We start from the raw sequence: 57,671 nt of genomic DNA on the forward strand, positions 1-57,671 counted from the left end.
ACATGATTTAATCGAAACGATCCGAGTCGCTGTCACGCCCGCAGCGGGCGAAGTAGTCAAAGTTGTAGGCAGTCGCAGCCACTACAGCGCTGATGTTGAAGACTATTTAAGTCGCTTCCCCAAACACGAACTGATAGCCGTTGGCAGCTCGCTGAAGTTTTGCTTAGTGGCCGAAGGCAGTGCGCATTTATACCCACGTTTTGGTCCTACTATGCTGTGGGATACAGGCGCAGGTCATGTGATTGTCAAAGTGGCCGGGGCTCATATTGAATATCAGGGCATAGAAAATCCGGCTTATCACAGAGAGCAGCTGAAAAACCCGAATTTCCTGGTCAGTGCCTTATAGTTCAGAGAGTTAAGCTAAATACTACAAAATAACACTGTTCTGTCTCACCAAAGCAGCCGATAATGTGTGTGCCAGTCATCTGAATCGCGGTGTCAATAGACGGGCGGGTACAAGACCCGCCCCTACAGCTGGATCTGCAGGTTACTTGGGTATATAGGCTTCTGAGGTGGGTATGAATCTGTTAAGTCGGTTGCATAAGGCGCCGATCCGGGTGTTGCGATTACAACGGCGTAAAAGTATGTCGCGTATTCGCTTTAGCATGATCCGGCTTCGCATGGCTTTGTCGCAGGAAACCGATGAAACCAGACGCATGCTGGTGATTTATCAGCGTTCGTTACAAGGCAAAGCGACACAAGCGGAACTCAGGTTTGCTAATCATCAACTGGTGGATGTATTAAGAGCAACTGGCTTAGGCATCTTTGCTGTGCTGCCATTTGCCCCCATTACTATTCCTATTCTGATTAAACTGGGCCGTAAGCTAGGCATTGAAGTGTTGCCAAGCTCTTTTCAGCCTAAAGCGGAGAAAACGAAAAAACTACCGGATTACGAGTCTTAGCCGTAGCAATCAACTCTTTGAACTTCTGAACTTTTTCAGCAACTGGTCCTGCTCAAACCACACCACAATAATCAGTGATAGTGCAAAAGGGATCAGCAGATAAAACAAGCGGAATACCAATAAAGCAGCAATCACATCGGCCGGATTGACATCGGGTAAAGCCAGCAAAAACATTACCTCCAGCACACCTAAACCACCCGGCGCATGCGATAACAAGGCTGCAGAAAAAGACGCCAGAAATATACCCAACACCATAAAATAACCCGGGTTACTTTGCTCTGGCAGGGCGTAATAAATAATGGCGGCTGCAGCTAATAACTCCAGCGGCGCTACCACTAACTGACGGCAAATCAGCGAGAAGCGTGGGTATTCCAGCTTTAGTTTCCATAAATCAATGCAACGTCTTTTCATAAAGCTGCCCCACAAATACAGAGCAACTAAAGACAACATCCCGACACCAAGCAATACTGCCACCCACTCTGGCAAAGCGCTGTGGAAGTGCGCCGGCAAACTGGGTTCAACCAGTAAAACAACACCACCAAGCAAGATAGTGCCCAGGGCGAAAGTGAAGGAACAAAACGCGACCAGAATACCGACTTCGCCTGCCGTTAAGCCCTGAGAACGGTACGCCCGGTAACGCACTACGGCACCGGAAAATACCGACGCACCCAGGTTGTGACCTATGGCGTAAGCAGTGAAAGAGGCAACAGAAATAAAGGTCCAGGATACTTTCTTGTGCAGGTGAGATAAAGCCAGCCGGTCGTAACCCGCTAAGGCGACATAAGCAAAAACGGTCGCCAACGCGGCCATCAGCCAGCCATGCAGAGAAATGGCTTCCAGGCTGAGCACTACGTCGTCATAGGAGATATCTTTGAGCTGCTCAAGCAGCACATAGACTGAAAATGCTACAGCGGCCAAACCTAACAGCGGCCAGAAGTAGTCTTTTTTTATCATCATTTCTATCCTTGTCTGATCGCTTGTTTTCGCGTTGCGGCGAAAGAGGCAACACAACCATGACGTTTCTTGCAGGAGCTGGCCGTTAACAAAGCTGCAGCTGCTGATTCTAAAGGTATATCTCAACATTCACAGCATGCTTTGGCAAGCTAAGCCGTGTTTTTCCGTGATTACATGCTTAAAACTACAGCAAAACCGGCACTTCGGGCTAGCGAGGCCGGTATCGCGTATCTGGGATTAACTACCTTTAATTGTCATCACCGCCACTATGGCAATCAGTACAGGGGAGACTATGGCCGCCAATAACCAGTACACTTTTTGCACTGCGCCTGGTACTTCGCCTGCCAGTATAGTCTTAATTTGTGGCCAGACGCGCCAGCCAACAAAAGTAGCAGCAAACATACCACCTAATGGCATCAGCACATTGGATGCCATAAAGTCCATTGCATCAAAAGGAGTTTTTCCGAAAATTGTAAAGCTTTCCATGCCGCCACCAAAAGACAGAGCCGCAGGAATACCCAGCACTATATAGTTCACTATAGCTACCAGAATAGTGGCAATTTTGCGATCCATGCCATATTCATCAATCAGGAAAGCCACAACAGGTTCCAGAATTGAAATGGAAGAGGTCACAGCTGCAAACAATAGTAAACAGAAGAAAATGAGCGCTAACACCTGACCACCCGCCATTTGGGCAAAAAGTGCCGGCATAGTAATAAAGGTTAAACCAGGACCTGCAGCAGGGTCGACGTCAAAGGCAAAGACGGCAGGTAAGATCATTAAACCGGCTAAGACTGAAGCCATAGTAGCTAAACCCGCAATCCATAAACCTGCGTTTACTACTTTAGTTTCAGGACTTAAATAGGAGCCATAAGCCACCATTAAGCCAGCGCCTACAGACAACGAAAATACGGCTAAACCCAGAGCGTCCAGCACCATTTTAATACTGAGTTTGCTCCAGTCCGGGGTAATAAAATACATCACGCCTTCGATAGCGCCAGGTAAAGTCAAACTGCGCCACACCATGACCATCATTAACACAAAAAGGGCAGGCATCAGAATTTTACAAATACGTTCAATACCAGCCTGAACACCTGCAATCACGATCACTGCGGTGATAATCATAAATAAAGCAGTATAAATAAGTGAGGAGGTTGGGTTGGCAATAAAGTGAGTAAAAGTGTCACTTAATACTTTGGCATCAGTGGTCAGTACTGTGCCTTGTATGGTTTGCACAATATAGGCGATGGTCCAGCCTCCGACTACACAGTAGAAGCCCAGAATTAAAAACACTCCGAGTACAGAGAGCCATCCGGCCACATGCCAGTAACCTTTACCTAAAGCCCGATACGCAGAAGTAGCAGATTTTTTAGCGGTGCGGCCTATCATCATTTCGGCCAGTAACATCACCACGCCCACTGAAAACACACAAGCCAGATACACTAATAAAAATACGCCGCCGCCGTTGGCTCCTGCAACATAAGGGAATTTCCAGATAGCGCCAAGGCCGACTGCCGAGCCCGCTGCCGCTAATATAAAGCCGATACGCGAACCCCAGCTGCCGCGTGTTGTAGAGTTAGTCATGCTTATCTCTTATTTAGTTATAGTTTTTGCTTTTTATCTCTGCAGACCTATAGATACAGACAGCTCTAGTCCGGAAGTCACAGAAGTTACACCTTGGTGTGCAGCAAGATAGAGGAAATCTGTGTCAAAAAGCAACCAAAAATCCGTCGCTGTCATTAATCTATCGTTAAACTCAAGTAAAACATTGAACGAAAATGACGGATAGACCGTTCTATAGTAAGTAAGAGCAGTTTGACCGGGAGTCACTAATGCGTTTTAAACTATTATTCTGGATTTTCATCATGGCCTGTAGTTTAACTTTTGGCCTCGCCAAAGCCTCTGCCCGCACCAATAGCGTTGAGTTTCCTGCGGGTTTACCCTGGTTAAATGTGACTGAACCACTCACCATGCAGCAATTAAAAGGCAAGGTGGTGTTACTGGATTTTTGGACTTACGGTTGCGTCAACTGTATTCATGTCATTCCCGACCTGCACAAGCTGGAACAGAAATATGGCAATAAGCTGGCTGTTATTTCTGTGCATTCTCCAAAGTTTGACAACGAAAAGCAGCTAAGCACTCTGACCTCCATAGTGCGCCGTTATGGTATGCAGCACGCCGTGGTCAATGACGTTGATTTTCAGCTATGGCGTGCTTATGCGGTGCGGGCATGGCCTACTTTTGTGCTGATAGGCCCTGATGGTAAATACGTGGGCCAAACCTCAGGCGAAGGCCGTTATGACGTGTTGGATCAGGCGATAGAGCAGTTGCTGGCTGAGTTTAAAGGTGAGCCTAACCTCAAACCATTACCTGTCAAGCTGTTAGATCCGCTTAACACTGTATTAGCCGCGCCGGGCAGTTTGACAGTGGATGAGCGTTATATAGCGATCAGCGATACGCTGCATAACCAAATTGTGCTGCTGGATCATCAGGGCAAACTGGTGAAACGTTTAGGCTCTGGCATAGCTGAACTCAAAGATGGTCACAGCGACAGTAGTGCTTTTTCATCGCCTCAGGGGTTAGTGCTGACCGAAAATGCTTTGTATGTGGCTGATACTGGCAACCACGCTATTCGTCGTATCGATTTAACCAGTTTTCTGGTGACGACTATTGCAGGTAATGGCGAACTGGCGCAGGGCCGTTTAGTGCCAGGTTCAACACCAACTGAAGCATCGCTGCGTTCCCCCTGGGATTTAGCTTTGGATAAAACCACGTTATATATCGCTATGGCAGGCAGCCATCAAATCTGGACTCTGGATTTGCAAAGCTCACAACTAAAAGCTTTCGCCGGTACTGGACAAGAAGCGTTGCTGGATGGCAAACGCCTTGATGCAGCTTTTAACCAGCCCAGTGGTTTAGCTTTACGAGGTGATAAATTATGGGTAGCCGATGCCGAAGCCAGTGCCATCCGACAAATTGATTTAAGTTCTGGCAAAGTCGAGACTCTGGTCGGGCAGGGATTGTTCGAGTTTGGTTTAAAAGATGGTGGTTTTAAAAGGGCGTTGCTGCAACACAATAAAGACGTCGTGGTGCTGGATAAACATACTCTGGCTGTCGCCGATACCTACAACCATAAAATCAGATTGCTGGATTTAGACGAGCGGCAAGTCATGACCTTAAGTATAGGCACTGAACTGAACGAGCCAGGTGGTTTGGCTGTGTTTAACGGTGAACTTTATATAGCGGACACGAATAACAACAGAATAGTACGCTGGCACCTGAAGGATCAAAAGTTAACTGAAGTACAAGTACCTGCAACGGCAAAACTGGAGTCTGCCCCCTGATCTGGTTACACTGGAAATAGAAAATCCAGGAAATTCAATATGCGTTTAGATAAGTTTATTTGTGATTGCACCGGTCTGACCCGTAGTCAGGCCGGCAAGGTGATACGGCAAAAACTGGTGACAGTCAATGGCGAACTGGCCAAACAGCCAGCCTTGCAACTGAAAACTACTGACAAAGTCTCTTTGGATGGCGAAGAGTTAGAGCTGATTGGGCTGCGTTACATCATGATGCACAAGCCTGCAGGTTATATTTGCTCAACCGACGATCCAGACCACGATACTGTATTTGCCTTAATGGATGAGCCTTTAATGGAGCGTTTGCATACAGTGGGCCGTCTGGATTTGGATACCACAGGTATGGTGCTGATCACAGACGATGGTCAGTGGTCGCATAAAATCAGTTCGCCTAAACATCATTGTGCTAAAACCTATCGTGTCTGGCTGGCCGATCCTGTGCCTGAATCTGCTATAGCACAGTTTGCAGAAGGTATTATGCTGCGTGGTGAAAAAGACTTAACCAAGCCAGCAGAGTTGGTGATTGTCGAGCCACATCAGGCGTTGTTGACCATTAGCGAAGGTCGTTACCATCAGGTCAAACGTATGTTTGCTGCTATCGGCAATAAAGTAGAGAAGCTGCACCGAGAACAAATCGGCGCTCTGCCACTGGACCCGGATTTAGAGGAAGGCGAGTACCGTTATTTAACAGACGAGGAAGTGGCTTTGTTTCGTTAATCTCCAATTCAGCCGTTTAGCCTATACTTCCCGGTAACACGGCAGCAGAAGCATAAAACGGCATAGTCTGTTACAACTTTTAACCTGATGTATGAACACTTCGCCTTGGTCTGCAGCGTGCTGTCCGTTAAACTACGCAGGTCTAATTTCACTTCGTGTTATGGAGTTTGTATGTCAAAAATGAAAATCGCTGTTGCTGCTTTAGCTATTGGTGCTTTGATGTTGTCAGGCTGTTCGGCCACTCATACGGCGATCAGCAAAAGGAATTTGCAAGTTCAGACCAAGATGAGTGACACCATCTTTTTAGACCCTGTTGCAGATGACAAACGTACCGTGTTTATCCAGGTGCGTAATACTTCGGATCAACAAGGTTTATCTATTGAGCCTCAGATCATCGAAGCAGTTCAGGCTAAAGGTTACCGCGTAGTGCGTGACCCTGAGCAAGCTAACTTCTTATTACAGGCTAACGTGTTACAAGCCGGTGAAACTGATTTACGTAGCCAGAATGAACTCTTAGGTGGTGGTTTTGGTGGCGCTTTAGTCGGTGGTGCTATAGGTAACCAGTTTGGTAGTGGTAGTGGTCGTGCCGCAGCAACAGTTGGCGGCGCTTTAATAGGTTTAGCTGCTGATGCGCTGGTAAAAGATGTGCATTACAGCATCATCACTGACCTGCAAATTTCTGAGCGCGCGAAAAAAGGCGTGGTGGTACTAGAAGAAAATAAAGCCAGCTTAAAACAAGGTAACAGTGGCTATAAAAATGTCAGTTCCACTGAAGAGACTGAGTGGAAACGTTACCAGACCCGTATTTTATCGACAGCCAATCAGGTCAATATGGAATACGCCGAAGCTGAACCAGAACTGGTTAAAGGTTTGATGCGCTCAATCTCTGGCATCCTTTAACCCGTCGTTCTTGCAGTCAACGCCGCTGCAATGTTCTAACTATTTTGATTTCCCAGTGGCCACTGTTTTGTAGTCCTCGGTGGCCATTTTTTATGCTCTGCTGTCTTGCAGAGCAGCCTTCAGGCCATAGTCGCATTGCTGCTAGGTTCAAAAATCTTTTTTTATTTTCTTTTTGAAAGTTTTTGCTTGCTCGCCCTGTCTTTGTCCATAGTATCTAGTCACTGATCCAAAAAGGATGGTCCATGAACAAAATTACTTTGTCGCTATTACTGGCGTTGAGCCCGGCTTTGTCTGCAGCTGAACAGGCCACACCGAATCAATTTATCGATGTGTTTGCCAAAATTTTTGGTGAACATAAAGGCGAGCGTAAAGGTCATGCCAAAGGTTTTTGTGCTGTTGGCAGTTTTCAGGCTTTACCTGATGCAAAAAACTTCAGTTCAGTGGCCTGGTTATCAGGTGAAACTGTGCCTGTGACTGCGCGTTTCTCTATGGCGGGTGGTAATCCTAAAGCGCCGGAAAATGCTCGTTCTCCCCGGGGTTTAGGTTTGCAGCTAAAAACCGCCAATGGTCAAATCCAGCATTTTGCTATGTTAACCACACCTGTTTTTGGCGCTAAAGATCCGGAAAACTTTTTAGGCCTGTTGCAAACTCAAATTCCAGACCCGGCCACTGGCAAGCCTGACATGGCTAAAATTCAGGCCTTCCGTGCGGCTCATCCGGATACTCAACCTCAGGCTGAGTATTTAGCGAAAAACTCTCCACCCTGGAGCTACGCTACTACGCCATATTTTGGTATTCACACCTTCTTTATCAAAGACAACAGTGGTGTGGAGCAAAAAGTACGTTGGCAATTTGTACCTAAAGATGGTGTGAAAGGTTTAACTGAAGCTGAAATCAAAGCACCGCCAACAGAGTTTTTGCAACAGCGTCTGGCGGAGCGTTTAGCCAAAGGCCCAACTCAGTGGACCATGCAGCTGGTGCTGGGGGAAGCAGGCGATACCGAAACTGATCCTTCGGTGTTATGGCCTAAAGAGCGTAAAACTCTGGATATAGGCTTATTGTCCATCACAGAGCAAGGTGGCGAAGCCTGCACCGGTGTTAATTTTGACCCCAACGTCTTGAGCAACGGCCTGCGTGCAAGTAGCGACAGGGTGTTACAAATGCGTTCACCTGCCTATGCCATCTCTTTTGGCAAGCGTTTAACCAACCAGTAAGCCTATTCAGTACTAAATTGAATGCACCAGTGGGGTGCATTCGTATGCAGTCTGGTCCTGTGGCCGGAATTTGACTAAGCTGGGTCAAACTCAAAAAACAGGGATCTTCGAATGCTGAATAAATCATTGCTTACGCTGGCGTTAGCCTTAGCTTTAACTGGCTGTGGCAAAGCGCCGGAACAAACCACCAACACCGCTTCCGTTGAAACTCAGGCCGCTGTGACCCAGCTTGCGCAAGCGCCAAATCCCTGGTGGCAGGATGCTGTGTTTTATCAAATCTGGCCTCGCAGTTTTTATGACACCAACGGCGATGGCACTGGTGATTTCAAAGGTATCGAAGCCAAGCTGCCGTACTTACAGGATTTAGGTATTAACGCCATTTGGCTCACGCCTATGTTCGAAGCTCCTTCTTACCATGGTTACGACTTCACCGAATTTTATCAGGTAGAACAAGATTACGGTTCTATGCAGGATTTTGAGCAGTTGGTGCAGGCAGCCAAAGCTAAAAATATTAATATTATCCTCGATTTAGTCATCAACCATATCTCTGACAAACATGAATGGTTCCAGCGTTCAGCCAAAGGCGAAGCCCCTTATAAAGATTATTTTGTCTGGCGCGACGAATTGCCGAGCGATGGCTGGGGACCGGCCTGGAGTACTGAAGTAAAACCTGAAGCGGTTTGGCATTATAACGAAGAGCGCAAGGCCTATTACTATGCTGCTTTTGGTGCCTCACAACCGGATCTGAACTTAAAACACCCTGATGTTATTGCTGAAATGAAGAAAATGGCCAAATTCTGGCTGGACAAAGGGGTCGCGGGTTTCCGTTTAGACGCTGTGCGTTATGTGCAGGAAGATGGCCCACAACAAAGGGCTGATACCCAGGGCACGATCGACTATTGGGTCGACTTTACCCAGTATGTCAAAAGTGTAAAGCCGGACGCTTATCTGGTGGCAGAAGCCTGGGTCGACTTGCCTGTAGCGGCCAAGTACTGGGGCGATGGCAAAGGGCTGGATGCGGGTTTCGATTTTGAATTTGGTTACAAAGTGCTGGAGCTGTTAAATGTCGGCAAACAAAACGCCGAGTTTGGCACTATGCAGCAAAGCGCTTCATCCACAGACAATCTGCTGATGGCGAACCTGCAACAACGCAAAACCACCTCTGCGCCAATGGAGTTTTTCAGCCCTTTCCTGACGAACCATGATCAGCCGCGTTTAAGCTGGCAAATAGGTCAGGATTTTAATAAAGCTAAGCTGGCTGCGGCTTTGCTGTTTAGCTCACCGGGCACAACGTACATCTATTACGGCGAAGAAATTGCGTTGACTCAGGCGTCGGACAAAGAGCACTTACACCGCCGCTCGCCTATGTTCTGGGATAACAGTGCTCAGGCTGGCTTTAGTACGGCCGACAAAGTTTGGGTGCAACGGGATGATTTATTCCCACCTCAGGCCGAAAGCAGCTGGTGGACCCCGTTTTTAGCGGCTCAGCAACAAGGGCCGAACAACGTCGCAGCACAGCAGGCAGATGCTAAGTCGGTCTGGTCTTTGTATAAATTCCTGATCCAGCAAAAGGCCGATCGTGCTGAGTTTGGTATAGCGGGTGATTACAACGCAGAGTTTTTAGCAGAAGGTAAGTTACTGAAAATAGTACGGTCTTTGGGAGACAAACAAAGCCTGATGCTGCTGAACTTGTCGGCTGAGACTCTGGCCGTACCCGCTGATTTAGTACCTGCAGGCATGACAGTGACCTGGCAGGAAGATGAAGCCCCAGAGCTGAATGCACATCAGCTGCAAATCTGGCAAAACTAACTAAAACAGGGGTCAGAACACATAAGTTACGCCTAACTTATGTGTTCTGACCCCAATTTTAAGTCGATATAAAAACTACTGCCTTTGCCCTGAGTACTTTCAAACGACAAAGTGCCGCCGTGTTGTTCAATAATAGATTTACTGATACTCAAGCCTAAACCTGTGCCACCAAAGTTGCGCACGTCTGAGGTGTCCGATTGGCTGAAAGGTCGGAATATTACCGCTTTAAATGCTTCGTCTATACCTGGACCCTGATCGGTGATCGTGATTCGAATCAGTTGCTCCTGCTGCTGTACCTGTAATTGAACTACAGAGTCAGCAAAAGAAAACTTAGCAGCATTGGATAACAAATTTGCCAGCACTTGTATCAGACGGTTGCTGTCTGCCCATACCCACAAGTCTTCAGATACAGGTTCCAATTCTAGACTCACTTTATGCTGCTGAGCATAAGCCGCCATTTGGTTAACGGCACAGCGTAGCAGAGGAGCGAGTTGGACTTTCGTAAACTGAAAACTCATCTGGCCTGCTTCAATTTTTTGCATGTCCAGAATGTCGTTAATCAGCCGGATCAAACGCTGACTATTTTGCTCTGCAAGTTCCAGCATGGCGCGTATTTTAGCGTTGGGTTCGCCCAAAGCATTACCCAAAATTAAGCCCAAAGCGCCGTGGATAGAGGTTAAAGGCGTACGCAGTTCGTGGCTGACGGTAGAAACAAAACGGTTTTTCAGCAAATCCAGCTGTTTACGGGCGCTGATATCCTCGTACACTGCGATACCGAAGGTCAGTTCACCATGTTCGTTGTAGCCGGGCCGCCCCCAGGCCTGCATATGACGACGAACTCCATCCTGTTCGATTTCCATATCGTCTGACTGACAAGTTTCCCCAGCCAAAGCCTTAGCTGCAGGCATTTGCGCGGCTGGGTAAATGTTGTCTGTACCTGCAACAAAAGCCAGAGGCTGTGCCGGTGCCGGCCCCAATAATTCTTCAGCAGCTTTATTGCTGTAATAGGGCTGTTGATCTTTCCCCGTTACCACCACACCCATTGGCAAATCATCTATCCACTGCCGGAACTTGTGTTGAGTAGTGGCCTGTAAAGATTCGGTGTAAGTGATAAAAGTACGGATCACCACAAAAAAAGCGATAAAGTTTACGATCAGATAAGTCGCCCAAGAGGCTGGATCTGCCATATAACGGGTCACGCTGACCGGAATTTGCAGATAACCCAGCATAAACCCCATAGCTGTGCCAATCAGGCTGAATAAGGTGGCTAACGCCAGCGCCATGGCGACTTTGGCGTTGTAAAGCACGTAGCCGACTACACAACTTAACACCAGCCACCAAACGCCGGGAGAAGCAAAACCAAAAGTTAAAGCACCGGGTAAGCCTATCAGCCAAAATACCAGGATCAGCAATACCCCTTTCGGATGCAGCGGCATCTTATGACAGGCAAAAGCCCCTACGACTAAAGCCAAGCCGACTAACGCATGAACGGTATAAACCGGTAGCCAACCGGTATTTAACGAGCGGACAACAGACAGAGGGACACCAATCAGCGCAATCAGGGCAAAGCTACGCCACAACGAGTTAGTAAACTTGTGCCTGATAGCGCTGAGCTGACGCTTTAGCTCAGTTGTGGAAGTGCTTAGGGACTGACTCAAAAATCAGATACTCCGCATAGTTCATTAGCTCACTCTAAACCAGTGGCACAACAAGGTGCAATCTATCCGTGAACCCGAAACTGAAATAAGGCGTAAAGATTAAAAATAAATAACAGAACTGAGGTTGCAACTGGTGCGGAATTCAGGCTACAACTAGATCGTGCCTGTTTTTACAACCGCAGTGTCGAACCAGAGCCACAGGGGAGTTTTCATGCATTATTTTTGTTTGAGTCTGTTGTTGTGCTTTAGCACTGTCAGTCTGGCTGCTGTGCACAAAGCGGATCAGTTTATTGTCGATGGTGTACCCCATGACGTAGATAGTAGCCCACTTGAAAAACTCTATGCTGCTGATGAACTGCGTCTGAAGTTGAAAAACCAGGCACAGTGTGGGTATCAGGGCGTATGGGAACTCAAAGGTCAGCACCTTTTTCTGAACACTTTAAAGCAAGCTGACTGTGAAACCGCAGCCGTCGGCATAGATCCGCAGTTGCTGTTTAGTGAAAAACAGTATCCGCTGAAAGCCCATTGGTTTAGCGGGGCTATCAAAGTGCCGCTGACCGACAAAGACTATAAACATTGCCTGACTGAGGAAGGCTCAGACGAAACCATAGGTTATGCCTATCTGGCTATGGTGTACGAGTTTATTGCTGGTGAGTTAGTCAAACAGTCCGAGCAGATTGTCACTGAAAACTGGCAAAGACCGCGCAGTAACTGCGCTAATGTGCCAACAGCGCGGGTTTGAGCAGACAGATTCAGAAACCAAACATATCTGGTGTACTACCAACATCAGCTTCAAGACTCTGATCCGGCTTACCTGCAAGCCGTGCCGCATCGCGTCTTGCTCTGCGTTGTTCTAATAGTTTCAGAATACGTGAGCGTTCAGCCAAGGGTTTGTTGTGCCAGTTAAAGCGTTCGTCACGCGAGCGCAAACAGCCGAGGCAATAACCTCTGCTGTTGTTTTCGCAAACCCCAATACAAGGATTGGGTAAGTCAAACAGCTCTAATTGATCCATTACACCAACACTGCACCACACTCTGGTTAAGATTCTGGCTTATTCTGCCTAAAATTGCAGCTTTTGTAATTTTTTTACAAAAATCCGCCAAAAGCAAAAATAGTTGTTGACTTAAGATGTGTAGACGGCTATTTCTATAGGCACAAATTTTCGGCACCTAACGTAAAAACACCGCCGAATAGACAAATATAAATTTAACCAATTAAGAGTTAACATTAAAAAATGCGTTTAGCTTCTATTCTGAACATTATTGTGGTCCTCGTAATCGTGGTGATTAGTCACTGCGGGGGCTCGCGTTTGGAATTTTAAGCAGCAAAAAATTCTCAACAAAACCCCCGCACCGAAAGGTCCGGGGGTTTTGTGTTTTAAGGTCCCCGGAAATTTCGAAAAAAGGTTTTGTTGTACTGACAAACAGACGATAGAAAAGGATGGGAAATACAATGAATGGCGCTGAACTGGTAATCAAGCTGCTGGAAATGCGGGGAGTCGAACATATCTTCGGCTATCCGGGCGGAGCTATTATGCCAATCTACGACGCGCTGTATCAGAGCAAAGTCAAACACTACCTGTGCCGTCATGAACAGGGTGGGGCTTTTTCTGCCATAGGTTATGCCCGTAGCTCTGGCAAGGTAGGCGTTTGTATGGCCACCTCTGGACCCGGCGCTACTAACCTGATCACTTCCTTAGCCGACGCTTTATTAGATTCAGTGCCATTAGTCGCCATCACAGGCCAGGTGTCACAAGCCGTGATGGGCACAGATGCTTTTCAGGAAGTAGACGTTTTAGGTTTAAGCCTGGCTGTGACTAAACACAGCTTTATGGTGAAAGATGTGACCGAACTGGAACACACCTTAAACGAAGCCTTTGAATTGGCGATGTCAGGCCGCCCAGGCCCGGTGTTGGTCGATATTCCAAAAGACGTGCAACTGGCCGAAGTGCAGTTTAAACCGCGTTTAGTGGAGGATACCGAAACTTCCCAGCCAGAATTTTTACCAGCAGCAGCTTTAGAACAGGCGCGCTTGTTAATCCAAAACGCCAAAAGACCTATCGCCTACATAGGTGGTGGTGTGCATATGGCCGATGCAGTGGCCGAGCTGCACGGCTTTTTAGCCCAAAGCCAAATGCCTTCGGTCACCACCTTAAAAGCCATGGGTACAGTGCCGCCTTCAAACCCTTATTACCTGGGCATGCTGGGTATGCACGGCACTCAGGCTGCGAATTTGGCGGTGCAGCAATGCGATTTACTGATCTGTTTAGGCGCCCGTTTTGATGATCGTGTGACAGGCAAACTGGCCGCTTTTGCACCAGACGCCAAAGTTATTCATATCGATATAGACCCGGCCGAGCTGCACAAATTACGCCGTGCCGAATGCGCCATGATAGGTGATTTACGCCAGCTGTTGCCTGCGATGTCAGTACCCACTCACTGCCAAGACTGGTTAAAACATTGCGTGAGCATGAAACAGCAACACGGCTGGCGTTATGACCATCCGGGTGAGCGTATCTTCGCGCCTTTAATGCTAAAGCAACTGAGCGAACGTATGCCGGACAACGCCGTCGTATGCTGTGACGTAGGCCAGCATCAAATGTGGGTAGCCCAGCATATGAGCTTCAGCCATCCGCGTAATCATTTAAGCAGTGGTGGTTTGGGCACTATGGGTTTTGGTTTACCAGCGGCCATAGGTGCGCAGTTAGCACGGCCAAAAGATACGGTACTGGCGGTTAGTGGTGACGGTTCTTTTATGATGAATGTGCAGGAACTGGGCACTATCAAGAGGTTCCGTCTGCCGGTGAAGATTGTCATAGTCGACAACCAGCGCTTAGGCATGGTGAAACAATGGCAAGAGCTGTTTTTTAACGAGCGCTACAGCGAAACCGATTTATCCGACAACCCGGATTTTGTCTCTTTAGCTGCTGCTTTTGCCATTCCAGGCCACAGCATCAGCCGTAAAGATGAAGTGTTACCAGCGCTGGAAGCCATGTTTACCTGGCCAGGCCCTTACTTATTACATGTTCGAATAGATGAAACAGACAACGTCTGGCCCTTAGTACCGCCAGGAGCAGCCAATCAGGATATGTTAACGGAGAAAGCACAATGAACCATGTACTAACCATCCAGACTAAAAACCAACCTGTGGTATTAGAGCGGTTATTGCAGGTTACCCGTTACCGTGGCTTTGAAGTGGCAGGCATGGAAATGAAACCACTGGCTGATTTCAGCGGCTTACTGGTGACTTTGTCTATCGTCAGCGACAAACCTATCAGCCTGTTAACTAACCAGTTGAACAAGTTATACGATATCGAGTATCTGGATTGTGTGGAGTCTGAACAAACACAAGCCAAAGCGGGTTCAATGCGGGCTTAAGCCGCTAAACTTAAGACAAATTAATAATTGCTAAGGTCTGGCCCAAATGCAAAGGGCAAGACCTGACCCCAGAAAAGAATAATTGGAGTAATAAATAGATGCCGAAGCTTAGATCCGCTACTACTACTGAAGGCCGCAATATGGCGGGAGCCCGTGCTTTATGGCGTGCCACAGGGGTAAAAGATACCGACTTTGGTAAACCTATTATTGCCGTAGTGAACTCCTTCACCCAGTTTGTGCCCGGCCATGTGCATTTGCGCGATTTAGGCAAACTGGTGGCTGAAGCTATTGAAGAAGCGGGTGGCATCGCCAAAGAATTTAATACCATCGCCATAGACGATGGTATCGCCATGGGCCATGGCGGTATGTTGTACAGCCTGCCGTCACGCGAAATTATCGCCGACTCAGTGGAGTATATGGTGAACGGCCACTGCGCCGACGCTATGGTTTGTATTTCCAACTGCGACAAAATCACTCCAGGCATGTTAATGGCGGCTTTGCGCCTGAATATTCCAGCCATTTTTGTCTCTGGTGGCCCAATGGAAGCAGGCAAAACCAAGCTGTCGGATCAGATCATCAAGCTGGATTTAGTCGACGCTATGGTCTCGGCCGCTAACCCTAATGTAACGGATGCCGACAGCGAAAAAATTGAACGTAGCGCTTGCCCAACCTGTGGTTCCTGCTCTGGTATGTTTACCGCTAACTCGATGAACTGCTTAGTGGAAGCTTTAGGTTTGGGCCAACCGGGCAATGGCTCTATGCTGGCCACCCACAGCGATCGTAAAGCGCTGTTTATCAGTGCTGGTAAACGCATTATGGACCTGACCAACCGCTGGTATAAACAGAACGACGCCAGCGCTTTGCCACGTAATATCGCCAATAAAACTGCCTTCGAAAACGCCATGATGCTGGATATCGCCATGGGCGGTTCCACCAATACAGTGCTGCATTTATTGGCCGCCGCTATTGAAGCCGAAGTCGATTTTGGCATGAGCGACATAGACAGGTTATCGCGCATAGTGCCGCATTTATCCAAAGTGGCGCCGAGTACGCAAAAATACCATATGGAAGACGTACACCGCGCCGGTGGTGTTATTGCCATTCTGGCTGAATTAAACCGCGCTGGCTTATTAAACCCAAATACTCCTCATGTGGCCGGGTCTTCTTTGGGTGATGTGTTAGAACGCTTCGACATTATGACCACTCAGGATCAGGCGGTAAAAGACTTCTACCGCGCTGGCCCTGCCGGTATCCGCACCACTCAGGCCTTTTCGCAGGATTGCCGTTACCCAACGCTGGACGACGACCGCGTTGAAGGTTGTATCCGCAGCAAAGAACATGCTTATTCACAGGACGGTGGTTTGGCTGTGCTGTACGGCAACTTAGCGCCAAACGGCTGTATTGTAAAAACCGCTGGTGTGGAAAAAGAAAACCTGGTGTTTAACGGCCGCGCCCGTATTTTTGAAAGCCAGGACAGTGCGGTAGACGCCATTCTGGCTGGCAAAGTTGTTGCAGGCGACGTAGTGATCATTCGCTACGAAGGGCCAAAAGGCGGCCCAGGCATGCAGGAAATGTTGTATCCAACCAGTTACTTAAAGTCTATGGGCTTAGGCAAAGCTTGTGCGTTGATCACAGACGGCCGTTTCTCTGGTGGTACTTCGGGTTTATCTATAGGTCACGTATCGCCAGAAGCCGCCAGCGGCGGTGCCATAGCGCTGGTGGAAGAAGGCGACGCCATCGCCATTGATATTCCAAACCGCAGCATTGCCATTGGTGTCAGTGATGCCGTCTTAGCAGAACGCCGTGCCGCGATGGAAGCCAAAGGCAAATTAGCCTGGAAACCAGTCGACCGCGTGCGTTCTGTCAGCCCGGCGTTAAAAGCCTACGCCATGCTGGCAAGCAGTGCCGACAAAGGCGCAGTGCGTGATTTGAGTAAATTGGAAAGCCTATGAGTGCCGTGGTACAAGCAATAAAAGATCAAAGCAAAACTGCAGCCGACTGGCAGCGCCCGGCACCAAACCCGGCGCTTATGCAGCAGTATTTACGCGAAATCTTATTGTCGCCTGTGTATCAGGCGGCGATAGAAACCCCGCTGCAGGCTATGCCAAAACTCGGTCAGCGTATTGGTCAGCATGTGCTGTTAAAACGTGAAGATATGCAGCCTGTGTATTCCTTTAAGCTGCGTGGCGCTTTTCATAAACTGCATAAAGTGCGTGAGCAACAGCCTGGTGCTAGCGTGGTGTGCGCATCCGCTGGCAATCATGCGCAGGGTGTGGCTTTATCCGCCAGCAAACTGGGCCTGAACGCTACTATTGTGATGCCTATCACCACACCAGAAATTAAAGTCGCAGCAGTCAAAGCCCTTGGCGGCAAAGTGCTGCTGCACGGTACCGCCTTTGATGAAGCCAATAAGTTTGCCATTGAGTTATCCCAAACTCAGGGCGCCACTTATATTCCACCTTTTGACGATGCTGACGTCATCGCAGGCCAGGGCACAGTCGCAAAAGAGCTATTAAGCCAACATAACAAACTGGACGCTGTCTTTATTCCGGTTGGCGGCGGCGGCTTATTGGCCGGAATGGCGGTGTATATCAAAGCCGTAATGCCGGGCGTAAAAGTAATAGGCGTAGAGCCAGACGATGCCGCCTGCTTAAAAGCCGCGATGGATGCGGGCGAACCTGTCACTTTAGACAGAGTAGGGTTATTTGCCGACGGTGTAGCGGTAAAACGTATAGGCACAGAGAACTTCAAGCTGGCGCATTTATACTGCGACGATGTGATCACAGTCTCCAGCGACGAAATTTGTGCCGCCATCAAAGACATCTTTGATGACTTACGCGCCGTAGCAGAACCTGCTGGTGCTTTGGCTTTAGCTGGCCTGAAAAAGTACGCAGCAACAGCAACTCAAACTCAGAACCTCAGTGCAGTACTCAGTGGCGCTAACCTGAACTTCGACACCTTGCGTTATGTGTCGGAGCGCTGCGAATTAGGCGAGAAAAAAGAAGCGGTGTTTGCCGTCACTATTCCGGAAGAAAAAGGCAGCTTCCGCCGTTTCTGCCAAACCTTAGGCGGCCGCGCCATCACCGAATTTAACTACCGCTACGCCAGCGACAATAAAGCCCATATTTTTGTCGGCATCAAACTACGCCACGGCGCAGAAGAGCTGCAACAGGTCAATCAGGCCTTATCAGCCGCAGGCTACGACTATCAGGATTTATCCGACGACGAACTGGCCAAACTGCACGTACGCCATATGGTCGGCGGCATGCCACCGCGTTTAGTTAAAGAGCAGGTGTACCAATTCAACTTCCCGGAATACCCTGGCGCTTTGATGAACTTCCTTAACACCCTGGGCGAAAAATGGAATATCACTCTGTTTCATTATCGTAATCATGGGGCTGCTACTGGGGATGTATTGGCTGGCTTTGAGATAGCTGATCATGCTGAAATTGCTGAGCATTTGGATACGCTAGGTTATGAGTATCGATTAGTGACTAGCAATGGGGCTTATAAGGTGTTTTTGACAGGTTAAAAATAAGACTTATGGGGAGCTTGATTATCTCCCTTGATAAGTTCATTTTGTCAGCTTGCTTGTTTTATCAAATCGTTAACCTGTTAGTTAACGGGTCGCAACTATACGTTTTTCAATGAAGTGCAATAAACGTAAGTATAATTTTTACTTGTGGCGATTAGGTGTCAGAACCTATGATATGAAACTCACATCCTAAAGCGTTTACAGCATTTTCGGCACTAACAAGTAGTACATCAAGTTGCTTTTTTGTATTTGATAATGTGGATGTATAATAGCTTTTTCTTGTATGTGGCTGTACAACAACTACTCGTGTTCTCACACTTCCATTGTCTTTTAAGCTTTCCATTTTTTTAATAAACTCACTCATTGTAGTCTGCTGGTATGATTCTTTACCATTTAGATTATCTGTCTTACTCTCCCAACACATTTTATTTGAATTCGTTTTTTCTCGTATTTTAAGGTCCTCTACAAGCTTTTTTCGATCACATGATCGGATGTTTTTTACGCTTTGGCTTAAAACTATGTCATGAGCACCGACTGAAATTTTACGGTTAGGTGAGCTGTCTTTTGCCGCCTTAACATGGATTAGGGAGATTACATGTTCGTTATTATGGTGGACGTAATGAATGAAGTCAGCTTTTTCCCCTGCTCCATCGTCACACAATAACCATCCAGTAGGGTTTTCCGTTGTATTAAATGGAGTATTTTCATCCCATTTTCCATTCCATCTATTCTTCACCCAACAGAAAAGAGATTTTTCTTGACCTATTTTATCCAGTTCAGGTTTTTTAGGGTCTTTGCCTGGTTTTTCTTTTAATATATTGTAGTTTTCATAATCGGCCCAGGTGTAGCCACTAAAAGATACGTCACGATAGCCTGTTTTGAAAATCATTCCATTGACTATCGCATGTCCAGATTCAAACCAACATTTTATAATTTCAGGGTGGTCGAATACCTTTTTAAACGAATCATAGGATGTTTTGATTTTTATGTCAGAATCTGTGGTCTCGAAACTTACCTTATAGTTTTTAATTATGGGTCTTGCCTTTATTGTACCTACCTCTTGCGAGTTTTTTGATATCTTAAGTGAAATATCTTCTGGTAATGCTGATGGTACAATTTCAAATTGAAATTCTGTCAGTATTCTTTCTATCAACCTTCTTTTATTTGACTTCTCATTGTCTGAAAAAAACTCATAATCGACTAATGAAAAATCATATGCGTCTTGTAATCCTTTACAGTCAGATACTGGATAAGACAAAATGCTAATAGGATTGTCAACGTTACTTTTATTGCTGTGGAGTATATTCAATATCTCAATAACTCTACTTTCAAAAGTTGCCCAGTCACTACATGGACCTCTCCAAACTGAAGACTTAAATGGATTAATCCCAATAGTCTTTTTTGTGCTCGCTTGCCAAAGTTCGGTTCTTACTGCTGACATCATGTATGATTGATCAAGAAGAGGATCTAATGTGTCAGCAACACTATCGCCGCTAAGAACTTTTGTGTCTGCTTTGAAATTCCCTCGGCCGTGAATTCCAGATAGCCAAAGCATTCTTATTTTATCTTCATTAATAAAGTTGCCATTCAACTCTGGAATTGGAATTGGACTTATTTCCTTTAAAACTCCAACAGAAAAATTATCACGTATGTCCTCTTTTCTTGATTTGTCAGAAATGAATATAGCAACATAGCCATAAGCAAAAATTGTTATGAGTATATTGTTCTCTATATCTTTTATCGGACTAATCTTAGACCAGCCCGGTATTCTCTCAACTGAGTACCCAGATATGTAATATTCTCCTGATTCCCCAATTAGATCTGATGATATTTTGGCATTTTCTAAATCATTAATTGTTATCAACTTGAGAATTTTTTTATGTAGAGTATCGTATTTTGTTGTTTGACTCACTACCCCTATAATTACTGATAAATAAGGAGAAACGAGAGATATATCGATATCAATTGAAGATATTCCACTTACTTTTCTATCTTCTGAATCTGATTCATTTGGATCAATATTTTCAATATCACTCATAAAGGACCTTATAATAAAAAATAATCAAAAATAGGTGTCAGGTCTTGAATCAAAAATAGGTGTCAGGTCTTGCCCTGTGCCCCATGCTATAAAGCAACTCCATCTGTCACTTTGACTAATTCTTTAAAAAACTTAATGGCCTTTTCCACTTCGTCTCGTTTGACTAAATGTGGAGCTTTGGGGTCAGCGTTTTCGCGGCCATGGTGAACGATGTCCCCACGCTTACTTAAGCAGGCATTGAGTTGAGTACGGGAAAACCGGTGTCAGGTCTTGCCCTGTGCCTATGCTACAAAGCTACGGCATCCGTCACTTTGACTAATTCTTTAAAAAACTTAATCGCCTTTTCCACTTCGTCTCGTTTAACTAAATGCGGGACTTTGGGGTCGGCGTTATTACGGCCTTGATGCACAGCATCACCGCGTTTACTTAGCCAGTTATTGAGTTGAGTGCATGCTGCTTTTGGCTGGTAGTTACTCCATACCCAGCTTTCGGTGATATCGCGTTGCAGAAATTCCACGCTGAGTTGCTTTACCTTGTCAGAATTGGGGTTATTCAATCGCTTAATCTCTATATCCAATTTCTTCTGGATATAGTCACCAGCAAAGCTACCTTTAAGTACTGAAATCTTGTGGCAGAGTTGTTCGTTTAACCAAGCTTCGATATAAGTTTCCCATGCCGTTAGCGTCATAATCAGCGCAGCACGTTTTAGGACTTCATTAGGTTGTCGTTCTTGCTGAGGCAGTTTGTCGAACAGCACAAGCAAGCGCTCGGCGTCGGCGATAGCGGTTTCAAAAGCTTGATAGGAGGTTGATGCCATGACGTCCTTTTCCGGCAACTGCAGCCATCTTTAGTGGCTTGAATAGAACCAAATTAGAACAACTGAAACCAAAGCACAAGATCTTTTTCGGGACTTAAAATTGACGAATGAAGCCTAAAAGGCTACATTCGTAGCTTATTTGGCTTCATTTGGTGCTGCTGTGTCTGCTCTTACGGATTTGCTTTTTACCGGTTACCGCCGTCAGGTGTTGGGTTTGTTATTGCTAAAACCCGACGAGGCCTGGCATGTGCGCGAAATTGCCCGTTTAACTGATACGCAGCCTGGCACTTTGCATAAAGAGCTAACGAAGTTGGCACAGGCTGGCATTTTGAAAAAAACACAGCAGGGGAATCAGCTCTGTTATCAGGCCGATACCAGCTGTGTGGTATATGAAGAACTTGCCAGTATTCTGCGTAAAACTACAGGTTTGGCTGATGTATTGCGGCAGGCTTTGTTACCAGTATTGGATCAACTGCAGTGTGCTGCAGTGTTTGGTTCAGTCGCCAGCGGCAAAGCGACAGCCGGCAGTGATATCGACCTGCTGCTGGTGGGAGAACTGAGTTTTGTTGATGCAGTAAAAAGCCTGTATCCGGCGCAGCAACAGCTGGGCCGCGAGATCAATCCTAAACTATATTCAGTAGCCGAATGGCAGAAAGCTTTGGCGGAGCAATCCGGTTTTATCCGTGAACTGCTGGCCAGTCCACTACTGATGATCGCAGGAGACAAGGATGACCTTAGACAATCTGATAGGTAAACTACTGGAACGCATTCGCCCTGATAGCGCCGCTATTGGGCGGCTAATCGAGGCTGCACAACGAAATATTAAAGACTCAGAGCTTGCTGAACTAAGCAATGAAAACCGCTTTGATGCTGCTTACAAAGCCATAATGCAACTGTCGAATGCTGCGTTGCAGGCCGCCGGGTTTCGAACCCTGACCAGTAAACCTGGGCACCACCAAACAATGTTACAGTCGCTGATAAAAACTGTGGGTATAGACACAGACAGGCTTATAGTTCTGGATGCCTTGCGTAAGCAGCGCAATGTCGCGGATTATTCTGGCGATCTGGTGGAAGATGCTGTTGTTGCTGAGTGTATAAAGCAGGCAAAAGAACTACTGGTTTTAACAGAAAGCTGGTTGAAGCTTAGTGAATAGAAGCTGCAGTTTTGTGTATCCGATTGCGGATTAAAACGCTGGATAAGAGCTTGGTACCATGACGCTCTTATCCGGCTGCTTTGTTACAGCATTGATCTAAACTTCTCACCTAAACCCATCAAAACTAAAAATCTGCTCTACCGGCACTTCAAAATAACGCGCCATTTGCAAGGCTATAACCACCGAAGGTGTAAAACGGCTGGTTTCTACTGTGCTGATGGTTTTACGGGAGACGCCAATGGCGTCGGCCAGTTGCTGCTGCGACAGCCCCCTGGCCGCGCGCAGCTCTGCAATTCTGTTATATAGCTGTTGCTCTTCCATCAGTTGGTTTCCTGCGCTGCTTCGTCTTGCTCATCCAGCACTGTGCGCAGGCTCAGATAAAAGCTAATAGATCCGATAAATATGGTCAGTAATAAAAAGGGTTGGAATGCAAGCCAGTCCGGGTTGCCGTTTTTGTTGATTAAGTGGGTGATCACATAGCCCGAAAACGCCACCACTATAGTTAAGTTATAGGCCAGCGTAGTTGCGCGCTGAAAACGGCTGCGTAAGTATTCGTCCTGAAAATCGCCGCAGATCTCGCGGATTTTCCAGCCGTAGGACAGCAGCTTAGGTAGTTTGGTTACTTTAACCAGAAAATAAACCACCGAGAACAGCACGCCATAACTAAAAGCATCACTGACTGCTTTTAGCTCAAACCAAAACAAACTAATGTCTCTTAATAATTGAAAGCCTGTCAGTAGCGCAAAAAACAGTGCGCCGAAGATTGACGCTTTGACACAATTTTCCTGATCTTCGATAGTCCAAGTAGCCATAATAAGTGTTCCTTTTTTATTAAGTTTAGATACCTTCAGGTATCAATATGAAACCTTAAGGTATCATTGTCAAGTTTTTTTGATACCTTAAGGTTGCATTTATGGAGTAAAAGAGCTGCGGTGGCGGAGAGAGGTGTTTTTGCTACAAACCTGCCAGCCCGCGCCGTTCTGATCGATATGGCACTGGCTTTGGGTTATGTTAGTTTTAGATCAACTGCGGCTGACCGTGCTAAGCCGCAGCTATAAAAAACAGATGGGGTTGCGATAACGTAAACCAACAAACTAGCTGGTTCCGCGTTGTGATGCCCTGTAAGACTTAACCCAAAACACTGTCGTTGCGGCTATTTTCACGGGCAGTAAAACTGACCTTTTGTGCGGCCACATAACAGAGTGTTTTCAGGCCGCTGCCATAAAGCAGTGTCAGTAAGCAGACTGCGGTGGCCGGACCAAAACTGGCGGCAAAATTCTCTGCGGTCATGGCATTGGCTATAGCCACTACGCCTATTAAGGTGCTGAAAAAACCAAGCAGCAAGGCGCTTTGGCCCATCACATCGAAAAAGTGGCGGATTTGCTGATACACCACAGGCTCCGCAGCTGCGCCCGGGTTCATTAAAAAGGCGACAGCTTGTTGCAGGGTGCGGCGTGAGGTGGCGCCTACTGCAAATAACAAGGCGGAAGGAAAAATCAGCACCAGAGAGACAAAGTCATAGTAGGTCCATGGGTCTGCCGGGTTGGATACAAACATGGCCCATAAAGATATACCAATAAAAAATACCATACTTAAAACCAACATCAGCCAATCTCCTTTGGTTTGATGCAAAAAATGCCAGCAGGTTGAAACCGTCTGCCCCCTGTACCACCAGCAGGCGCTGCTGCGGCTCTGTTGTTGTCGTTCGATAAATTCTTCCTGCAAATCGCCTAAAACTGGTTCTTGCAGTGCATCAGGTAAAACCCATTCCAGCAATAGCTGACATAACAAAGGCGGCTGCAGCGCAGGCGGCAGCGGGCCTGATGGTAAACCTTCTGGATAAAGTGGGCGTTTTGCTGAGGTTAGCTTAGTGTGGTGCTCTGACCCAGATTGCTTCATGCCGGAAACTCCATTCCATTCTGTGGGACTGTAACTGAAGCGCCCTGTCTTAGCGCCAGTCCTTGCCACAACCTGTCCAGCGCCTGTTTGCTGCGGTGCAGCGCTTGCTGACCTTCGGCTGTGATTGCAAAGTACTTTTTAGCGCGGCCACCTCGTTCTGCAGTGGCTTCACCTAAGCGGCTTTTTAACAGACCTTTTTGTTCCAACCTCTCTAGTGTGGTGTACAAAGCGCCAATACTGAGATCGCGGTCTACTGTATCAGCCAGGCACTGCCGTATTTGGCTTCCATATGCCTGCTCGTTTAGTCGTAGTACGGCCAGCAGAACCATATGTTCCATCTCGCCAATAAATTTATCCTGGGCCATAACTAGTCCATTAGTAAATATCCTCTACAAAGTAGAGTAAATAAAAGATAAAGGCAAGAGGCGGGAAGTTTCAGCAATAGACAGAATGTGATGCAAACAAAATACGCCCTTCGTCGAGCAAAGGGCGCAGTCAATATTAAACCTTAGTCAAGCAGCCATGGGGATTTGCGGCTTGACCCCACTGAATATCCTTCAGCCAGGTCCTTTATTCTTGTCCCATTATTACGTCTTTACTGCGCGATTTTGCTCTTTGTGCGCGTTTTCGCACATTGAAAAGGATAATAATGTATTTAAGTTATTGATTTTTATTTGGATAAAATCTGGCATGTCTTTTCCATTGTGATGTTATCTGTCACTTTGAGAAAACATATGGATATCCTGTTACCACAACGCAGGCCATGGCGAATCTATCTGCTGGCCTTAGGTTTTAGTTTGTTGCTTTGTTATGGGCTTTATCAACTGGCCAGTCCTGCTGTTCCAGCAGTTTCATTGAAGGAATATCCTCTTGTTGAAGTGCAACAGAGTGATATAGCTCTGTACACCGATGCTTTGGGGGAATTGTTTGCCAGTCAGCAGTTACTGCTCACAGCTCCGGCTCAGGGCGCTGTGATTGAGGTGCTGCAAAGGCCCGGCGCTTTGGTACAGGCGGATACTGTTATTTTACGGCTGGACAATCCGGAGCTCGATTTAAAGGTCAGGGCTGCTGAGAGTAATGTGCAGAAAATGCAGGCTGAGCTCAGTGCTTTTCATGCTCAGCAGCAAAGCCAATTGCTTGAGCAGCAAGGACGTCTTGCTGAGCTTGCTGCGTTGTTAGAGCAAGCTGAACTGGAGACCAACCTGAATACGGAGTTGGTTAAGCGGGGGATCGCCGCCAATATTGAGTTGCAACGCGCTAAATTAAGGCTGCGGCAGCAACAGCAAAAACTGGATTTTGAGCAACAAAAGTTCACTCAGTTCAGTGGTCTGCAAAAAGCTGAACTTGAACAAAAACAAGTGCAGTTAAAGCAACTGGACGACGAACTTCGTCTTTTACAAAAACAACAACAAAAGATGCTGGTCACAGCTGGTATTGCCGGTTACCTGCAGCAATTGGATGTGGAACTTGGCCAAAACGTAGCACAAGGGGCAGCGCTGGCCAGAGTGGGCAGTCAACAGAAACTCAGCGCCCGCATCTACATTAATCAGCGTCAGGCGGATCAGGTTGTTATAGGCAGCCCGGTGATGATTGATAGCAGAAAGGGGCTGATTGAAGGCCGTATTCACCGGATTGAAGCGCTGGTTGAAAATGGCACTGTGGCCGCTGAAGTTAGCCTGCCAGATGAATTGCCCCCGGGCTTACGACCTTCTTTGGACATCACCGCCAGTGTGTTAGTGGGCGAACGCAACAACGCGCTATACATCACTCAACAAGCGGGTTTACGACCCAATAGTACGGAACGGGTTTTTGTACAAGGTGCAACAGGTATAGCCCATGCCCGTCAGGTTCGTTTTGGTGAACTCAGTAATAAACAACTTTTGATTGAAGCTGGCCTTGAGGCAGGTGAGCGCTTTATCGCAGTGCCATCTGATCTCTGGCCGGATCAACCTTTACTTCAGCTTAAACAACAGAAATAATCAGCCTCGGGGAAAAAACATGACTGAACAATTAATACCTCTGGTCCAGGTCGACGATCTGCACAAAGAGTTTCGCCAGGGAAATATTGCTACGCTGGCTTTGCAGGGCATTAGTCTGCAGATCCAACGTGGTGACTTTGTGGCTATCACAGGCCCGTCTGGTTGCGGCAAATCTACCTTGCTGAACGTACTGGGCTTGTTGGATAGTTTTGATAGCGGCAGTTACCAGCTATCAGGTATAGACACATCAACTCTGACTGTGGATCAACGCAGCAAGATCCGCAATAAACACATAGGTTTTGTGTTTCAGTCTTTTAATCTGATTGATTCCATGACCGTATTTGACAATGTGGCTTTGCCCTTACTGCACAGAGGCTGTGGCAAAGCTGAAGTGGCAGAAAAAGTGGAGCACGCTTTGTCTGCAGTGGACATGGCACACCGTTCGGCTTTTTATCCAAATCAGCTTTCAGGCGGGCAGCAACAACGTATTGCCATAGCCAGAGCTCTGGTTGGCTCTCCGGATTTATTATTGGTAGATGAACCTACGGGTAACCTCGACAGTAAAAACGGCGATGCTGTGATGCAGATGCTGCAAAAGTTGCATCAGCAGGGAACCACTATAGTGATGGTCACACACGACCACCGCTACAGTCGCTGTGCCAGCAGGCAAATTCAGTTATTGGACGGCCAGATTATAGCCAGCGGTCAGAAGCTGGAGGTGGCCTGATGCTGTACTTGCAACGATTCCGTTTTGGGCTGAAACGCTTGTTTTTACAACCCGCCCTGAGTGTGCCCGTGGTGCTGAGTTTAGGCTTAACTCTGGCGGCAGTGCTGACCGTGTTGTCTGTGTATTACACTTTGATGATCAGACCTTTGCCACAAATACAGGCTCCAGAGCAGCTCAGTGTTCGTAATCTGAAGGTAGATTTCGGCGCTACCAGTGTAAACCTGCTGAATCAATCCATCTTTGCTCATTTTAAGCAACACCTGCAAAGCTATGGCCAGTGGGGCTTTGTCAGCGCTGTGACAAATGAAAGAGTGCAAACATCACAGCAAGAGCATCAGCTGACGCGGCTTGACGCCAGTGCCGGAGTACCGGAGCTGCTCGGCGTACAGTTATTACTTGGTAACAGCAGTACAGCGGCTGATCAGAATAGCGGTGTTTGGATTTCTGAAACTGTGTGGCAGCAGCTGTATCAACGAGATGCTGAGGTGATAGGCCAGACCCTGAGTTATAAAGGCAAAGCGCATAAAATTGCGGGTGTTTACAAAGATGTACTGGCTATCCCTACCAGTCCTGAACCCGCGGCGTTGCAGTTCTGGCATTTTTTTGATGACACTAAACAGAAAAGCAGCGGGCAGGTTAATTTTGGCTCGTCAGGCGTCACGATTTTTCGAGGTCAAAAGCAACCCGATGAGGCGACGATACAGCAATGGCTGCAGCAATTCCTGCAGGATGCGCCTGAGCTGTCTAAGTTGAGCATTGTGAGCAGTCAGAGGGACTATCGTGCTGAAATACTGGGGGATAAGGTCAAACTGATTTGGTTGTTACTGGCCGTTACTTTGACCTTGCTGCTGATTGCTGCATTGAATCTGACCAATTTGCTGTTAGCCCACTACCAAAGCCGTAGTCAGGAATTCGCTGTGCAGATGCTGACCGGATGCTCAGTGTTCAGATTAAAATTGCTGGTTGCTGTGGAAAATCTGTCTTTGGTGCTTCCCTCTGTAATTCTCGGTGTACTGACTAGTTTGTGGCTCGTGAAGAGCCTGCCTTTTCTGGCTGGAGACAGTTTGCCGCTGCTGCATACTATTCGACTGGATGCCGAGGTACTTGCTGTGCACTGTTTGCTGGCCGTATTGTTGTTGGTGCTGTTTAGCTGGCCGCTGCCAATTCCGGCTCAACTTGCCTCCGCTTTAAGTGCCAGCGGCAAGGGACAGACTAAGCAGCAGAATAGCGTGTTGGTAAACGTCTTGTTTATCAGTCAACTGACGTTGTCGACCATTATCATTTGCGGCAGTGTATTGCTGGCGTACCAGGGCTATCGTCATATTTATACAGGTTATGGTTTCGAGCTGGTAAACAGCTACATGATTGATACAAACACAAAGGTAGATCCCGGTTTAGTAGCCTTACCACCCGAGGAAATGCGAGCCAGCATGCTGCACTACCAGCAACGAAACGAACTGTTGCAGCAAAAAGTCCGTCAGCGTTGGCCAGAAGCCATAGTGATGAATAGCAGGCAGCAGCCTGTTGATTCAAGGTATACGATCAGAACTATGACCGATGAGCAACGCAATATGCCGATGACGTTCGCCGTTTCCAGAGTGGATAGTCAGTACTTTGCGACTTATGGTATTCCACTGTTACATGGCCGTACCTTTACCGCTGAGGATAGCGAGCAGGCTATTATCATTGACCTGACGCTGGCCAGACAGCTGTCAGCAGAGGATCCTGCCCAGTTAATTGGCCGCCGTCAGGGGATTGAACATATAGTCGGCATTGTTGCACCCGTGAAGAACTTGAGTGGTTTACCTATGTGGTATGTCAACAGTAAGCCATTATTTACAGAACGCCAGTTACTGGTTGTTGTATTGCCCGAAGGCCAGTCTCTGACTGCGGCGGAAGTACAGCAGACGTTTGGTGAGTTTGCTGCTGAATACCCGGAATTGAAGGTAGAAAGTATGCAGCAACATTGGCTGAATACCACCAGACAAGATCGGATTAATTTTTATCTGATATCGGCGATAGCTGCTACAGCCTTACTTCTGGCCTTGTTAGGTATAGCAGGGATGAGTCAACAGCAAAGCCGTCGGAAACGTTATGAAATTGCGGTTCGTATGGCAACAGGAGCCAGTCAGCGCCAGTTGTTATGGTTTGCAGGGCGTCATTCCGGCCTGATACTCTTATTAGGAATAATGTTCGGTTCTGCCCTTACCTTGTTGATTTTCAATTATATATCTGGATATTTCAGTCTTTTTAAAGTCATGAACTGGCAGGCTCTGTTACTTCTGGAAATGGTATTTGCGGCGGTTGCTTTGGTTGCCATGCTCTGGCCCTGCTGGCAGGTCGTGCGACACGATCCGATCCAGACCTTGAGAAACCAATAATCATAAGGCAGCCTGGCTGCCTGTTCAAAGGATAGATAGCAGAAATGAGTGGGCTGATTTTAGTCGCTGATGATGATGAAGATATTTGTCTGGCGTTGGATTTACTTTTAAGCAGTGCCGGCTATCAGGTAGTCACAGTGCAAGATCCAAAGCTGCTGATGCAGGCCTCTGTGCAAAAGCCTGATCTGGTGCTGCTTGATATGAATTTTCGCAGCGATACTACGTCGGGTCAGGAGGGGTTGGTATTACTGGAGCAGTTAAATGCTGAACACATTCCCGTGATCCTGATGACGGCCTGGGCCAGTGTAGAGCTGGCTGTACAGGGTATGTTGCAAGGCGCGCGGCACTTTATTCAGAAGCCATGGCATAACCGCCAGTTGCTGCAATTGGTAAAGCAGCAGCTGGAGCATCAGCAGTTGCAGCAGGAAAACCAACAGTTGAAGCAATTGCTGTTACCGGAAGAGACAGCATGGATAGCTGTCAGCCCTGTGATGCAGCAATTGGAACAGCTGGTACGGCAAGTGGCCGCCACGGACGCCAATATTCTGATTTTGGGAGAAAACGGCACAGGTAAATCTCTGCTGGCTCAACGGATCCATCAGTTCTCCCAACGTCAGCAAGCCAGTTTTATTGGTGTGAATATGGCGGCTATCCCAGAAACTTTGTTTGAGGCTGAGCTGTTTGGTCATGAAAAAGGCGCATTTACTGATGCAAAACAGCGGCGGGTTGGGCGTTTTGCTCTGGCGCATCAGGGCACTTTGTTTTTGGATGAAATTGGTTGCTTGCCGCTGCATCTGCAACCAAAGTTGCTGCGTGTGCTGGAAAGTGGAGATTACGAGGCTGTGGGCGCCAGTCAGAGTCAGCACAGTAATGCACGCATTATCAGCGCAACCAATGCAGATTTAGCGCAGATGGTGCATAAAGGCCAGTTCCGCCAGGATTTGTTATACCGGTTGAACACGCTGGTGCTGCAAATGCCCGCTTTACGCCAGCGTAAAGCCGATATACCAGCTTTGGCCGAACTTGCTATTACACATTTTTGTCAGAAGTACCGCAAACCCTTGATGAAACTGACAAAAGAAGCGCAGCATCAGCTACAAAGTTACAGCTGGCCCGGTAATATCAGAGAGCTGAATCATGTGATAGAGCGTGCTGTATTGTTAAGTCATGGCACCTCACTGGATAGCTCAGCTTTGGTGATGCAGGGCATGGTTGTACCTGAGCAGGCAGCGGTACAAAGTCTGGATTTAGCCTCGATGGAGCAGGCGCTTATCCGCAAGGCTCTGGCGCAAAGTGGTAATCAGCTGACCGAAGCTGCAGTGTTGCTGGGTATCACCCGGCATGCCTTGGCCAGACGACTGGAGAAGTATCAGATGCAGGGAGTTTAACTATGCCCTGGCTGAAAACCAGTTATGTGCTGCTGCTGAGCATTGCGCTGCTGTTTGTTGTGCTGAGTTTGTATTTATTGCAGTCAGGCTGTACTGTGCTTGCTGTAGTGACACTACTGTATCTGGCCAGTTGGCCTGCTTTGGCACTTTGGTATCTGCTGCACAGACGTGAACAGCGGCAGTGGCAGCAATTGAGCAGTTATGTAATGGCGTTGCAGGCAGGCGAAACCAACTACAGGTTGATGCAGGAAGGCTTATCTTTGCCTGCGCTACAACTTTATCAACAGCTGGTGTTACTCAGTCAATCCAGGCAGAAAGACGATGGCAAACAACAGTTACTTTTTACTGCGTTATGGCAACATTTGCCTTATCCGGTTTGTGTGTTCGATGCCGGGCAGCGGCTGCTTTACGCCAATACGGCGGCCAGCCATAGTTTACAACGTCCTCTGCTGACAGGCTCTGATGCGAGTCAGCTTGGTTTTCGCCGCGCTGATGCGGATGTGTTTCATCCGGATTTACAGACGGGCTGGTTACAGCATTCAGTACAATTCCAGCTACAGAGCCAGCAATGTGTGATTTATTACGCTTCGGATTTACGGCACCCGCTGTATCAACAACAAAAAGCCAGTCAACAACAGCTGATTCGGGTATTAAGTCATGAGTTACGCAACTCTTTAACACCTATGGCTTCTATGTCTGAAACCCTGCTTTCAACTGATGAATTGCCTGAAGCCCAAACTCGTCAGGTATTGAGCCGCATTCATCAACGCAGCCTGCGTTTATTGGGCTTTATCGACAGCTATGTACAACTGCAGCAACTGCCTGCGGCACAACCGCAATGGCTGAACTTACCTGAGCTGCTGCAAGAAATGCCACAGGCTGACTATGTTCAGTTCAGTGGCGAGCTTTATTGTTATGCCGATCCAGAACAACTAGCGCAGCTGCTGCTGAATATTCTGAAAAATGCGGTGGAGGCTTGCAGTGCCGATACAGAGAAAGCACCGGAAATTATCCTGAATTTTTATTGTATAGGGGACCAGCAATTGTTAACCCTTACGGATAATGGCCCAGGCTTTTCCAATACGGACAATTTATTTACACCTTTTTATACCACTAAGCCGACTGGTTCTGGTGTGGGCTTAATGCTGTGTCAGGAAATTATGCATTTGCACGAGGGGACTATCAAAGCCAGCAATACCAGTTCAGGTCATGGTTGTATTGAGTTGCGTTGGCCTCTGCCTGCTTTAGCCAGAGTCTGAACAGCTGAATATGAAAAAGGCTGGGACAAGCCCAGCCTTTGGTGATTACCTGACTTGTTGGAAAATCAAATCTTCGTCAACCAGCCGTGTGTATCTGCAGCTTTGCCCCACTGAATATCGTTCAGGGTTTGACGTAATTTGGCTGTAGTGCTGCCTGGTTCGCCGTTGCCGACTTTGTATTCTTTGCCCTGGTGGATCAGAGTGCCAACCGGCGCTAATACAGCTGCTGTGCCTGACAATGCTGCTTCAGTGCCTGGTTTGGCGGCGCGTTCTAACAGCTCTTCCACTGTCAGTTCACGTTCGGACACTTTCATACCTAAATCGCGGGCCAGCGTCAGAATAGTGTCGCGGGTAACACCGTGCAGGAAAGAAGCGTCCAGTGCTTTGGTGATAATTTCGTTGCCATCAATCAACAGGAAGTTGGCTGCGCCTGTTTCCTGCACATCACCGTTCGGGCAGAACAGTACCTGATCGGCCTGGTATTTGGCTTTAGCTTGCATAGTGGGGAACAAGGCGCTGGCGTAGTTGCCACCACTTTTAATCATGCCCATATGAGGCGCACAACGGGCATTGTCTTCCATCAGCAGACGTAAACCGCGGCTACCACCGGCAAAATAATCACCAACCGGAGATAACAACACATACAACATAGACGTCAGGGTTGGAGTTGCGGCTTTACCAATAGCAGGTTCAGTGCCGATATGAGTTGGGCGGATATACATAGAACCTGGTGGAGTGGGCACATCGGCTGCGTAATGACGCACTATGTCGATGATCATCTGGCTCAGCAGTTTTGCGTCGAAGCTAGGCAAAGATAATAATTCTGAGCTTTGTTGCATACGGGCAATGTTTTTGTCCATACGGAAAATGGCCACAGAACCATCTTCGTGGCGGAAGGCCTTTAAGCCTTCAAAACAGGTGCTGGCGTAATGCAACACATGAGCGCCCGGATGCAGGCTGATGCTGTCGGACGGCACTATTGCCGATTGACCCCAATTTGCACCATCAAAACGGGCCATTGCCATTTCAGGCATAAATACACTACCAAAAGCTGCCATTTTTTCTTTCCTGCTGATGTTCGAGGGCCAGTATTGGCTGGCCCGATTAAAATAGGGTGCGCTTTGTTATATGGGTTGGGGCTTTATAGCGGCGTTGAGCCTGATGCTCTGCCTCGGCCTTGGTCTATTAAGTTAAGTAACCCTGAGAATTATCAACGCACAGCTATTGTACTCAGGCTTGCTGTGTTCGGCATCAACTAATTGCCTGAGCATTACACTTCATGACGGATAAATATAATTCTACTTGCCTGACTTAAAGCTGTTGTTGCATGCTTGGCTTTGACGGTTAAAAGAAAGCTGCCGTTCTGGCAGCAGTGAATTCAGGGATTGTTTATGCGGTTATGGTGCAAAGGACTGGCTTTTGGTTTATTGGTCTTAACCTCTGCGGTGCATGCTGATTGTATGCAAAATTTGCAGCAAGAAGATTATATGGGCGCTTTAAAAGCCTGTTTTCCAGAACTGTTAAATAACAAATCGCCCTTCCGTTTAGGTAGCGCTTCGCCTTTTGGCACGGTAGAGGCACCCAGTCAGGAAGCCTTGCTGGCTAAACAACTTGCAGAAAAAGGTGACCCAAACTTTCAGCTTTTCTGGTCTTTGGTATTAGCCAGTCATGGTGAAAAAATGTCCATGGATCTAGTCAATCAGGAGGAGACAATCTCCAGAGGGCATGAAAAATATACATTCGATGAATACCGTGCTCTAAAAGCTGGTTTAGACAAGCAAATCCAGGAGTGGCGTGTCAAAGCGGCTGAAGCTGGCCATCAGATGGCTATCTCTATGTTGGTGATGCCTGTTTATACCAAGCAAGCGCTGCCACAGCCTGACTTTTTACCCACAGCAGAAGAAAAAGCATTAGCGCTGCGTTTTCTGCCTAAGCTCGATAGCAGCATGCATGAGTTGCCTGCGGATCTGCAGCAAAAAATTCAACACGTAAAGACAAAAGAAGACAAGCTGGTTGAGGAGCAAAACCAACTGCAGGGAGCAGCAAAGTTATCAGAGCAAGAGTTGATCCAGTTGACTAAAGATTTGAAAAGACGCAGTAGTTATTCAGGCAGAGTGCGTTCCAATTGGAGCGAATTAAAAGAAGTGTATCAGTTGCTTATCGACAACTACCAAAACACTGACGCGGCCGTATCTTTAGCCAACGAAACCAGCAAAAGAACGGTACAACTCAAGTGGATGCAGTGGGCTGCCGAGCGCAAGCATAAGGTTGCCATGTCCTGGTATGGTGCTTATTTAGTCTGTAACCAGCAAACCACAGAGGGTATGGCTTATCTCAAGCAAGCACAACAAGCAGGGGACCCGGATGCCCCTTTGCTGTTGGATGAGATAAAAGACCTGGGTTACACCACCAACTGTGACAACGGCTGGATCTATTAACGCGCTGCTGAGCTTGTTTTAAGTTATTGCACGACCCATATCTGCTAAAGGATGTTCGGAAAGATACTTTATGCAACTCAAACCAAACACAAGGGCGTTCCAATCGCTGCATTTGCTGTTGGCGAGCTTTGCTTTGGTCTGGTTGTTGGCGTTTTTGCATCAGGCGTCTGAAGTAGAGCCGCAAGTGTCTGCTTATCAGCAGCTATGGACTGTGCCTGCAGATACAGGCGAAGCACCTTTACTGCAACAACTTCAGCGCAGCCCGGCTTTATTGTTTTTGCATCAGAAACAGCAGGCCGATTACCAGTTGGTGCTGGAATTTGGCAAACTGGCTTTGATGTTAATTCCTCTGCTCCTTCCTTTGTGTTTTCTGCTCTTGCTTTGGTTTATTCGCGCAGGCCCAGGCCGGCGTTTTCGGCTGGCGTTATGGCACGACGCTAATCTGCATAAAAAACGGCTTTATTATCAGCTTTCACTCAAGTGACTGTGACTATTTATTTAGTTTTATAAGGGTTTTACAGAGCTTTTATCAGTTATTTGAGGTAGTTATGATTTCTTTCTTAAAAAGGCAGCGCCTGGTTCCGGTGCTGCTTATCGCTTTCGTTTTTCCATTGTTTGTTCAGGCAAACACCGCTCTTTCTCCAGATGAACGTGCTGCCAGTATTGATGGCATTACTCGTATTTTGAATAAGCAGTATGTATTCCCCGACACTGCACTAAAAGTCAGCGCGCAGCTGCAGCAACAAGAGCAAAAAGGGGCTTTGGCTGATATCACCACCCAAGAGCAGTTTGCTGCCAAAGTGGGGGATTTAATACGCCAGCACAGTGGGGATGGCCATTTGAATCTGGCTTTAATAGCCGAGCAAGGTGGCGTTTCGCATCGTTTAAAAGAGACGGATCCGCTTAAAAATAATAACTTTGCTTTTGAGCAGGCGCGTATTCTGCCGGGCAATGTCGGTTATCTGAAGTTGCATAAATTCTGGCAGACCGAAGAAGCGCATAAAGTGGGACATGCCGCTTTGGTATTTTTAAGCCACAGTGATCATATTGTCATAGACCTGCGTGACAGCGGCGGTGGTTCACCGCAGTTGGTGCAGTATCTGGTCAGTCATTTTGTGCCCGAAGGTACTTTGTTATGGGATATTTTTGACCGTAATGGTAAAAGCACAGAACAAATACGAAGTCTGGCCGTGCCGGATGCAGAACTGCTAAAAACCAAGCCGCTGTACATTCTGCAAAGTGACGGACTGGTCAGCGCGGGCGAGTTTTTTAGCTATACGCTGCAACAACTTGGCCGCGCTATAGTGATAGGGGAAACCAGCGCTGGTCTGGCGCATTACACGGGCGCAGCTCAAGTCAACGACTGGCTTTTTGTGCGTATTCCCATGTACAGGCCGGTGAACCCAATTACAGGCACTAGCTTTGAAGGCGTTGGCGTGGAGCCGAATATCAGAGTACCAGCTGAAATGGCGCTTTATACGGCTTTAAGGTTGGCAAATAAGAGCGGTTAGAAAATGAAGGGCCTGCAGTTCTTACAGGACAGCAGGCTCTTGTTTAGCAGTATTTATCTATTCGTTAACTATTTCTATCTGAGGTGCATGCTGGCGGAAAAAGTGCCGTACTTGCTGCAGCTCATCCAGCTGAAATATCCATTGATGCCCTTGATTCCAGGCCAGCTGTAAATAAGCTGGCCCATGAATATCCATACGACCAATCACCACTTTGCGGACTGTATCCGGCAGTTGGTAATCTCCAATCCATAGAGTGCCATTTTCTGTCTTGAGCACCTGCATCAGGCTGACAAGCTGGTCTTTCGGAAAGCCATTGATATGCAAAATCGTGATGGTTAAAGAGCTCATGGAAACTATGTACAGCACTAAGCTATAAGCACTTTGTCGTTCGAGACTGTTATAAATGGAGAAGCCAAGGTACACCAAGCTGAACATAATAAGCGCCACTTTGGCGTTTCTGTTGAGCTGTTTCCAGCCGAGTTTCAGCGATGAACGTGACGGAGTTTGATTTCTCCAGAGGATTTGAGGTTTTTGCATCATTCTTCCTTGAATAACCAGCTGTTCGCTGTACTTAGGTTGACTAAGCGTCAGATTTATAACCCTATTTAACTCATCTGTTAACTTTTTGGCAATAAGATTTTCCCTATTTTTTATAAAATTAAAATTTAAGCCGTTGCCTCAATCCGGTGCCGTTTTGCACCAATTCAACGCAAGGTTTTGATGGTCACTTGCGCATAAATTAGCCATTACTCAATAAAATCAGCCAGTTAATAAACTGGCATTCTTTGTGCTTTTGTTTAAACAGTGCGTTAGCTGAAGCGAACGCAACACAAATTGAATGATAAGTGCATAGCTTTGGCTGTGTACGGGCAACGAAGCCTGGTTTCTGACCACCTTTTGGTGGTGCAGAGCCGGGCTTTTTTTATGGGCAAAATTTGGTTGGCGAGTCAGCCGCCAAAGGCCTTAAGGATAGAAAAATGCAGCAGACCAAACAAATTCTGGTGATCGGCAACGGTATGGTGGGGCACCATTTTGTTGAGCAGTTACGAGCTAAAGACCCATCAGCGCACATTACTGTGCTTTGTGGTGAAGCTCAGCTGGCGTACGACAGGGTGCATTTATCCGGCTATTTCAGTGGCACCAGCGCAGAACAGCTGGCGTTGACGACAGAAGAAGCCTATCAGGCTGCCAATATTCAGTACCGCTTAAATTGTTGGGTGGAGCAAATCAACCGCGAGCAGCAGTTGGTGGTAACCAGTCAGGGCGGGCAGTTTTATTACGACGAGCTGGTGTTGGCGACAGGTTCTTACGCTTTTGTGCCGCCTATTGCTGGTAATGATCAACCGCATTGTTTGGTGTATCGCACTTTGCAGGACTTAGATGCAATAGCGCAAAGCGCCGCGGTAAGCAAAGTAGGGGTGGTGATAGGTGGCGGTTTGCTGGGGCTGGAAGCGGCCAATGCGCTGAAACAACTCGGCTTACAAACTCATGTGGTGGAGTTTGCGCCACAACTGATGGCAGTGCAGCTGGATCAGGGCGGCGGCCAGATGTTAAGCCAGAAAATTACCGAACTGGGTGTGCAGGTGCATACCGGCAAAGCCACTCAGGCGATAGTAGCTGGCACTGAATGCCGTTATCAGTTGCAGTTTGCCGATGGCGAAAGTTTAGAGACGGACTTAGTGTTGTTTTCTGCCGGGATCCGGCCTTATGACCAGTTGGCGCGCAGCTGTGGTTTAGTTGTAGGTGATAGAGGTGGCATTGTCGTCAACGATCAGTGCCAAACCTCCGACCCTCATATTTACGCCATAGGTGAATGTGCTTTGTGGCAGCAAAAGATTTTTGGTCTGGTGGCGCCAGGTTATCAGATGGCGCGTGTGGTGGTCAGTCAACTGACTGGTGGCGAGCAAAAATTTAGCGGTGCTGATATGAGCACCAAGCTGAAACTACTGGGTGTGGAAGTCGGTTCTATTGGCGATGCCCATGCCAGAACGCCCGGCGCTTTAAGTTATGTCTTTACCGATCCTCGGGCGCAAGTCTACAAAAAAATGGTGGTAAGCTCCGACGGTAAAAGGTTGTTGGGTGCTGTGCTGGTCGGTGATACCAGTAACTACGACAGTCTGCTGCAATATGCCCTCAACGATATGCTGCTGCCAAAACAGCCGGAGCAACTGATTTTACCAGCAGCGTCCGGCGCACCTTTGGCTGCTTTAACTTTACCCAACAGTGCCACCATTTGTTCCTGCCATAACGTGGCCAAGGGCGACATTGTTGCTGCTATGGACAGTGGTTGCTGTGATTTAGCCAGTATCAAAAGCTGCACTAAGGCCAGTACTGGTTGTGGTGGTTGTACTGCTTTGCTCAAATCCGTAGTGGATGACGAGCTGAAAAGCCGTGGTGTGGAGGTGAAAAATCATCTGTGTGAACACTTTGCCTATTCGCGTCAGGAATTGCTGCATTTAGTCCAGGTCGGCGGTATTAAAACCTTTTCCGAACTGTTAAGCCGCCATGGTCAGGGGTTGGGCTGCGATATTTGTAAGCCAACAGTGGGTTCTATTCTGGCGTCGAGCTGGAATGATTATGTGCTGAAAAAGCCGCATGTGGGTTTACAGGACACCAACGATACCTTCCTCGCCAATATGCAAAAAGACGGTTCTTATTCAGTAGTGCCACGTATTGCAGGTGGCGAAATTACCGCAGAAAAACTGCTGGTGATAGGTCAGGTGGCGTTGGATTTTAATCTCTACACCAAAATTACTGGTGGTCAGCGGATCGACTTATTTGGTGCCCGTTTAGAGCAGTTACCCGCCATTTGGCAGCGTTTGGTTGATGCTGGTTTTGAGACTGGCCATGCCTATGGCAAGTCGCTGCGTACTGTGAAGTCTTGTGTTGGCAGCACCTGGTGTCGTTATGGTGTGCAAGATAGTGTCGGTCAGGCTATTGCTATTGAAAACCGCTACAAAGGTTTACGAGCGCCACACAAAATCAAAATGGCAGTGTCGGGTTGCACCCGCGAATGTGCTGAAGCACAAAGCAAAGACATTGGCATTATTGCCACCGAAAATGGCTGGAACCTGTATGTTTGCGGTAATGGCGGTATGAGACCACGCCACGCCGATTTATTTGCTACCGATCTCGATACCGAAACCTTAATCCGCTACATAGACCGCATTCTGATGTTGTATATCCGCACTGCGGACCGTTTACAGCGCACGTCAGTCTGGATGGAAAAGCTGGATGGTGGGTTGGACTATCTGCGTAAAGTCATTATCGACGACGAGTTGGGAATAGGTGCAGAGCTGGAAAACCAGATGGCGGCCTTAGTCAATACTTATGCATGTGAGTGGAAAGCCACGCTGGACGACCCACAAGCGCTGAAACGTTTCCGTCAGTTTGTAAACAGCCCGGATGCGGATGAAAACATAGTTTTTGTGGAAGAACGTGCGCAAATCCGCCCTGCCACTGCAGAAGAAAAGCGTCAGTGGCAGCAGCAAATTCCCGTAACAGAAATCACTGTCAAAGCTTTAGCAGAGGAGAACTAACATGGCCTGGACTGATATTTGTGCTTTTGAAGATTTAGTCGAAAACAGCGGTATTTGCGCTTTGCTGAATGGCCAGCAAGTGGCGGTGTTTTTGCTGGAGCTGCAGGGCGAACCGCAGATATACGCGATCGGGAATTACGATCCTTTGGGTGAGGCGAATGTGCTGTCGCGCGGCATGGTGGGTTCTATAGGTGAGCAAATCGTAGTGGCGTCACCTTTGTATAAACAGCACTTTGACCTGACGACAGGCCAGTGCTTAGAACAGCCCGAAGTGGTGATCCCTGTGTATGGCGTCAAGCTGCAACAGGGCAGAGTATGGCTGAATGCTGAATTACAAAATCAACAAGCATCAGCGGCCTGATCGCAGGGTTCGCAGAAATCCGTGATAAAGGCAAAGGACAAGGCGTAGGCCAAAAAAAGCAGATAAGAAAGGGTGGTAGCAACATGAGTGTAATCAGTAATTTATTGCGTTCACCTTTGACAGCGCAATGGCTATCAGGCTGGAACTGGAAAGGCGAAGCGGCTGATTCAGAGCAACAAAAACCAAAGGGCAAAGGCCAGGTGGTGCTGATAGGCGCAGGGCCTGGTGATCCTGAACTACTCACAGTCAAAGCCCAGCGTTTATTGCAACAGGCTGATGTGCTGTTGTTTGACTCTTTAGTGTCGGCTGAGTTGTTGGCAATAGCGCCACGGCGCTGCAAAAAAGTTTTTGTCGGCAAAAGAGCCGGCCGTCATGCCATGCCACAACAAGAGATTAACCAGCTGCTTGTGGAATATGGCCAGCAAGCTGGTTTAGTGGTGCGGCTCAAAGGTGGCGACCCAGCGATTTTCGGCCGGGTATCGGAAGAAGCCGCAGCGCTAGAACAGGCAGGTATTGCTTTTGCGATAGTGCCAGGCGTCACCAGCGCCTGCGCTGCTTCGGCTTATTGCGGTATTCCGCTGACTGCCCGGGGTTGTGCTACTTCAGTGCAGTTTTTAACGGCGCAGTTTGCTGATCCTGCCAAACAACCCGACTGGTCTGGTTATCAGTACAGAGCCAATGGTTCTAACCCCACTTTGGTGGTTTATATGGGGCTGAATCGCTTGCAGCAATTGTGTGCCGGTTTAGTGTCAGTTGGCTGGCCGGATCATACCCCTATAGCGCTGCTGGATCAGGTGAGCACTGCTCAGCAAACTCAGTTGCAGGGCACTTTGGCGGATATCACCGAACGTCTTGCTGCGCATCCACTCACAGGCCCAACCCTAATTGTGGTGGGCGAGGTACTGAAACAGCGGATGACAGTGGATTTGAGCTTGTTGCAACAGCTCACTGTGACCAGCTAACCCTTCGTAAAACTCGATTCGTTTTGCCCTCTGGCTGCTTTAAAGCGCTGGCAGGCGAAGCTTTGCCAAAAATTAGCCTCAACAGAAGGAATTTGTATGCGTTGTTACTCTTTACCCGCTTTGGCTGTAATGGCCGCTTGCACTGCAGTTTCAGTCAGTGCTGCTGAAACTGCTTCCAGCGCTTTCACTGCACCAGAACTAAAGATGTTATTCCGTTACCGGCTGGAAGCTGTGGATCAGGATGGCCTGGCCGAAAATGCCTTGGCCAGCACGCTGTTGTCTCGCTTTAGTCTGACGCAACAATTCAGTCATGGCTGGTCAGCAGGTGGCGAATTTGATTATGTCGCTGCGATAGGGGATAAAAACTACAACGACAGTATCAATGGCAAAACGACTTATCCGCTGGTGGCAGACCCTGCTGGTGCTGATTTAAATCAGGCTTTTGTAATGTATCAAAGCGGTGAGCAGACACTAAAAGTTGGCCGCCAGCGTATTAACTTAGCCAATGAGCGTTTTGTTGGTGGTGTAGGCTGGCGCCAGAACGAACAGACTTTTGATGCAGTGCGTTATCAGGCTAGTTTGTCTTCTGAACTCAAACTAGATTACAGCTACAGTAGTAAAGTGAACCGGGTCCTTGGCAGTAAAAGCCCACAAGGCGACTGGAGTTCGGATTTACATTTGCTGGATCTACGTTATCAGCCCAACTCTAACCATCAGCTCGGCGTCTTTGTGTATCAGATGGAATTTGACGATGCGCTTTTAGTCTCCAATCAAACGCTGGGGCTGGATTATCAGTACAGTCAGGTGCTGTCCCAAAGCAGCCGTTATATGCTGTATGGCTCTTACGCCCGCCAGCAGGATGCAGGCGATAACCCAAATTCCTACGACGCAGAGTACTGGACTGTGGAAGCTAATCTTTGGCTGGACCAATGGCAAAGTGGGCTTGGGGTTGAAGTCTTGGGTTCTGACAACAGCATAGGTTTTGCTACACCGCTGGCTACTTTGCATAAGTTTCAGGGTTTTGCTGATAAGTTTCTCACTACCCCTGCCAACGGCATTGAAGATAAGTATCTGAAACTGGGTTATAAACTGGACCAGCTGGAGTTGATGGCCTTTTATCATTGGCTGGATGCGGCGGAAGATGAGGCGGATTATGGCAAAGAGCTGGATTTACAGCTGAGTTATAACCTGAATGCTCAGCACGCGGTCTTGCTGAAATATGCGGATTATCAGGCGAATTCATTGCATACAGACACCAGCAAATTCTGGTTACAGTGGTTGGCTAAGTATTAAAGCAAGTGAAATGGCTGTCCGTTTAATTCGCGGCAGCCATTAACCAGAGGATCACTAAGCTTTGCAATACACAAATACATTGCCAGAACCAAAGCGGATGCAGCTCAATTAAGCTCAATGGCTTTTGAAACTCAGCATTGGGGTGGCGCAAGTCGTATAAAAACTCAGACAAAGCCTGGTAACGTTTATTCGGGTCGGGGTGCAGCGCTTTTTCTAAGGTGAGATCCAGCCAGATTGGCAGTTCGCTGTCTTTACTTAACACTGACTGATAACGCAGTTTTTTCTGGGCTTTAACACTTTTGGCACGGGCGACATCAGCGCCATAAGGATAACGGCCGGACAGTAGTTGGTAGGTAAGCACTGCCAGCGAATATAAATCCGACCGTTCTGTGCCTGCCAGGCCTAAAAAATACTCAGGCGCTGTGTACAAGGCTGTACCTGGAATGTCACCTGCTACTTCGTCATCGGTTTGCAAGCCAGCCAGCCGGGCAGCACCAAAATCGATAATTTTCACTATGCCTTGCGGTGTGATCATTAGGTTGTCTGGACGAATATCCTGATGCAGGATCTCACTGCGATGCAGCGACTGAAGACCCTTGCCCAGCTGTTCAATAATACCCCGCACTTGTTCCAAAGTAGGGGTGGGATGGTCCAGTTGCCACTGTTTTAAAGTCTGGCCTTCGACATACTCAAATAAGGTATAAAGCGCAGTGCGGGGCCTGTTGATACTGGCTGAACGCATGACATGCTGGCTGTTGACTCTTTTAGCTATCCATTCTTCGCGCATCAGCCGCTCCAGATAATCCGGCTGTTCGGCTAAATCTGTGGATGGAGCTTTCAGTACCAGCAACTGCTCTGTATTTGTATTCTGCACCAGATAGACATGGCTGCGACTGCTTTGTTGTAGCGGTCTTATCACTCGCAAGCCATCCAGCATATCTCCTGTTTGCAGCATGGGTGGCAAAGGCAATTGCTGATCCAAACACAGAGGTAAAATGCTGTCTGCAGGCAACTCATCAATACGCACCAATTGCAAAGTGATATTGTCCTGGCTACCTGCTGCTAAAGCAGCTTCGGTTAGTTGCAAAGCCAGCAGAGGTAAATCTGCTTCAGCTTCCAGTAAGGTGATCAACTGAGCCTCTGGCAACACCTCAAACAAACCATCTGTCGCCAGTAAAAACAAATCCCCCTGCTGCAAAGGAATACTTTGATAATCCGGTTCCAGCACAGCGCCGGCGCCAAGCGCCTGACTTAAATAACTGCTGCTGCCACGCCAGACACGCTGATCTCTGGTTAGTTGCTCCAGTTGCTGGTTGCGCAGCAGGTAAATCCGGCTGTCCCCCACATGCAGCCAATGGGCATGGCGCTGTTTTAAGATTAAGGCACTAAAAGTACAGACATAACCTTTGTCTGGATCTGAGCCAAAAGGCCCATTACGGCTTTGCGCATACAACCAGTTATTGCAGGCTTTAAGCACTTGTAAGGCGGCATGAGGCACTGACCAAGCGTCGCTGGTGCAGTAATAATCGTCCAAAAAGCTTTTTACCGCAGTTTCACTGGCAATCTGGCTGACAGTGCTGGTGCTGATGCCATCTGCTACTGCCAAGGTGATGCCTTTGCTGCTGAGTTCCGGCTCTTTCGGCAGATAAGCGCCAAAACTGTCCTGATTTAACGCCTTACGGCCAGCAACAGAATGCTGGCCTATCGAGACTTGTAAGGAGGCTGACAACAGCATGATCAGGCTTTGGCCAAAGCAGCTGCCGTGCTTTCTGTTGGTTTCGGGGCCAATTGACGTTTGGGTGCTGTTTTATAGTGAGTGCTGTACAGGGTTAAACCGGTAAAGGCTAAACCACCGACCAGATTGCCTAAAGCCGTTGGGATTTCGTTCCAGATCAGATAATCCATCACAGAGAAATCACCGCCCATCATCATGGCAAAAGGGAACAAAAACATATTGACCACTGAGTGCTCAAAACCCATAAAAAAGAACAACATAATAGGCATCCACATCGCCAGCACTTTGCCGCTGACATGAGTGGAAATCATTGCGCCAACCACCCCCATAGACACCATCCAGTTACATAACATGCCCCGCAGGAATATAGTCATCCAGCCAGCTACACCATGTTCGGCATAACCTAAAGTACGGGCTTCACCTACACCAGCCAGTTTTTGTCCGACGGCGTCTGGTTCCAGATGAAAGCCCATGGTCAAGACAAAAGCCATCATGGCGGCCACAGTTAAAGCCCCAAGGAAATTACCGCTAAACACCAGAGCCCAGTTGCGTAATATGCCTTGTATTGTGACACCAGGGCGACGGTCGAGCAGAGCCAGTGGCGTTAATACAAACACACCTGTCAGTAAGTCGAACCCCATCAGGTACAACATAATAAAACCGACCGGAAACAGCATGGCACCGACTAAAAAGGAGCCGGTCTGGACTGCTACTGTGACTGCAAATACCGCTGCCAAAGCCAGAATAGCACCGGCCATATAAGAGCGGATCAAGGTATCACGGGTCGACATAAAAATTTTGGATTCGCCGGCATCGACCATTTTGGTCACAAATTCGGCTGGTACTAAATAAGCCATAGCTTCACCTCTTCCTGTTGTTGCTGTTGGTTTGTTCAGGTTGTGTTTTTTGAAAACAAAAAAGGCGTCCGGATCATGCTGTTGCCAGCCGATCTCGGGACGCCTTTGTCCTGAATATCATTTTTGTATGGGTAGTGCTTAGTGTTTCTATGTTCGGAGGTGTAGAGCACCTCTGCCTATTTCACTGAGCAACTTTAATGCCAGCAGAGGTTTTTATATCAATGCCTTGATTTTGCTTAGCTTTTGCGAGGCTGTGCTTGGGTTAGTGCGACAGAGAGGTGCCATTGTTGTGCATTTTATGCACTATTACGGGGCGTTACTGCTTTCTGCTGCATGAGAAAACCAAGTCGATTTTTGCCAGCAATCCAGTATGGGTAGGGGCTGCGGGCTGATATAAAGGGTATGGAATAAGCATTGCTAGAGTATGGGACTATCTGCAACCCAGGGCAGCCCATGAATCATCCGACAGCTCAGTTTCTGCTGGCCGCCAAACAGGCGGAAATCAAAGCGCTGCAGCAGCTTTCAGAGACTTGTTTGCTGGTGACCCGTATCAGTGAGCTGGTCCATCAGTTGCAGCGTGAGCGTGGTATCAGCAATATTTTTCTGGCATCTGGTTCTGAGTTGTTTGCATTACAGCGTCAGCAGCAGCTGGTGCACAGCACAAAAGCAGAGCAACAGCTACGCAGTCAACTCACAGCTCAGTATCTGCAGGCAACTGAATCGTGCAACAGTAGTCGTTTATTAAGCGGAGTCTGTCTGGCGCTGCAAGGTATGGATCATCTGGCTGAGTTACGCGAACAGGTGGGTAAACAGCAATGCACAGCATTACAGTCGACTGAAGCCTATAGCCGCTTAATTGCCGCCTGGCTGGCCGTGGTGCTTGAGTCTGCCGATTTATCTTGTGACGCTGCTATTAGCCGTCAGCTGGTGGCTTTATTTAATTTACTGCAAACCAAAGAATATGCCGGACAGGAACGCGCCTGGGGGGCTATGGGTCTGGCTTCTGGTCAACTGAGCACTGAGTTAGCGGAGCGTTTATTATTGCTGCAACAGGCGCAGCAGCATAGCTCTGCTGTATTTCTTGAATTTGCCACCACGGAGCAACAGCAGCAGTGGCATCTGCTGGAGCAGGCCACAGCAGCCAAACAACAGCAGCAACTCAGAGCTATGATCCGACAACTGGCAGGTACTAAAGCTCCAGTGCCTGCGGTCAGTGATCTTTGGTATCAGTTTGCGACTGAACGAATGGATGCCATGCACTTATTGCAGGCGGAATTGACCGCTCAATTACAGCAACTGACTTCAGCCACTGTAGATGCAGCACAGCAACAACTGCAGCACCATCAGTCCAAACTGACCGAATTAGCAGGGCTGCCTGCCAGTTCAGGCCTAACCTTACTGATAGACTCCAGTATGCCGGGTTTATATGGCGCTTCTGTGTTGCCGCAACCTGTCGGTGAGCAAAGTGTTCAGGCGCCAAGTCGATCTTTCTATCAGCTGTTATCCGAACAGTCGCAACATATTCGCCAGATGCATGCTGAGCTGACCGATGCCCGCCGTGCTATCACTGAACAAAAGCTGATAGACCGCGCTAAGTTATTACTGATGCAGTATAAAAAGCTGACCGAAGAGCAGGCCTATCGCCAGTTACAACAAAGTGCCATGAAGCAACAGTGTCGTATTGCCGAGATAGCTGATGCGGTGGTAAAAGCGTTAAAGCCGGTGAATACTTAGTTTCAATAACCTAGCTGAGGATCAAACCAGAGCATTTTGTTTTTTAACGGAGTTTCAGCGGGAAGAATGGGATTGGTTAATTGAATCACAGTTCTGGATTTTAAGTCGGCCTGCTGTATGGCGCTGCTGAAGTGTTGTAAAAACAGTTGCTGCATACTGCCATCTTCAATGGCGCGCAGCAGCCCGATCTCAATGGCATTGGCCAGTTCGATATTGTCTTTTTGTACAAAAAAATACAAAGCAGCCGGGTAATTTAACACCCATTTGGGTGCTACAGCCAAAGACATGCCTGGTCTTTGTTGCAATTCTGGCCAGATCTCGGTGATGGAGCGAGGGAAATAATCAATACGCCTGGCTTTGAGCATTTTAAACATCGAATCAAAGTCGCCGCTGCCTAATACCCGAAAATGATTGGCTTTTAAAATAGGGTAATCAGGCCAGTCGCTGCCCTGCACTGAGGGACTGTTTTTTAACTGCCTTTCGTCCAGTTGCTGAATTTTTTGTTCATTGTCCTGATGGATAAGCAATAAACGCCAGCCTATTAAGCCTCTGTCTATGGGGATACGAATAGGCCGCAACTCTTTTTCCCGTTCCGGAGAGGTCATAGTCCAGACCACATCCAAACCGTTATTCGAACCCAACTGGCGCAAGGTTCTGTGCTGGGTCATCACCTGGCCGCTTGGCACCAGTTGATAGTCAGTACCGGATTTCTCTATCGCCAGATGCAACAAGGCAATCGGATAGCTGCCACGGACATCACTCAACATGGACATAGGCCAGGAGTAGATCACTTGTTGTGGCTGAGCGCCACTTAAAAAGGGTAGCAGCAGAAAAATGAAACAGACTAGGGGATAGAACCGGGCCATCATCACAGACATCTTATGCACTCCATGGCGTTGCTTCTGAAACTATAGAACATTTCAGCGACAAGGTTAGTCGGCTGTCTTCTGCTGATGTTATTTTGCCGATTATAATCAGCAGCAAAAGTTGAAGGGGGTGAAGAGATGACTGACGAATTAAAAATTGAAGATGTGGTGGTGGGCGAAGGCAAAGCAGCTGAACGCGGGGCTTTAATCACAGCTCATTATCGAGGCTGGCTGGAAGATGGTTCAGAGTTCGATTCCTCCCATAAAAGAGGTGAAGCTTTTCGTTGTATTTTGAGCAATAACAGAGTGATTCAGGGCTGGATTTTAGGCTTAAAAGGCATGCAGGTCGGTGGCAAACGTAAGTTATGGGTGCCAGCACATTTGGCTTATGGTGAGCGCCAGATTGGCACTATGATACCGCCGAATTCAAACCTGATTTTTGAGATAGAACTGCTGGAAGTGCTGACCAGAGATGACTGACATTCATCTCTGAGTAGCTAGGTTTGGGTTATCAAGTAGGTTATAAATTTGAAACCACTTACATGAGATACCCTGACTACCCCGTTGTTTATCTAAATCTAGTTGATAACAATTCGTATTAGTGTATTATTCGCTCAATTTTATTGGGGGGGTAATCATGGCGTTACAACAGAAATTCAGAAAGCTGCCAGTGGTATTGGCTGTGCAATTGGCTTGTGTGGTGGGTGCTGTTCAGGCAGCAGATGACAAAGCTGAAAAAGAAATTGAAAAGATTTCGGTCACAGGGCACTACACTGTTAACGAAAACATTGATACGGCTACTGGTTTAGGTTTGTCTTTATTTGAAACCCCTCAATCTGTCAGTGTTATTACTTCTCAGCGCATTATCGACCAGGGCTTCAGCGGTATCAATGAAGTGATTAGCCAGACTGTCGGTGTGTCGGCTAAACAGTTGGATACGACTCGTAATACCTTCAGCGCCCGTGGTTTTGATATTGATAAATATCAGATTGATGGTGTGCCTTTAGCCTGGTCTTTAGCCGGAGATTCAGGCGAAACCATCACGGACGTATCGATATATGAACGTATTGAAGTAGTGCGCGGTGCTACAGGTTTGCTGACTGGTGCTGGTGATCCTTCTGCTTCTATCAACCTGGTGCGTAAACACGCCAATTCAGCTGAGTTGAAAGGTTATGTGAATGCGGGTATTGGCCGTTGGAGTAACAGATTTATCACAGCGGATGTATCGACGGGTTTAGATGCTGAAGGTGATGTACGTGTACGTTTAGTCGCGAAAAAAGAAGTTGGCGACAGCTTTATGGATATCCCTGAAGACGACAAAACTGTGCTTTATGGGGTAGTAGATGCTGATTTAACGCAACAAACTTCTGTGAGTTTTGGTTCTAGCTATCAGGATAACGACCCAAAAGGTTCAACCTGGGGTGGGTTAGCTGCCTGGTTTAGCGATGGCACTGCAACTAATTGGGACAGAAGCATTACTTCTGCCGCAGACTGGACCTATTGGGCCTCTACCAACGAGAACAATTTTGCCAATCTGGTGCATAACTTCTCAAATGGCTGGCAGGCAAAAGCCAGTTTCAATCAGACGCAAAATACTGCAGATACTCAATTGTTGTATCTGTCAGGTAACCCGGACAAAACAACTGGCTTAGGGTTAAGTTCATTCCCTTACAAAAGCTCGGGAGTGAGCACGCAAAATAGCTTAGATCTGCAGTTAAAAGGGGATTACCAGCTTTTAGGTCAGAGTCATGAGTTTGTCGTAGGAGTATTAAACAGTAAGCAAGAGGCCGAAACTGTGACTTTTGCTCAGACTTCAGCTTTTACTGCTGTAGGCAATTTTTATGAATGGACAGGTAGCAGCTATCCCGAGCCGACCTTCTCTGCTTCTCCAGCTGTGGCTGTTGATTTAGAAACAGAGCAGGATGGTTACTATGCGGCAACTCGTTTATCTTTGACTGACGATTTAAAACTGATTGCCGGTGGTCGTTTGTCGAAGTGGGAGCGCACTGGTGTAAATTACGGTGTTGTTGAAAACTACGGCGATGACAGCGTGTTTGTACCTTACGCTGGTTTAATGTACCAGCTGAATGCAAACCATAACGCTTATATCAGTCAGACTGAAATCTTCAAACCACAAAATGCCCGTGTCGCTTCTGGTGAGTTTATTGACCCATTGGAAGGCACTAACACTGAATTAGGTTTAAAAAGCTCTTTCCTGGATGGCGCAGTACAAACCGCAGTAGCCGTTTTTAAAGTGGAACAAGACAATCTGGCTCAGGCTATTGGCACATTCCCTCCCGTCGATGGTTTACCTCCACAAACTATGTATCGTGCGGCTCAGGGGGTCGAAAGTGAAGGTTTTGAAGTGGAAGTGATAGGCCAGTTAATGGACAACTGGAATATCTCTGCTGGCTATTCTCAGTTTAAAGCCGAAGACGCAGCTGGTACTGAAGTGAATACCGACCATCCACGTAAAAAACTGAACCTCTTTACAACCTATGATTTTACTAATGAGTTACAAGGTTTAGTTATTGGTGGTGGCATCAGCTGGGAAGATAAGCAGTACAGCGGCACAGCGCCAAAAATTCTGCGACAGGATTCATTTAGCCTGGTTAGTCTGATGGCTCGTTATGAAGTAACAGAACAGCTGTCTGTACAGTTTAACGTCGACAACCTGTTTGATGAAACTTACTACAGCCAGATTGGTTTCTTTGACCAATATGGCTATGGCACTCCACGTAACTTCACTTTAGGCGCGACTTACTCGTTCTAAAAACTAAAATAGGGTCAGAGCACATAAGTTATGCGTAACTAATGTGATCTGACCCTAATTTTATCAGGCTAAAGCGTAATCCACACCTGCACAAATCACCGCCACCTGAGCCGCGTTGCATTGCTCTGGGCTGGCCTTCGGGCTATCCGGATAGACCTCAGTGGTCGTGACAAATTTAGCCTCTGTCATACCACCACATAAACCCAAAGCACGTTTCGGATAATTCACCACACCAAACTGGACAAGCTTTTCACCGATCAGACAACCTTGTTCGTCCGCTTCGGCTATATGAGTGACTTTTTGTACTGCTTCGATAATAGCGCGCTGAAATTCAGCTTCCGGTTTGTTGCTATCACCGACCAGATAAAAACCATCGGGAATATTCCAGTTGTGATTCACAGTGCCGTCGCGGGCGGCTTTGGCTGGGCGGAATTCACTGTTGTCCGAATCTGTGGTTTCATGCAGGTCGATATGCACCAGAATCTCACCACTGTGTTGACGGACAAAAGCCATGGCTTGCGTGGCTTCATCGGACTGACTTTCTGCGCCAAAAGAGCGGTTCGGATCTACAGCTTTTGGGTTCCAGCGGTTGATGGTTTCATAACCCCAGGGGCTGATACAAGGTAAAACAAGGAGGTTTACTTTGTCGCTGTAGTCATTGAAGTGTTCTTTAATAAATTTTAATGCACCTTGTACACCACTGGTTTCGTAACCATGCACACCGCCAGTCACCAGCACTACAGGTTTACCCTCTTGCCAGTTTTTGCTGCGAACTGCAAAGAGCTCATAGGTGGGTAAATCAAAAGCGCTGTAATCCAGAGTACCGTAAGTCAGCAGTTCCGCTGTATCAGGCAACGATTGCTGCAGTGCTGTCACTACTTCGTCTTTATAGCTACGTTTGATCTGTTGTTCACTCAGCCACTGCTGTTTTTCCGCTTCGCCCCAAGGGGTGCCGACAGTGCCTATGTGATAAATAAAGTCTTTGTTTGGGCTGGTCATACCGCACCTTTTTTGTTTTATATGAGTTTGTTGTTATTCAGTGGTCATTTCATCGGCAATCTGTAGCAAGCTCGCCGCCAAGGTAGCTGGGTCCTGAGCACCGGAAATTAAGTACCGCTGATTGATGACAAAAGCCGGTACTGAACTGATGCCTGCTTGCTGATACTGAGTTTCTTCGGTCCGGACTTCATCAACAAACCGATCTGATTGCAGCACTGTTAACGCTTCCTCTGCATTAAGTCCTGCTTTTTCCGCACACTGTTGCAGAACTTCAGCTTTGGATACATCGTCGGCAAAACCAAAGTATGCTTCAAATAAGGCCTGTTTCATCGCGGTTTGTTTATCAAAAGCCGCAGCCCATTTCACCAGACGGTGTGCATCAAAGGTATTGCAGGTAAAGCGTTGCTGCATTTTATCGAAGTTCAGCCCAAGATCAGTCGCAACCTTGATCATCGAATCCTGATTCGCCCGCATTTCCGCTTCGCTGCGACCATATTTTTTACTCAGCGCAGGCAGAATAGGTTCAGGGATTAAGTTTGGATCCGGATTAAGTTCAAAGGCGCGCCACTGAATACTGACGCTAACTTTGTCCTTGATACTGTCCATGGCTTTTTCAAGCCGGGCATAACCTATGGCGCACCAGGGGCAGGCAATATCGGAAACTAAATCTATATGCAGGTTTTTCATCACAGATCCTGAATCAGCGGGAATTAAGTTGGATCTGGTTACCATGCCGGGGAATATCAAGACTAAAACGGATTTTTGTCGCAAGTCCGACGGTGTTCAACTTGAACCCCAAGGCGACATGATCCGCCTTGGGGAGTCATAAAGCTAGAAACGATAGGTAATACCAGCGCTTAGGCTGTCTACATCTAAGTTGTCTTCGTCATCGCCTAATTCAGGTAAGACAGCGTATTCAAAATTGATACTCAGATTAGAAGTAATACGCAACTCAGCGCCTGCGCCATAAATCAGACCATCTTCACTATGACTGTCGTCCAGTATGCCGTCTTCATCATTGATGTTGATGTCGTATTTGGTTTTATTAAAACCAGCGATACCGTAAAAAGATAAGGTTTCCAGCAACGGCCAGGATGCTTTACCGAGCACTGAATAGCTGTTATCTATGCCTAGTTTGACTCGGGTTAATGCTCCTGAATACTCTTCATCCTGCACTCCCACACCGAAACGGCCTTCAATGGCGAAAATATCATTAAACTTATATCCAGCCACACCAGAGACCAAACCAAAATCCCAGTCGGCATCATCAACACTTTGCTGGCTGTACTGAGCACCAAAATAGAGAGGTTGTTCCGCCTGAGCCGAAAATACGGCCGTTGAACAGCTTAAACCCATCAATGCTACTGCAATTTTTTTTAACATATTTTTCCTTAAATAATTAGATAACGCTGTAGGCCTCCCGGGCATACCAGTTGTCCATCAGAGGACCTGGATGAATTTATGTTAATTATTGTGAACCAGAGATTAACGATTTTTGGCTCAGTACTGCTGCTCATTGTTGGCTATCTGTACTCCATGGCTTCTTCTGGCTTGGATGAGTTGCTTTATGACAAAGCCGATGAAGCTAAAATAAATCAGTGCCAGCGATTTACTCCTTTGAGTTTTGGCTCTACACTTTGCGCGTTTTTTACACAGGAGGCCTTATGGCAAAAAAGACAACGGCTGAGCATGGCCGCGGTGAGATCCGGGATAATGCACTCAAAGCTTTAGTCACCAGCAAGTTATTTCAGATGCAGGTGGTGAAAGCGAAAAAAGGTAAAGGCTCCTACAGCCGCCAGAAGTTTAAACAAGGGCAGAAGTGTGATCACTCTGCCCTTTTTGTTGGTGTCATCCGCTAAATTTATTCATTCCCTTCTTATTATTCAGCTCAGGTTCAACCCTTCAGGTTCATTCTGCCTTTGCAGGTAAGCAATGACTCACTTGTGATAGCTAATTTTCAACCCACTAATGCATTAAGGGAATTTTATGTTTGAAGCCGAATTCAGCAAGTTAGAGCAGTTAATTCAGAAATTAATTTCGGAGAATCAACAGCTCACAGCGCAAGTACAGCAACTGGGTCAAAAAGAGCAGCAGTTGCAGCAGGAATTGAAAAAAAGCACAGACCAGCTGGAAACCCTGCAGTTGCATGCGATGGAATCGGATGATCAAAAGCAACGGGCGCAGCAAAAGCTGCAGCAATTAACGGCGTTGTTTGAACAGCAATTGTCGGCCTGACCATGTTAAAGCAGCCATTGGTCGTTGAGCAAAAAGTAGTGATAGCCGGTCGGGAATACTGGTTGCGCTGCTCTTTGCATGAACAAGCCGGGTTGCAGGAGTCTGCGCGGCTGCTCAATAGCAAAATTGCACAGGTACGGCAGGGTGCCGGACATTTGTCGATGGAACAAAGCATAGTGCTGGCCGCCTTAAATATGGGGCAGCAACTGGTAACACAACAAAGCCCACAGTTAGAGGAATGTCAGCAGCGTTTGGTGAAGTTAATGGCGTTAATCGAAGCTAAAAAATGAACAGTTTATTGAACTGATTAAGTTTTGGTTCAGATGCCTCAGCCAGAATGAGAGTTAGTGATCAAGCCCGTAAGTTACAGGCGCAACAGAACCTGTATTGACTGAGAAGGAAGGACCCTATGAAACAAGCGAATCTCTGGTTAAGTGCTGCTCTTACTCTGGCGCTACTCAGCGGCTGTAGTTCAACCGCAGAGCATCAGCAAAAATACGCTCAGCTGTATAAAGAAACGCCAAAAAAACTGATGATAGTAGTGCATGGTGGTGATGCCGTGCCTGCCGAATTGGTACAGGCTTTTGACAAGGAAGTGCCGGACATTGTCGCAGAGCACGGCTTTGAAATTGTAGATGCTAAACAACGCCAGCTGACGGAAGTCCCTGCATTGACAGATGTTGATGCTGTTCTTTATGTTGATGTTCAGCGTTGGAACAAGGATTACTCAGCTGTGATCGCTGCTGAATCAGTATTGGAGCTTGAGTTTAAACTGGTGTCGACGAAATCCGATCAGGAACTCTGGAGCCATCAGGACAAATACACTAAAACCCATTTGTTTCTGGGCGGCGATATGCTGTCTGAACTGATCCACAGAGCATTTTTTGCAGCCTCTACGGCTTACGAAAATCGCGCCAGTGTGGTGACCAAACAAGCTTTTTCAAACTTTCCGGAAGTTCTGGCGGCTAATCGCTGAATTGAGAATGGAGTTATTTGCAAGGCTGACTTTTGCTGTTGCTATCGCAGACCTGAATTTTATGGGTGTAATCCAGCCATAAATCCCATTCGGTTTGCAAAGGTAAGCTGCGCCAAACTTTGTTAAACACATAAAGCGACTGTTTTCCGGCAATGGATTTATGCAGAATTTTGGAATAAGCGCCGTTTTTGCTTTTACATTCAGACACCCAGACCAAAGCCGGATAGCCATTGACCGGCTCTGTACTTAAGATTTGACTATCAAACAGCTCATCACAGTTGCGCTGACCTTGTTGATCATCAATAGTTTTGGTTTTCATCAGATCGCTGTTGGGCTGTTGCTCAAACACAAAACTTTGCACATAGTTGTCTGAATCCACCGCTTGCCAGCGTATTTCTGTGACATTTTCCATGTCATTTGGATTACTCTGAGTCACAGTCCATTCGCCTTCAGGTAAAGGCATAGGTTGCTGCAGCCGCTCCGTGTAGCGTGGCATAGCACAAGAGGTTAATAACAAGCTGCTGATCAAAACAAAGCTGGAATAGGTTTTCATAAGACTCAAGTTGTTGTTAACGGGGGCTGAGCTCTATGCCTGCCCCCTGCTTTGTTAAATGCTACAGGTATTTTTGTAAAAAGGCTAAATAAGCCTCCTGCGCTTTAATACGGTTTTCCTTTTTCATAAAGCCGTGGCCTTCGTCCGGGAATAACACATACTCAACAGGTACATTCTGAGCTCGAATAGCCGCTACCATTTCATCACTTTCCACCTGCAATACCCGGGGATCATTAGCACCTTGCACCACCAGCACTGGTTTTTTCACCTTATCACCGTGGAACACCGGTGAAATGCGGCGTAAACGTTCGCCATCTTTGGCCGGGTCACCCAGTTCTGCATATAAGGACTCGCGAAAGGATTCCCACCAGGCTGGAATGCTCTCTAGGGTGCGAACCCAGTTGGTGACACCAAAAATATTGATACCCACTTTAAACTCATCGGTAAATGCCATAGCTGCCATGGTCAGGTAGCCGCCGTAGCTGCCGCCCATCACGCCAATGCGATCGGTGGCCACCCAATCCAATGATTGCAGGTACTTTTTACCGTAGACAATATCCTGCAAATCGTGTTCGCCATGTTTTAAATCATCCAGATGGAAGAAGGTTTTACCATAACCACTGGAGCCTCTGTTATTGACGGCCAACACCGCATAGCCTTGATTCACCAGATGTTGAATCGCAGGGCTGTAGCCAGTGCGTGATTGTCCGCCCGGGCCGCCGTGGATCCAAATCAAAGCCGGAACTTTAGCAGTGCTGCTGGCTTGCTTCGGTTTATACAGCAGTGCAGGCACAGCTAAATCGTCAAAGCTCGGAAAACGTACCACTTCACTTTTTACCAGCACATTTTCATCTATGGCTTTATCCAGTGCCTGAGTTAAACGCTCTGCTTTAGTTTCAGATAATTTCCAGACAAATAAATTCGAAGGACTGTTGTCGGCATTGACGTAGAAGCTTAAATACTGGCTGTCATCAGAAAAAGTCACGCCGCGTAAATCACCGGCAGGCAGCTCGGGCAACTGCAGGGCTTTTCCTGTGGCAAGTTCAGTGATGCTGATGAGGGTAGAGGCATCGGCGTTTACTGCTTCGACTTTGTATTTATTATCCTTGCTAAAGCCAATGTACATAATGTCCCAGTCGGCTTTGCTGTAGGGTTGTACGGCCTTTTCATTAATGTTGTAAGCAAAAGCTTCGCTAAACTCTGATTTTTCGTCTGAGCCGAAAATCAGCTGGTTATTATCGCGGCTAAAACCATAAATGCCATGCGACACATTGCCCTGATGCGGGGTGATATGTACTGGTGTTTTGTCCGTGCTTTGCAAATCGAGCAGATACAGGTTGTTATCTGCATTGGTACGCTCTTTGGATAGCGCTACATAACGGCCGTTATCGCTTAACGCGCCAATGTCGTAGCCTTCATTGTTTTGATAGACCAAAGTGCGCTGATAGTTGCTGCTATCGTAGCTGTACAAGTCAAAAAACTTAGGATCACGTTCGTTTGTCATCAGCCAGAATTTATTGTCATCAGTCCAGCCGACAAATTCGGCTTTGTGTTTGTCACCCGGTGTTAAGTCTTTGACTGAGCCATCGAGTTCCCGCACATAGACATGATGTAGTTCGTTCCCGCCCTGATCAGCTTTGTAGAGCACGCGGTCATCTTGCGGAAACCAACCTACAGGCAACATAGATTCGGTGGTCGATTGGGTCAGCGGCGTCCAGGTTTTGCCATCCAGACTGACTTTGTACAGGTTAAATACACCTGTTTCATCGGACGCCACCAATAGCGCGTCAGCTTTGTGGTTAATGTCGTTGCCCATATAGGACTTGGTGGCATAAAACTGTGCTGGCGTGTATGCAGGAACTGCGGCCATTTTGCTGTCCAGTGCAGCCTCTGCAGCTACAGTGGTGGTATCGGTTTTTGCTGTTTTATCACAGGCACTGAGTAGTAAACTGCTGGCAAAAAGCGCCAGGTAAAGGGGAGTGTGCTTCATACAAAGTCCTTGTTTATTGATGTAGTTTTCAACCAGCTCTGCCTTTACTGCCTGTTGATCAGAACTGTAGCGTGCTTCATCAATGTACGGTATCAGCGCAGCAGACTCAAGTGAGCTACTCAGCCCAGCGCTGTTTAATTTCAAGGATTTGCTGCAGATTTTGTTCCAGTAAATCAACCAGGACAGGTTCAAAGTGCAGGCCTTTTTGCGCTCTGATGTGCTGCAGCGTAGCTTCAATAGTCCATGCCTGCTTATAAGGCCGTGCGCTGGTTAACGCATCAAACACATCAGACAAAGCCACAATACGGGCTTCGATGGGAATTTGTTCGCCGGATAAGCCAAAAGGGTAACCAGTACCATCCCATTTTTCATGGTGATACAAAGCCACAGCTTTGGCCATTTTTAGTAAATCAGATTCGCAGTCACCAATGATCTCTGCCCCTATCAGTGGATGCTTTTGCATCTCCTGGTATTCTTCAACTGTCAGCTTGCCAGGTTTGAGCAGAATACTGTCGGCTATACCTATTTTGCCTATATCGTGCATAGGAGCAGCATGCAGTAAGTCTTCGGCTTTTTGTTCGCTAAAGCCATATGCCAGTGCCAGTACCTGCGCATAGTGACTCATCCGCATCACATGTAGGCCCGTTTCATTGTCTTTGTATTCAGCAGCGCGGCCTAACCTTTGGATCACCTGCAGCCGGGTTTGTTTTAACTCCTGTGCCTGCACCAAAGACAAATGAGTTTTTACCCTGGCCCGCACTACGGCAGGGCTGATAGGTTT

At 47.4% G+C, this 57,671-nt stretch carries 54 protein-coding genes and 1 pseudogene (2 of these 55 running past the window's edge); 33 read left to right on the forward strand and 22 right to left on the reverse strand.

Annotation, left to right across the window (positions count from 1 at the left end; all coding sequences use genetic code 11):
• Positions 1–346: the 3' end of a 3'(2'),5'-bisphosphate nucleotidase CysQ gene (gene cysQ / locus IEW88_RS05610; RefSeq protein WP_147903395.1), read on the forward strand. Its footprint begins 425 nt before the window's first position; the window shows 346 of its 771 coding nt (coding positions 426–771); its start codon lies off the left edge, out of view; it ends in the stop codon at positions 344–346.
• Between the two features lie 172 nt (positions 347–518).
• Positions 519–902, forward strand: coding sequence for a hypothetical protein (locus tag IEW88_RS05615; RefSeq protein WP_053423053.1), 384 nt, complete (start codon positions 519–521; stop codon positions 900–902).
• 9 nt (positions 903–911) lie between these two features.
• On the opposite strand, the gene IEW88_RS05620 is transcribed toward IEW88_RS05615, so the two are convergent.
• Both IEW88_RS05620 and IEW88_RS05625 read right to left on the reverse strand, forming a co-directional pair.
• Positions 912–1,859: a lysylphosphatidylglycerol synthase domain-containing protein gene (locus tag IEW88_RS05620; RefSeq protein ID WP_229670319.1), complete on the reverse strand. Its 948-nt coding sequence runs from the start codon at positions 1,857–1,859 to the stop codon at positions 912–914.
• A gap of 234 nt (positions 1,860–2,093) precedes the next feature.
• Positions 2,094–3,440, reverse strand: coding sequence for a sodium-dependent transporter (locus IEW88_RS05625; protein ID WP_147903396.1), 1,347 nt, complete (start codon positions 3,438–3,440; stop codon positions 2,094–2,096).
• Between the two features lie 248 nt (positions 3,441–3,688).
• Between IEW88_RS05625 and IEW88_RS05630 the strand changes: the two genes are divergently transcribed.
• From IEW88_RS05630 to IEW88_RS05650, 5 genes are all read left to right on the forward strand, one after another.
• Positions 3,689–5,200, forward strand: a complete 1,512-nt coding sequence (locus tag IEW88_RS05630; RefSeq protein WP_147903397.1) for a thioredoxin-like domain-containing protein — start codon at positions 3,689–3,691, stop codon at positions 5,198–5,200.
• A 39-nt stretch (positions 5,201–5,239) separates the two neighbouring features.
• The gene (rsuA, locus tag IEW88_RS05635; protein ID WP_053423056.1) at positions 5,240–5,932 is read left to right on the forward strand and encodes a 16S rRNA pseudouridine(516) synthase RsuA; all 693 of its coding nucleotides are present in this window, start codon (positions 5,240–5,242) and stop codon (positions 5,930–5,932) included.
• Positions 5,933–6,103: 171 nt separating this feature from the next.
• Entirely contained in the window at positions 6,104–6,832 is a 729-nt protein-coding gene (locus tag IEW88_RS05640; RefSeq protein ID WP_053423060.1) for a complement resistance protein TraT, read from the forward strand.
• 242 nt (positions 6,833–7,074) lie between these two features.
• Positions 7,075–8,046, forward strand: coding sequence for a catalase family peroxidase (locus IEW88_RS05645; RefSeq protein WP_147903398.1), 972 nt, complete (start codon positions 7,075–7,077; stop codon positions 8,044–8,046).
• Between the two features lie 111 nt (positions 8,047–8,157).
• Positions 8,158–9,855 carry an alpha-amylase family glycosyl hydrolase gene (locus tag IEW88_RS05650; RefSeq protein WP_147903399.1) on the forward strand — a complete coding sequence of 566 codons (1,698 nt, stop codon included), beginning with the start codon at positions 8,158–8,160 and terminating at the stop codon, positions 9,853–9,855.
• 32 nt (positions 9,856–9,887) lie between these two features.
• Here IEW88_RS05650 and IEW88_RS05655 read toward each other — a convergent pair whose 3' ends face one another.
• Positions 9,888–11,513 (reverse strand): sensor histidine kinase, encoded by a 1,626-nt coding sequence (locus IEW88_RS05655; RefSeq protein ID WP_147903400.1) that lies wholly within the window; start codon positions 11,511–11,513, stop codon positions 9,888–9,890.
• A gap of 211 nt (positions 11,514–11,724) precedes the next feature.
• Between IEW88_RS05655 and IEW88_RS05660 the strand changes: the two genes are divergently transcribed.
• Positions 11,725–12,255, forward strand: a complete 531-nt coding sequence (locus IEW88_RS05660) for a hypothetical protein (protein WP_147903401.1) — start codon at positions 11,725–11,727, stop codon at positions 12,253–12,255.
• 10 nt (positions 12,256–12,265) lie between these two features.
• Here the strand turns inward: IEW88_RS05660 and IEW88_RS05665 are convergent, their stop codons facing one another.
• Positions 12,266–12,526 (reverse strand): DUF1289 domain-containing protein, encoded by a 261-nt coding sequence (locus IEW88_RS05665; protein WP_053423066.1) that lies wholly within the window; start codon positions 12,524–12,526, stop codon positions 12,266–12,268.
• A 440-nt stretch (positions 12,527–12,966) separates the two neighbouring features.
• Between IEW88_RS05665 and ilvG the strand changes: the two genes are divergently transcribed.
• The 4 genes from ilvG (at position 12,967) to ilvA (ending at position 18,423) form a co-directional block, all read left to right on the forward strand.
• Entirely contained in the window at positions 12,967–14,625 is a 1,659-nt protein-coding gene (ilvG, locus tag IEW88_RS05670; protein ID WP_147903402.1) for an acetolactate synthase 2 catalytic subunit, read from the forward strand.
• The gene (ilvM, locus tag IEW88_RS05675; protein ID WP_147903403.1) at positions 14,622–14,891 is read left to right on the forward strand and encodes an acetolactate synthase 2 small subunit; all 270 of its coding nucleotides are present in this window, start codon (positions 14,622–14,624) and stop codon (positions 14,889–14,891) included. Before ilvG ends, ilvM begins: the two co-directional genes overlap by 4 nt.
• Positions 14,892–14,989: 98 nt before the next feature.
• The gene (gene ilvD / locus IEW88_RS05680; RefSeq protein ID WP_147903404.1) at positions 14,990–16,843 is read left to right on the forward strand and encodes a dihydroxy-acid dehydratase; all 1,854 of its coding nucleotides are present in this window, start codon (positions 14,990–14,992) and stop codon (positions 16,841–16,843) included.
• A 77-nt stretch (positions 16,844–16,920) separates the two neighbouring features.
• Positions 16,921–18,423, forward strand: a complete 1,503-nt coding sequence (gene ilvA / locus IEW88_RS05685; protein WP_147903652.1) for a threonine ammonia-lyase, biosynthetic — start codon at positions 16,921–16,923, stop codon at positions 18,421–18,423.
• Between the two features lie 157 nt (positions 18,424–18,580).
• Here the strand turns inward: ilvA and IEW88_RS05690 are convergent, their stop codons facing one another.
• The 3 genes and pseudogenes from IEW88_RS05690 to IEW88_RS05700 form a co-directional block, all read right to left on the reverse strand.
• Positions 18,581–20,464, reverse strand: a complete 1,884-nt coding sequence (locus tag IEW88_RS05690; RefSeq protein WP_221411370.1) for a hypothetical protein — start codon at positions 20,462–20,464, stop codon at positions 18,581–18,583.
• An 86-nt stretch (positions 20,465–20,550) separates the two neighbouring features.
• Positions 20,551–20,700 (reverse strand): annotated as a pseudogene (locus tag IEW88_RS18865) (hypothetical protein); the annotation flags it as partial.
• A 50-nt stretch (positions 20,701–20,750) separates the two neighbouring features.
• On the reverse strand, positions 20,751–21,281 hold the full coding sequence (locus tag IEW88_RS05700; protein ID WP_147903405.1) for a HEPN domain-containing protein: 531 nt from the start codon (positions 21,279–21,281) through the stop codon (positions 20,751–20,753).
• Between the two features lie 160 nt (positions 21,282–21,441).
• Between IEW88_RS05700 and IEW88_RS05705 the strand changes: the two genes are divergently transcribed.
• A complete protein-coding gene (locus IEW88_RS05705; RefSeq protein WP_147903406.1) occupies positions 21,442–22,035 on the forward strand; it encodes a nucleotidyltransferase domain-containing protein in 594 nt (197 codons plus the stop codon).
• Complete coding sequence (locus IEW88_RS05710; protein ID WP_147903407.1) at positions 22,010–22,435, forward strand: DNA-binding protein; 426 nt, start codon at positions 22,010–22,012, stop codon at positions 22,433–22,435. The genes IEW88_RS05705 and IEW88_RS05710 overlap by 26 nt, the downstream gene beginning before the upstream one ends.
• 105 nt (positions 22,436–22,540) lie before the next feature.
• Here the strand turns inward: IEW88_RS05710 and IEW88_RS05715 are convergent, their stop codons facing one another.
• From IEW88_RS05715 to IEW88_RS05730, 4 genes are all read right to left on the reverse strand, one after another.
• Positions 22,541–22,756, reverse strand: coding sequence for a helix-turn-helix transcriptional regulator (locus IEW88_RS05715; RefSeq protein WP_147903408.1), 216 nt, complete (start codon positions 22,754–22,756; stop codon positions 22,541–22,543).
• The gene (locus tag IEW88_RS05720; RefSeq protein WP_147903409.1) at positions 22,756–23,247 is read right to left on the reverse strand and encodes a hypothetical protein; all 492 of its coding nucleotides are present in this window, start codon (positions 23,245–23,247) and stop codon (positions 22,756–22,758) included. Before IEW88_RS05720 ends, IEW88_RS05715 begins: the two co-directional genes overlap by 1 nt.
• Positions 23,248–23,563: 316 nt before the next feature.
• Positions 23,564–24,334, reverse strand: a complete 771-nt coding sequence (locus tag IEW88_RS05725; protein WP_147903410.1) for a permease prefix domain 2-containing transporter — start codon at positions 24,332–24,334, stop codon at positions 23,564–23,566.
• Positions 24,331–24,699 (reverse strand): PadR family transcriptional regulator, encoded by a 369-nt coding sequence (locus tag IEW88_RS05730; protein WP_147903411.1) that lies wholly within the window; start codon positions 24,697–24,699, stop codon positions 24,331–24,333. The genes IEW88_RS05725 and IEW88_RS05730 overlap by 4 nt, the downstream gene beginning before the upstream one ends.
• A 369-nt stretch (positions 24,700–25,068) precedes the next feature.
• Here IEW88_RS05730 and IEW88_RS05735 point away from each other — a divergent pair, with 369 nt between their 5' ends.
• From IEW88_RS05735 to IEW88_RS05755, 5 genes are read left to right on the forward strand one after another with little or no spacing between them, the layout of a single operon-like run.
• A complete protein-coding gene (locus IEW88_RS05735) occupies positions 25,069–26,313 on the forward strand; it encodes an efflux RND transporter periplasmic adaptor subunit (protein ID WP_185148550.1) in 1,245 nt (414 codons plus the stop codon).
• A gap of 19 nt (positions 26,314–26,332) precedes the next feature.
• Complete coding sequence (locus tag IEW88_RS05740) at positions 26,333–27,040, forward strand: ABC transporter ATP-binding protein (protein WP_147903413.1); 708 nt, start codon at positions 26,333–26,335, stop codon at positions 27,038–27,040.
• A complete protein-coding gene (locus IEW88_RS05745; protein ID WP_147903414.1) occupies positions 27,040–29,421 on the forward strand; it encodes an FtsX-like permease family protein in 2,382 nt (793 codons plus the stop codon). The genes IEW88_RS05740 and IEW88_RS05745 overlap by 1 nt, the downstream gene beginning before the upstream one ends.
• A gap of 44 nt (positions 29,422–29,465) precedes the next feature.
• Positions 29,466–30,809, forward strand: a complete 1,344-nt coding sequence (locus IEW88_RS05750) for a sigma-54-dependent transcriptional regulator (protein ID WP_147903415.1) — start codon at positions 29,466–29,468, stop codon at positions 30,807–30,809.
• 2 nt (positions 30,810–30,811) lie between these two features.
• Positions 30,812–32,068 (forward strand): sensor histidine kinase, encoded by a 1,257-nt coding sequence (locus IEW88_RS05755; RefSeq protein ID WP_147903416.1) that lies wholly within the window; start codon positions 30,812–30,814, stop codon positions 32,066–32,068.
• Positions 32,069–32,133: 65 nt separating this feature from the next.
• Here IEW88_RS05755 and IEW88_RS05760 read toward each other — a convergent pair whose 3' ends face one another.
• Positions 32,134–33,144, reverse strand: a complete 1,011-nt coding sequence (locus IEW88_RS05760; RefSeq protein ID WP_260394364.1) for a branched-chain amino acid aminotransferase — start codon at positions 33,142–33,144, stop codon at positions 32,134–32,136.
• A gap of 315 nt (positions 33,145–33,459) precedes the next feature.
• On the opposite strand from IEW88_RS05760, the gene IEW88_RS05765 reads away from it, so the two are divergent.
• The 3 genes from IEW88_RS05765 to IEW88_RS05775 all read left to right on the forward strand — a co-directional run bounded on the left by IEW88_RS05765 (position 33,460) and on the right by IEW88_RS05775 (position 36,017).
• Positions 33,460–34,506 (forward strand): hypothetical protein, encoded by a 1,047-nt coding sequence (locus IEW88_RS05765; RefSeq protein WP_147903418.1) that lies wholly within the window; start codon positions 33,460–33,462, stop codon positions 34,504–34,506.
• A 70-nt stretch (positions 34,507–34,576) separates the two neighbouring features.
• Positions 34,577–34,990 (forward strand): hypothetical protein, encoded by a 414-nt coding sequence (locus IEW88_RS05770; protein ID WP_147903419.1) that lies wholly within the window; start codon positions 34,577–34,579, stop codon positions 34,988–34,990.
• Positions 34,991–35,054: 64 nt separating this feature from the next.
• Positions 35,055–36,017 (forward strand): S41 family peptidase, encoded by a 963-nt coding sequence (locus tag IEW88_RS05775; RefSeq protein ID WP_147903420.1) that lies wholly within the window; start codon positions 35,055–35,057, stop codon positions 36,015–36,017.
• A gap of 57 nt (positions 36,018–36,074) precedes the next feature.
• Here the strand turns inward: IEW88_RS05775 and IEW88_RS05780 are convergent, their stop codons facing one another.
• Positions 36,075–36,554: a hypothetical protein gene (locus tag IEW88_RS05780; protein ID WP_147903421.1), complete on the reverse strand. Its 480-nt coding sequence runs from the start codon at positions 36,552–36,554 to the stop codon at positions 36,075–36,077.
• Positions 36,555–36,994: 440 nt separating this feature from the next.
• On the opposite strand from IEW88_RS05780, the gene nirB reads away from it, so the two are divergent.
• The 4 genes from nirB (at position 36,995) to IEW88_RS05800 (ending at position 42,172) form a co-directional block, all read left to right on the forward strand.
• Entirely contained in the window at positions 36,995–39,556 is a 2,562-nt protein-coding gene (gene nirB, locus IEW88_RS05785) for a nitrite reductase large subunit NirB (RefSeq protein WP_147903422.1), read from the forward strand.
• A 1-nt stretch (position 39,557) separates the two neighbouring features.
• Complete coding sequence (gene nirD / locus IEW88_RS05790) at positions 39,558–39,917, forward strand: nitrite reductase small subunit NirD (RefSeq protein ID WP_147903423.1); 360 nt, start codon at positions 39,558–39,560, stop codon at positions 39,915–39,917.
• 83 nt (positions 39,918–40,000) lie between these two features.
• Positions 40,001–40,879, forward strand: a complete 879-nt coding sequence (gene cobA / locus IEW88_RS05795) for a uroporphyrinogen-III C-methyltransferase (RefSeq protein WP_147903424.1) — start codon at positions 40,001–40,003, stop codon at positions 40,877–40,879.
• A 96-nt stretch (positions 40,880–40,975) separates the two neighbouring features.
• Positions 40,976–42,172, forward strand: a complete 1,197-nt coding sequence (locus tag IEW88_RS05800) for an alginate export family protein (protein WP_147903425.1) — start codon at positions 40,976–40,978, stop codon at positions 42,170–42,172.
• 22 nt (positions 42,173–42,194) lie between these two features.
• Here the strand turns inward: IEW88_RS05800 and IEW88_RS05805 are convergent, their stop codons facing one another.
• Together IEW88_RS05805 and IEW88_RS05810 are read right to left on the reverse strand one after the other, a co-directional pair.
• Positions 42,195–43,907: a bifunctional protein-serine/threonine kinase/phosphatase gene (locus tag IEW88_RS05805; protein WP_147903426.1), complete on the reverse strand. Its 1,713-nt coding sequence runs from the start codon at positions 43,905–43,907 to the stop codon at positions 42,195–42,197.
• 2 nt (positions 43,908–43,909) lie between these two features.
• Positions 43,910–44,764 (reverse strand): formate/nitrite transporter family protein, encoded by an 855-nt coding sequence (locus tag IEW88_RS05810; RefSeq protein ID WP_147903427.1) that lies wholly within the window; start codon positions 44,762–44,764, stop codon positions 43,910–43,912.
• A gap of 453 nt (positions 44,765–45,217) precedes the next feature.
• On the opposite strand from IEW88_RS05810, the gene IEW88_RS05815 reads away from it, so the two are divergent.
• Positions 45,218–46,498 (forward strand): nitrate regulatory protein, encoded by a 1,281-nt coding sequence (locus IEW88_RS05815; RefSeq protein ID WP_147903428.1) that lies wholly within the window; start codon positions 45,218–45,220, stop codon positions 46,496–46,498.
• Positions 46,499–46,500: 2 nt separating this feature from the next.
• On the opposite strand, the gene IEW88_RS05820 is transcribed toward IEW88_RS05815, so the two are convergent.
• Positions 46,501–47,376, reverse strand: coding sequence for a substrate-binding periplasmic protein (locus tag IEW88_RS05820; protein WP_147903429.1), 876 nt, complete (start codon positions 47,374–47,376; stop codon positions 46,501–46,503).
• Between the two features lie 126 nt (positions 47,377–47,502).
• Here IEW88_RS05820 and IEW88_RS05825 point away from each other — a divergent pair, with 126 nt between their 5' ends.
• Entirely contained in the window at positions 47,503–47,844 is a 342-nt protein-coding gene (locus IEW88_RS05825; RefSeq protein ID WP_147903430.1) for an FKBP-type peptidyl-prolyl cis-trans isomerase, read from the forward strand.
• Between the two features lie 157 nt (positions 47,845–48,001).
• On the forward strand, positions 48,002–50,137 hold the full coding sequence (locus IEW88_RS05830; protein WP_147903431.1) for a TonB-dependent siderophore receptor: 2,136 nt from the start codon (positions 48,002–48,004) through the stop codon (positions 50,135–50,137).
• 63 nt (positions 50,138–50,200) lie between these two features.
• Here the strand turns inward: IEW88_RS05830 and IEW88_RS05835 are convergent, their stop codons facing one another.
• The 3 genes from IEW88_RS05835 to IEW88_RS05845 all read right to left on the reverse strand — a co-directional run bounded on the left by IEW88_RS05835 (position 50,201) and on the right by IEW88_RS05845 (position 52,519).
• Positions 50,201–51,136, reverse strand: a complete 936-nt coding sequence (locus tag IEW88_RS05835; protein ID WP_147903432.1) for a M14 family metallopeptidase — start codon at positions 51,134–51,136, stop codon at positions 50,201–50,203.
• A 33-nt stretch (positions 51,137–51,169) separates the two neighbouring features.
• Entirely contained in the window at positions 51,170–51,823 is a 654-nt protein-coding gene (locus IEW88_RS05840; RefSeq protein ID WP_147903433.1) for a DsbA family oxidoreductase, read from the reverse strand.
• 144 nt (positions 51,824–51,967) lie between these two features.
• Positions 51,968–52,519, reverse strand: a complete 552-nt coding sequence (locus tag IEW88_RS05845; protein ID WP_185148551.1) for a porin family protein — start codon at positions 52,517–52,519, stop codon at positions 51,968–51,970.
• A 281-nt stretch (positions 52,520–52,800) separates the two neighbouring features.
• Between IEW88_RS05845 and IEW88_RS05850 the strand changes: the two genes are divergently transcribed.
• The 4 genes from IEW88_RS05850 (at position 52,801) to IEW88_RS05865 (ending at position 54,347) form a co-directional block, all read left to right on the forward strand.
• Positions 52,801–52,995 carry an alternative ribosome-rescue factor A gene (locus IEW88_RS05850; RefSeq protein ID WP_053423097.1) on the forward strand — a complete coding sequence of 65 codons (195 nt, stop codon included), beginning with the start codon at positions 52,801–52,803 and terminating at the stop codon, positions 52,993–52,995.
• Between the two features lie 127 nt (positions 52,996–53,122).
• Positions 53,123–53,371, forward strand: coding sequence for a hypothetical protein (locus IEW88_RS05855; protein ID WP_053423098.1), 249 nt, complete (start codon positions 53,123–53,125; stop codon positions 53,369–53,371).
• 2 nt (positions 53,372–53,373) lie between these two features.
• Complete coding sequence (locus IEW88_RS05860) at positions 53,374–53,661, forward strand: cell division protein ZapA (RefSeq protein ID WP_053423099.1); 288 nt, start codon at positions 53,374–53,376, stop codon at positions 53,659–53,661.
• A gap of 119 nt (positions 53,662–53,780) precedes the next feature.
• The gene (locus tag IEW88_RS05865; protein ID WP_147903435.1) at positions 53,781–54,347 is read left to right on the forward strand and encodes a GNA1162 family protein; all 567 of its coding nucleotides are present in this window, start codon (positions 53,781–53,783) and stop codon (positions 54,345–54,347) included.
• Positions 54,348–54,360: 13 nt separating this feature from the next.
• On the opposite strand, the gene IEW88_RS05870 is transcribed toward IEW88_RS05865, so the two are convergent.
• The 3 genes from IEW88_RS05870 to IEW88_RS05880 all read right to left on the reverse strand — a co-directional run.
• Positions 54,361–54,900 (reverse strand): hypothetical protein, encoded by a 540-nt coding sequence (locus IEW88_RS05870; protein WP_053423101.1) that lies wholly within the window; start codon positions 54,898–54,900, stop codon positions 54,361–54,363.
• Between the two features lie 61 nt (positions 54,901–54,961).
• Positions 54,962–56,890 (reverse strand): alpha/beta hydrolase family protein, encoded by a 1,929-nt coding sequence (locus tag IEW88_RS05875; RefSeq protein ID WP_147903436.1) that lies wholly within the window; start codon positions 56,888–56,890, stop codon positions 54,962–54,964.
• A 115-nt stretch (positions 56,891–57,005) separates the two neighbouring features.
• Positions 57,006–57,671: the 3' portion of a response regulator gene (locus IEW88_RS05880; protein ID WP_147903437.1), read on the reverse strand. 315 nt of this gene lie beyond the right edge of the window; only the last 666 of its 981 coding nucleotides appear in the window; its start codon lies beyond the right edge, outside the window; its stop codon occupies positions 57,006–57,008.

Source organism: Rheinheimera tangshanensis (assembly GCF_014645135.1).
GTDB classification, from domain to species: domain Bacteria; phylum Pseudomonadota; class Gammaproteobacteria; order Enterobacterales; family Alteromonadaceae; genus Pararheinheimera; species Pararheinheimera tangshanensis.

Coding starts and splice junctions, on each gene's coding strand:
- IEW88_RS05615 (WP_053423053.1), top strand. CDS start 519: ATGAATCTGTTAAGTCGGTTGCATAAGGCGCCGATCCGGGTGTTGCGA.
- IEW88_RS05620 (WP_229670319.1), bottom strand. CDS start 1,859: ATGATGATAAAAAAAGACTACTTCTGGCCGCTGTTAGGTTTGGCCGCT.
- IEW88_RS05625 (WP_147903396.1), bottom strand. CDS start 3,440: ATGACTAACTCTACAACACGCGGCAGCTGGGGTTCGCGTATCGGCTTT.
- IEW88_RS05630 (WP_147903397.1), top strand. CDS start 3,689: ATGCGTTTTAAACTATTATTCTGGATTTTCATCATGGCCTGTAGTTTA.
- rsuA (WP_053423056.1), top strand. CDS start 5,240: ATGCGTTTAGATAAGTTTATTTGTGATTGCACCGGTCTGACCCGTAGT.
- IEW88_RS05640 (WP_053423060.1), top strand. CDS start 6,104: ATGTCAAAAATGAAAATCGCTGTTGCTGCTTTAGCTATTGGTGCTTTG.
- IEW88_RS05645 (WP_147903398.1), top strand. CDS start 7,075: ATGAACAAAATTACTTTGTCGCTATTACTGGCGTTGAGCCCGGCTTTG.
- IEW88_RS05650 (WP_147903399.1), top strand. CDS start 8,158: ATGCTGAATAAATCATTGCTTACGCTGGCGTTAGCCTTAGCTTTAACT.
- IEW88_RS05660 (WP_147903401.1), top strand. CDS start 11,725: ATGCATTATTTTTGTTTGAGTCTGTTGTTGTGCTTTAGCACTGTCAGT.
- IEW88_RS05665 (WP_053423066.1), bottom strand. CDS start 12,526: ATGGATCAATTAGAGCTGTTTGACTTACCCAATCCTTGTATTGGGGTT.
- ilvG (WP_147903402.1), top strand. CDS start 12,967: ATGAATGGCGCTGAACTGGTAATCAAGCTGCTGGAAATGCGGGGAGTC.
- ilvM (WP_147903403.1), top strand. CDS start 14,622: ATGAACCATGTACTAACCATCCAGACTAAAAACCAACCTGTGGTATTA.
- ilvD (WP_147903404.1), top strand. CDS start 14,990: ATGCCGAAGCTTAGATCCGCTACTACTACTGAAGGCCGCAATATGGCG.
- ilvA (WP_147903652.1), top strand. CDS start 16,921: ATGCAGCAGTATTTACGCGAAATCTTATTGTCGCCTGTGTATCAGGCG.
- IEW88_RS05690 (WP_221411370.1), bottom strand. CDS start 20,464: ATGAGTGATATTGAAAATATTGATCCAAATGAATCAGATTCAGAAGAT.
- IEW88_RS05700 (WP_147903405.1), bottom strand. CDS start 21,281: ATGGCATCAACCTCCTATCAAGCTTTTGAAACCGCTATCGCCGACGCC.
- IEW88_RS05710 (WP_147903407.1), top strand. CDS start 22,010: ATGACCTTAGACAATCTGATAGGTAAACTACTGGAACGCATTCGCCCT.
- IEW88_RS05715 (WP_147903408.1), bottom strand. CDS start 22,756: ATGGAAGAGCAACAGCTATATAACAGAATTGCAGAGCTGCGCGCGGCC.
- IEW88_RS05720 (WP_147903409.1), bottom strand. CDS start 23,247: ATGGCTACTTGGACTATCGAAGATCAGGAAAATTGTGTCAAAGCGTCA.
- IEW88_RS05725 (WP_147903410.1), bottom strand. CDS start 24,334: ATGAAGCAATCTGGGTCAGAGCACCACACTAAGCTAACCTCAGCAAAA.
- IEW88_RS05730 (WP_147903411.1), bottom strand. CDS start 24,699: ATGGCCCAGGATAAATTTATTGGCGAGATGGAACATATGGTTCTGCTG.
- IEW88_RS05735 (WP_185148550.1), top strand. CDS start 25,069: ATGGATATCCTGTTACCACAACGCAGGCCATGGCGAATCTATCTGCTG.
- IEW88_RS05740 (WP_147903413.1), top strand. CDS start 26,333: ATGACTGAACAATTAATACCTCTGGTCCAGGTCGACGATCTGCACAAA.
- IEW88_RS05745 (WP_147903414.1), top strand. CDS start 27,040: ATGCTGTACTTGCAACGATTCCGTTTTGGGCTGAAACGCTTGTTTTTA.
- IEW88_RS05750 (WP_147903415.1), top strand. CDS start 29,466: ATGAGTGGGCTGATTTTAGTCGCTGATGATGATGAAGATATTTGTCTG.
- IEW88_RS05755 (WP_147903416.1), top strand. CDS start 30,812: ATGCCCTGGCTGAAAACCAGTTATGTGCTGCTGCTGAGCATTGCGCTG.
- IEW88_RS05765 (WP_147903418.1), top strand. CDS start 33,460: ATGCGGTTATGGTGCAAAGGACTGGCTTTTGGTTTATTGGTCTTAACC.
- IEW88_RS05770 (WP_147903419.1), top strand. CDS start 34,577: ATGCAACTCAAACCAAACACAAGGGCGTTCCAATCGCTGCATTTGCTG.
- IEW88_RS05775 (WP_147903420.1), top strand. CDS start 35,055: ATGATTTCTTTCTTAAAAAGGCAGCGCCTGGTTCCGGTGCTGCTTATC.
- IEW88_RS05780 (WP_147903421.1), bottom strand. CDS start 36,554: ATGCAAAAACCTCAAATCCTCTGGAGAAATCAAACTCCGTCACGTTCA.
- nirB (WP_147903422.1), top strand. CDS start 36,995: ATGCAGCAGACCAAACAAATTCTGGTGATCGGCAACGGTATGGTGGGG.
- nirD (WP_147903423.1), top strand. CDS start 39,558: ATGGCCTGGACTGATATTTGTGCTTTTGAAGATTTAGTCGAAAACAGC.
- cobA (WP_147903424.1), top strand. CDS start 40,001: ATGAGTGTAATCAGTAATTTATTGCGTTCACCTTTGACAGCGCAATGG.
- IEW88_RS05800 (WP_147903425.1), top strand. CDS start 40,976: ATGCGTTGTTACTCTTTACCCGCTTTGGCTGTAATGGCCGCTTGCACT.
- IEW88_RS05805 (WP_147903426.1), bottom strand. CDS start 43,907: ATGCTGTTGTCAGCCTCCTTACAAGTCTCGATAGGCCAGCATTCTGTT.
- IEW88_RS05810 (WP_147903427.1), bottom strand. CDS start 44,764: ATGGCTTATTTAGTACCAGCCGAATTTGTGACCAAAATGGTCGATGCC.
- IEW88_RS05815 (WP_147903428.1), top strand. CDS start 45,218: ATGAATCATCCGACAGCTCAGTTTCTGCTGGCCGCCAAACAGGCGGAA.
- IEW88_RS05820 (WP_147903429.1), bottom strand. CDS start 47,376: ATGTCTGTGATGATGGCCCGGTTCTATCCCCTAGTCTGTTTCATTTTT.
- IEW88_RS05825 (WP_147903430.1), top strand. CDS start 47,503: ATGACTGACGAATTAAAAATTGAAGATGTGGTGGTGGGCGAAGGCAAA.
- IEW88_RS05830 (WP_147903431.1), top strand. CDS start 48,002: ATGGCGTTACAACAGAAATTCAGAAAGCTGCCAGTGGTATTGGCTGTG.
- IEW88_RS05835 (WP_147903432.1), bottom strand. CDS start 51,136: ATGACCAGCCCAAACAAAGACTTTATTTATCACATAGGCACTGTCGGC.
- IEW88_RS05840 (WP_147903433.1), bottom strand. CDS start 51,823: ATGAAAAACCTGCATATAGATTTAGTTTCCGATATTGCCTGCCCCTGG.
- IEW88_RS05845 (WP_185148551.1), bottom strand. CDS start 52,519: ATGTTAAAAAAAATTGCAGTAGCATTGATGGGTTTAAGCTGTTCAACG.
- IEW88_RS05850 (WP_053423097.1), top strand. CDS start 52,801: ATGGCAAAAAAGACAACGGCTGAGCATGGCCGCGGTGAGATCCGGGAT.
- IEW88_RS05855 (WP_053423098.1), top strand. CDS start 53,123: ATGTTTGAAGCCGAATTCAGCAAGTTAGAGCAGTTAATTCAGAAATTA.
- IEW88_RS05860 (WP_053423099.1), top strand. CDS start 53,374: ATGTTAAAGCAGCCATTGGTCGTTGAGCAAAAAGTAGTGATAGCCGGT.
- IEW88_RS05865 (WP_147903435.1), top strand. CDS start 53,781: ATGAAACAAGCGAATCTCTGGTTAAGTGCTGCTCTTACTCTGGCGCTA.
- IEW88_RS05870 (WP_053423101.1), bottom strand. CDS start 54,900: ATGAAAACCTATTCCAGCTTTGTTTTGATCAGCAGCTTGTTATTAACC.
- IEW88_RS05875 (WP_147903436.1), bottom strand. CDS start 56,890: ATGAAGCACACTCCCCTTTACCTGGCGCTTTTTGCCAGCAGTTTACTA.